A 56,985-nucleotide genomic window follows, 5' to 3' on the forward strand; every position below is an offset into this window, starting at 1 on the left:
GCCCGGCCCGAGCAGATCCGCGGCCATGGTCAGCGACATGAGCGCGGAGCACAGGTACAACACACATCCCAGCAGGACCACCGCGGCATCGGAGTCCGCGATCACCAGCCGGACGACGAAGGCGAGGCCGCCGCCCGCGACCGCGGCGAGCGTTCCGGCCGTCGGAGAGAGGGAGTTGGCCATCACCAGGCGCTCGCCGTCGACCACGCGCGGCAGAGCCGCCGACAGACCGGCGAGGACGAAGCGGTTGACGGCGGTGACGCACAGCGCGGAGGCGTAGAACAGCCAGTCGGGAACGTGACTGATCATCAGGACGGCTGTCGCGGACGCCAGCAGGGCGCGCAGCAGGTTGCCGTAGAGGAGGACCTGTCGGCGGCGCCAGCGGTCCAGCAGGACGCCGGCGAAGGGGCCGATCAGGGAGTAGGGCAGGAGCAGGACCGCCATGGCGGAGGCGATCGCGGTGGCCGAGGTCTGTTTCTCCGGGGAGAACACGACGTAGGTGGCGAGCGCGACCTGGTAGACGCCGTCCGCGCCCTGGGAGAGCAGCCGCACGGCGAGCAGACGCCGGAAGTTCCCGAAGCGCAACAGGACGCGCAGATCACGGACGACGGCCATGGGGCACAGCCTCACACACGGGGAGGGTCCCCGGGCCATGTGACCCGGGGACCCTTCTCAGCCCTGGCAGGAGCGAATTTTCGGTACGCGGTCGAGCTAGCGGTCGACCTCGCCGCGGATGAACTTCTCGACGTTGTCGTAGGCCTCGTCGTCGAAGTACTGGACCGGCGGGGACTTCATGAAGTAGCTCGACGCCGACAGGATCGGGCCGCCGATGCCGCGGTCCTTGGCGATCTTCGCGGCGCGCAGGGCGTCGATGATGACACCGGCCGAGTTCGGCGAGTCCCAGACCTCGAGCTTGTACTCCAGGCTCAGCGGGACGTCACCGAAGGCGCGGCCCTCGAGGCGGACGTACGCCCACTTGCGGTCGTCCAGCCACGGCACGTAGTCCGACGGGCCGATGTGGACGTTCTTCTCGCCCAGGTCGCGGTCGGGGATCTGCGAGGTGACGGCCTGCGTCTTCGAGATCTTCTTGGACTCGAGGCGGTCGCGCTCCAGCATGTTCTTGAAGTCCATGTTGCCGCCGACGTTGAGCTGCATGGTGCGCTCGAGACGGACACCGCGGTCCTCGAACAGCTTCGCCATCACACGGTGCGTGATGGTGGCGCCGACCTGCGACTTGATGTCGTCGCCGACGATCGGGACGCCCGCCTCGGTGAACTTGTCCGCCCACTCCTTGGTGCCGGCGATGAAGACCGGAAGGGCGTTGACGAACGCGACCTTGGCGTCGATGGCGGCCTGGGCGTAGAACTTCGCCGCGCTGTCGGAGCCGACGGGCAGGTAGCAGACGAGGACGTCGACCTGCTTGTCCTTGAGGATCTGGACCACGTCGACCGGGGCCTCGGCGGACTCCTCGATGGTGTCGCGGTAGTACTTGCCGAGACCGTCGAGGGTGTGACCGCGCTGCACCGTGACGTCCTTGTGCGGGACGTCGCAGATCTTGATGGTGTTGTTCTCGCTGGCACCGATGGCGTCCGAGAGGTCGAGGCCGACCTTCTTCGCGTCGACGTCGAAAGCGGCGACGAACTCGACGTCCCCGACGTGGTAGTCCCCGAACTTCACGTGCATCAGGCCCGGGACCTTGGACGCCGGGTCGGCGTCCTTGTAGTACTCGACGCCTTGCACCAGTGACGCCGCGCAGTTGCCCACGCCGACGATGGCTACGCGAACCGAACCCATTCCGGTTGCTCCCTGTGTGTACGAGTGAGGCCCTGAATGGGCGCTCACGTGGCGGTTTCGTCCGACGCATCCGGCCCAGGGGTGTCCCCGGGACGGGGCAGGGCGCCCGACGATCCAGATGTGGTGTTCTGCTGAGCGGACTCCCCGGAGGCGGCACCCTTCAGGTCCCGTCCGGCCCGCTCGCTCTCGATGAGCTCGTTCAGCCAGCGCACTTCGCGCTCCACGGACTCCATTCCGTGGCGCTGGAGCTCGAGCGTGTAGTCGTCGAGGCGCTCTCGCGTGCGGGCCAGGGAGGCGCGCATCTTCTCCAGACGCTCCTCCAGCCGGCTGCGCCGGCCTTCCAGTACGCGCATGCGAACATCGCGCGACGTCTGCCCGAAGAAGGCGAAACGGGCGGCGAAGTGCTCGTCCTCGTACGCGTCGGGACCCGTCTGCGAGAGCAGCTCCTCGAAGTGCTCCTTACCCTCCGCCGTCAACCGGTAGACGATCTTGGCGCGACGCCCTGCGAGTGGTGCGGCGAGGGCGTCCTCGGAGGTGTTTCCCGGCTCCTCGATCAACCAGCCGTTGGCGACCAGCGTCTTGAGGCAGGGATAGAGCGTGCCGTAGCTGAACGCACGGAACACGCCCAGTGACGTATTGAGTCGTTTGCGCAGCTCATAGCCGTGCATCGGGGACTCGCGAAGAAGGCCCAGGACGGCGAACTCGAGGATTCCGGCGCGCCGGCTCATGGTCGCCTCCTTCCGTCCTTATGTCGCTCCGATGTATCGACTCGATACATCACGACGATAGAACGGCCTTCCGGATGCGACAAGAGGGGGGATGGTGAACGGGATCACATCACTGATTCGTTGCAGGCGACTTGCCTGATTTGGGGTGAACCTCGGGCCTAGGCAGGTTTTGACGGTGCGTAGTCTGTGCGCCATGCACACCACCGGGATCCATGAGACGCCGGGGGGCGTCGAGGTCCTCGGTGCAGTACGGGTGAATGCGCAACCGGCCGCATCCGTACTTTGGGGGGACAGGAAACCAGCCGCCCTTTCCAGGCGCGCACGGATGCGCCTGCCCGAGGAGTAATCGTTCGATGAGCGAGCACCGTCGCAAACCGACGCCGCCGCAGGAAGGCGGACGTGCCGCGGCCCGACGCGGTCAGTCCGGTCCGTCCTCCGGCCGCCGCGCGGCACCGCGCGGCGCCACCGGATCTCCTTCCGACTACGGGTTGGGTCACGGGTCCGCAGGCGAGGAACCGTCTTACGGCAGCCGTGCCGACGCCCGACGCGCGTCCCAGAGGAACTCGGGCGGGCGGCGTAGAGCGGCCGAACCCGCGCCCGGTCGCCGCGGCGACCCGAGCGGGCCCGGAAGGGGCAGAGGGCGCTCGGCGCCCGACCGGCGACGCCTGATCGACTACCCGCGCGCCGACAAGTACGGCTGGCAGCGCTGGATGCCGTCCTGGAAGCTCGTGGCGGGCCTGTTCGTCGGCTTCGTCGGCAGTCTGGTGGCCGTGGCGGGCATCGGGTACGCCATGGTGGGCATCCCCGACATCGCCAAGACGGCGACGGCGCAGAACAACGTCTACTACTGGAAGGACGGCAGCCAGATGGTTGCCACCGGTGGTGAGACGAACCGTCAGAAGATCGACCTCTCGCAGATCCCGGAGGAGATGCGCTGGGCGGTGATCTCGCAGGAGAACAAGACCTTCTACGACGACAGCGGCATCGACCCCAAGGGCATCGCCCGCGCCGTGTTCAACATGGCCCGGGGCGGACAGACGCAGGGTGGTTCGACGATCACCCAGCAGTACGTCAAGAACGCCATGCTGAACGACCAGTCGCAGACGATCTCCCGCAAGTTCAAGGAGATCTTCGTGTCGATAAAGGTGGGCGCCGAGGTCGACAAGAACGAGATCATGGCCGGCTACCTGAACTCCGCGTACTACGGGCGCAACGCCTACGGAATCCAGGCCGCCGCCCGCGCCTACTTCAACAAGGACGCGATCAAGCTCGACCCGGGTGAGTGTGCCTTCCTGGCCGCCACGCTGAAGGGCGCCACGTACTACGACCCCGCCGGCACGCCCTCCGTCGACCCGGTGGGCGCCACGGCCACGGCCAACAGCAAGCGGGCCCTGCGGCAGCAGCAGGACACCCTCGACAAGATGGTCGAGTACGGGCACCTAACCGCGGCGGAGCGGGCCAAGTACACCAAGCTCCCCAAGTGGCAGAACCCCCGGTCGAACACCGACCTGAAGGGGCAGGTCGGCTATCTCGTCGACCTCGCCAACGGCTACCTGGTCACCCACAGCAAGGAGACCGGGATCACCCAGGACCTGCTGCAGCGGGGCGGCTACTCGATCTACACGACCTTCGACAAGAACAAGGTCAAGGAGCTCGAGGAGTCGGTCACGAAGGTCCAGAAGGCCAACATCAAGCCGGAGGAACGACCGGAGACGGACACCCACGTCCAGTTCGGCGGAGCGTCCGTGGAACCGGACACCGGTGCCATCCGGGCTATCTACGGCGGCGAGGACGCCACCAAGCACTTCACCGACAACGCCGACCAGACCGGTGCCCAGGTCGGTTCGACGTTCAAGCCGTTCGTGCTGGCGGCCGCGATGACCTGGGGCGTGCGCGATCCGGACCTGGGGTCCTCGCAGGCACAGGACGAGCGCACCATCGTCTCGCCCAAGAGCCTGTTCAGCGGCAAGAACAAGCTCAAGATCGAGAACTACGACCGCACGGTCTGGAAGAACGAGAAGGGCGAGGAGTGGCTGCAGACCAACGACGGCAACGTCTCTCTCGGCTCTCCGCCCAACTTCAACATTGACCTGCGGGAGGCGATGCGCGAGTCGGTGAACTCCGCCTTCGTGCAGCTCGGCATGGACGTCGGTCTGGACAAGGTGAAGGAATCCGCCGTCAGCGCGGGCCTGAAGGAGTCCAGCCTCACCAACAGCGGCTTCCCGTCGTTCTCGATCGGCATCTCCGACCCGAGCGCGATCCGGATGGCGGGCGCGTACGCCACCTTCGCCGCCAGAGGCAAGCAGCGTGATCCGTACTCGGTGGAGAAGGTCACGAGTGAGAAGGGCCAGATCTTCACGCACGAGACCGAGACGAATCAGGCCTTCACCTCGAAGGTCGCCGACAACGTCACGGACGTCCTGAAGACCGTGGTCGAGGACGGCACCGGTACCAACGCCCAGCTTCCCGGCCGTCAGGTCGCGGGCAAGACCGGTACCACCGACGGCAACAAGTCGGCCTGGTTCGTGGGCTACACCCCGCAGTTGTCCACCGCGGTCACCATGTTCCGCTACGACGACGACGAGTCCAACAAGAACCGTACGTTCCTGGAGATGTTCGGAACGGGTGGTCAGAAGAAGATCCACGGTGCCTCGTTCCCGGCGCAGATCTGGCACGACTACATGGCCGAGGCGCTGAAGGGCACGGAGCCGAAGAACTTCCCGGAGCCCGAGCCCATCGGCGAGGTCGTCAACGCGGAACCGTCCCCGTCCCCGACTCCTTCGATCACCGAGAGTGAGGAAGCGGAGCCGTCGCCCTCCCCGTCGCCCAGCGTGACGGAGGCCTCGCCCTCACCCACGCCGACCGAGACCTGCACAAACTTCTTCAACTGCAATGAGGAGAACGGCGGGACCACCGACGGAAACGTGAACGGCGGAACAGGCGAGACATCCCCGTCACCGACCGACACGGAGACGAACGGCAACAGCAGAGGGAATAACGGCGGCGCCTTCTTCGGAGGCCCGGCCGGCTAGGCGCTCGATCGCCCGGCTTGCGTGTTTCACGTGAAACATGCGCATGTTTCACGTGAAACGAGGGCCGCTCCACCGGACCAGGTGGGGCGGCCCTCGGCGTTTTCCTAGGTCTGTACGGCAGGATGGCGCCCATGCCCAGTGCAGAATCGACGCCGACGCCCGTGCACGAGCCGGATCCGGTCAGGCCGACCAGCGACGACCCGGTGGCCGCAGCCGGCAGTGAGCTCATCGGCGGCCCCCTCGGCCGACGGGCCCTGCTGGGGACGTCCTGGTGGACTCCCGTACGGATCGTCGCGCTCGTGGCGATCGGGATGTTCGCCCTAGGACTGATCCAGAAGGCGCCCTGCTACAACGGAGGCTGGTTCTTCGGCGCCACCTCCCAGTACACGCACGCCTGCTACTCGGACATCCCGCACCTCTACCAGGGGCGCGGCTTCGCCGACGGACTCGTGCCGTACTTCGACAAGCTTCCCGGCGACATGGACTACCTCGAATACCCGGTGCTGACCGGTGTGTTCATGGAGGTGGCCGCCTGGCTCACACCGGGCAGCGGCAGCATCCAGGACCAGGAACAGTGGTACTGGATGGTCAACGCCGGGATGCTGATGGCGTGCGCGGCCGTCATCGCCGTCTGCGTGGCCCGGACGCACGCCCGGCGCCCCTGGGACGGCCTGCTGGTCGCCCTGGCGCCTGCCCTCGCGCTGACCGCGACCATCAACTGGGACCTGCTGGCGGTCGCCCTGACGGCCGCGGCGATGCTCATGTGGTCTCGGGGCCGTTCCCTGGCCTTCGGCATCCTGCTGGGGCTCGCCACGGCCGCCAAGCTCTATCCCGTCTTCCTGCTCGGCCCCCTGTTCGTGCTGTGCTGGCGCGCGGGGAAGTGGCGGGACTTCGGCAAGGCCCTCGGCGGTGCGGTCGTCGCCTGGCTGGTGGTGAACCTGCCGGTGATGCTCTTCGCCTTCGAGGGGTGGTCGAAGTTCTACCGGTTCAGCCAGGAGCGGGGCGTCGACTTCGGCTCCTTCTGGCTGATCCTGGCCCAGAACTCCAGCGACCCGCTCACCACGCACAGCGTCAACACCCTCGCCACGCTGCTCGTCGTGCTGTGCGCTGTGGGTATCGCGGCGCTGGCGCTGACCGCGCTCCGCCGTCCCCGCTTCGCCCAGTTGGCCTTCCTGATCGTGGCGGCCTTCATCCTCACCAACAAGGTCTACTCGCCGCAGTACGTCCTGTGGCTGGTGCCGCTGGCGGTGCTGGCCCGGCCGAAGTGGCGGGACTTCCTGATCTGGCAGGCCTGCGAGGTCGCCTACTTCGTGGGCATCTGGATGTACCTCGCGTACACGATGAGCGGAGACGCCCACAAGGGGCTGCCGACCGACGGCTACCACTGGGCCATCGGCGTGCACCTGCTGGGGACGCTCTACCTGTGCGGTGTGGTCGTACGCGACATCCTGATGCCGGAGCGGGACGTGGTGCGGCAGGCCGGGGACGATGATCCCTCGGGCGGGGTGCTCGACGGGGCGGAGGACGTCTTCGTCTTCGGCGTCGCGGCCCATCCGCCCCGGCATGCCTCCGCCCTCGACGGGCCGCAGGTGGACTGGGGCAAGCAGGACGCCGCCGACAGTTCGCTCTGAGCGAACAGTGAGCCATGAAGGAAGGGCCGTACCCGGAGACTCCGTGTACGGCCCTTCTCGTTGCTTCGCTTGTTCAGCGGTTCATGAGGGTCAGCGGTCCATGAGCCGGTCGAACTGCGTGGTGGTGTGCCGCAGGTGGGCCACCAGTTCGTCGCCGACGTGCGGCTCCGGAGCGTCCGAGGGCACGAACAGGATGGACACCTGCATGTGCGGCGGCTCGGCGAACCAGCGCTGCTTGCCGCCCCAGACGAACGGCGAGAGGTTCCGGTTCACCGTGGCGAGGCCGGCGCGGGCGACGCCCTTGGCGCGCGGCATGACGCCGTGCAGGGCCTTGGGGGCCTCCAGACCCACCCCGTGCGACGTACCGCCCGCCACGACCACCAGGAAGCCGTCCGAGGCCGCCTTCTGCTGCCGGTAGCCGAAGCGGTCGCCCTTGGCGACCCGTGTGACGTCCAGGACCGCTCCGCGGTACTCCGTGGCGTCGTGGTCCCCCAGCCACAGCCGCGTGCCGATCCGGGCGCGGAAGCGGGTCTGCGGGAACTGCTGCTGCAGCCGGACGAGTTCGTCGGCCTTGAGGTGGCTGACGAACATCGTGTGCAGCGGCAGCCGGGCCGCCCGCAGCCGGTCCATCCAGCCGATGACCTCCTCGACGGCGTCGGAGCCGTCGGTGCGGTCCAGCGGCAGGTGGATGGCGAAGCCCTCCAGCCGGACGTTCTCGATCGCGGCGTGCAACTGCGGCAGATCCTGCTCGCTGATGCCGTGCCGCTTCATCGACGACATCACCTCGATGACCACGCGGGCGCCCACCAGGCCGTACACGCCGTCGACCGACGACACCGAGCGCACGACCCGGTCGGGCAGCGGGACGGGCTCCTCACCGCGCCGGTAGGGCGTCAGCACCAGCAGGTCACCGCCGAAGAAGTCCTTGATGCGCGCGGCCTCGTAGGTCGTGCCGACGGCGAGGATGTCCGAGCCCAGCCGGGTGGCCTCCTCCGCCAGCCGCTCGTGCCCGAAGCCGTAGCCGTTGCCCTTGCAGACCGGGACGAGGGCCGGGAACTGCTCCTGCACGTGCTTGTGATGCGCCCGCCAGCGCGCGGTGTCGACGTAGAGCGTGAGCGCCATGGCCGGACCTGGGACCTTTCTGGTGGCTGCGGTGTCAGGGGTGGGGAATCAGTGAGCGTGACGTCAGCGGCGCGACATGTAGATGTCGAGCGCCTTGTGGAGCAGCTTGTTCAGCGGGAAGTCCCACTCGCCGAGGTACTCCGCGGCCTGTCCGCCCGTGCCGACCTTGAACTGGATCAGGCCGAAGAGGTGGTCGGTCTCGTCCAGCGAGTCGGAGATGCCGCGCAGGTCGTAGACGGTCGCACCGAGCGCATAGGCGTCGCGCAGCATCCGCCACTGCATGGCGTTCGAGGGGCGGAACTCACGGCCGATGTTGTCCGAGGCCCCGTAGGAGTACCAGACGTGCCCGCCGACGATCAGCATCGTCGCCGCCGACAGGTTCACACCGTTGTGGCGGGCGAAGTACAGCCGCATGCGGTTGGGATCCTCGGTGTTGAGGGCCGTCCACATGCGCTGGAAGTACGACAACGGGCGTGGCCGGAAGTGATCGCGCACGGCCGTGATCTCGTACAGCCGCTGCCACTCCTCGAGGTCCTGGTAGCCGCCCTGGACGACCTCGACCCCGGCCTTCTCGGCCTTCTTGATGTTGCGGCGCCACAACTGGTTGAAGTTCTTGTGGACCTCTTCGAGGGAGCGGTTCGCCAGCGGCACCTGGTAGACGTAGCGCGGCTGGACGTCGCCGAAGCCGGCACCGCCGTCCTCGCCCTGCTGCCAGCCCATGCGGCGCAGCTTGTCGGCCACCTCGAAGGCGCGCGGTTCGATGAAGTCGGCCTCGATGTCACGCAGCCGCTTCACGTCCGGGTTCTGGATGCCCGCCTTGATGGAGGTGGCCTCCCAGCGGCGGATGATCACCGGCGGGCCCATCTTCACCGAGAAGGCACCCTGCTGCTTGAGGTGCGCGAGCATCGGTTCCAGCCAGTCGGTCAGATTCGGCGCATACCAGTTGATGACCGGACCCTCGGGCAGATAGGCCAGGTAACGCTTGATCTTGGGCAACTGGCGGTAGAGGACCAGACCCGCGCCGACCAGTTCACCGCTGCGCTCGTCGAACCAGCCGAGGCTCTCCGACCGCCACTCGGCCTTGACGTCTGCCCAGGCCGGAACCTGCATGTGGCTCGCCGAGGGCAGGCTCTGGATGTATGCCAGATGCTGCTCACGGCTGATCGTCCTCAGGGTCAGGCTCATTCGGGGCGCTCCTCGGGCTGGTGTGTCCCCATGGGTACAGGGGCTCCGGCTCTCGCGCCGAAGCCTACTGCGCCCTGCGAGCGCCCTGACTGGGCGTAGGGAACCTTCGCCCCGGCCCGTGTGCGGCCGGGGCGTTCCGTCAGGGTTCGTAGGTGTCCTACGCGACGTCCGGTGCGGACGGTGTCCGTGGTGTCCGTACCGGAGTCGGTCGGGTCACCAGAGTCCGCCGAAGAGCCCGCCGTTCGCCATGCCGATGAAGAAGCCGACGGCCGAGGCGCCGAGACCCAGGATCAGACCGAAGCGCTCACGGGTGGTCTCGGAGATCCACTGTCCGTACGCGCCGGTCAGGATTCCCACCAGACCGGCCCAGGAGCTGAGCAGATGCAGGCTGTGGAAGAACGACGTGATGAAGGCCGTCAGTCCGAGCACCAGCGTCACCGCGAGCAGGGTGTCCTGGAGCGGATGGGGTTTGCCGTCGGTGGCGAAGAGAGATCCGGCGGTATTGGGTCGCAATGCCTGTGCCATGTGGCACCTCCTGCGGAAGGCGGCGCATCGTAGCGCCATACACACCCGACGTGTACAGATTGACGGTCACACCCGCCTGATTTCAACCGGAAGCGCGTGTGCAGGTAGTCTGTACCGTCTGCACCGGTGTCTGCCCAGGCAGAGCCAGGGAGTCCGCCCAGCTCAGAGCGGGGATTTCGCTTGCCGATCCCCGACTGTCAGTGGCGGCCGATACCGTTGCGTACGCATCACAACCCTCCTGCCACGGATCGACCGTGGCCGCTGAGTCCAAAGGAGGTGGGTTCCACATGCGTCACTACGAAGTGATGGTCATCCTCGACCCCGATCTCGAGGAGCGCGCTGTCTCCCCGCTGATCGAGAACTTCCTCTCCGTCGTCCGTGAGGGCAACGGAAAGGTGGAGAAGGTCGACACCTGGGGCCGTCGTCGTCTCTCGTACGAGATCAAGAAGAAGCCCGAGGGCATCTACTCGGTCATCGACCTTCAGGCCGAGCCTGCGGTCGTCAAGGAGCTCGACCGCCAGATGAACCTGAACGAGTCGGTCCTCCGGACCAAGGTCCTCCGTCCCGAGACCCACTGAGCTCGCGAGCTCAGCCGATATCTCGGGATTCTGAGTAGCAGCACAAGCAGCCAGCAGCAAACCCGCCGAGAGGTTCCCCCATGGCAGGCGAGACCGTCATCACGGTCGTCGGCAATCTTGTCGACGACCCCGAGCTGCGCTTCACCCCCTCCGGTGCGGCGGTCGCGAAGTTCCGTGTCGCGTCCACTCCCCGCACCTTCGACCGGCAGACGAACGAGTGGAAGGACGGCGAGAGCCTGTTCCTGACCTGCTCGGTCTGGCGTCAGGCGGCGGAGAACGTCGCGGAGTCGCTCCAGCGAGGCATGCGCGTCATCGTGCAGGGCCGGCTGAAGCAGCGGTCCTACGAGGACCGTGAGGGCGTCAAGCGCACGGTCTACGAGCTGGACGTCGAGGAAGTCGGCGCCAGCCTGCGCAGTGCCACGGCCAAGGTCACCAAGGCCGCCGGCCGCGGTGGCCAGGGCGGCCAGGGTGGTTACGGCGGCGGTGGCGGCCAGGGTGGCGGCGGCTGGGGTGGAAACTCCGGCGGCGGCCAGCAGGGCGGCGGCGCTCCCGCCGAAGACCCGTGGGCCACCAGCGCTCCCGCCGGTGGCAACCCGGGCGGCGGTGGCGGCCAGGGCGGTGGCGGCGGCTGGGGTGGAAACTCCGGCGGCAGCGCCGGCGGCGGCTACTCGGACGAGCCCCCCTTCTAGGCCGTCGGGCCCGGATGTCCGGGCCCGATCGGGCCGAAGGCGGGTCGTATCCCAACTTCTTGATCACACAGGAGAAACACCATGGCGAAGCCGCCTGTGCGCAAGCCTAAGAAGAAGGTCTGCGCATTCTGCAAGGACAAGGTCACGTACGTGGACTACAAGGACACGAACATGCTGCGGAAGTTCATTTCCGACCGCGGCAAGATCCGTGCCCGTCGCGTGACCGGCAACTGCACGCAGCACCAGCGTGACGTCGCCACGGCAGTCAAGAACAGCCGTGAGATGGCGCTGCTGCCCTACACCGCGCAAGCGCGATAAGGGAAGGGTGACCGACATATGAAGATCATCCTCACTCACGAGGTCTCCGGCCTCGGCGCCGCGGGCGACGTCGTCGACGTCAAGGACGGCTACGCTCGCAACTACCTGATCCCGCGGAACTTCGCGATCCGTTGGACCAAGGGTGGCGAGAAGGACGTCGAGCAGATCCGTCGTGCTCGCAAGATCCACGAGATCCAGACCATCGAGCAGGCCAATGCTGTGAAGGCCCGCCTCGAAGGTGTCAAGGTTCGCCTGGCCGTCCGCTCCGGCGACGCCGGTCGTCTCTTCGGTTCCGTCACCCCGGCCGACATCGCCTCGGCGATCAAGGCTTCCGGTGGCCCCGAGGTCGACAAGCGCCGCATCGAGCTCGGCTCGCCGATCAAGACCCTGGGCGCTCACGAGACGTCCGTGCGTCTGCACCCCGAGGTTGCCGCCAAGGTCAACATCGAGGTCATCGCGGCCTGATCGCTGCGCTCGGCTTGAAGAGCTGAGAAGGGGCCGCACCCACTGGGTGCGGCCCCTTCCGTTCGCCTGTTTCACGTTGCTTGTTTCACGTGAAACATCGGTCTCACGCGGCCATCGGTTTCCCGCGCTCGACGTGTTTCACGTGAAACAGTCAGCGGGTCGCGCTGGTGATGACCCAGCGGCCGGAACGGGCGCGCAGCCAGAGGGTGAGCATCCGGACGGTCATCATCAGCGTCATCGCTCCCCACACCGCGGTGAGGCCTCCACCGAGGACCGGCACCAGCAGGGCCACCGGAGCGAAGACGGCCAGGGTGAGCACCATCGCCCAGGCGAGATAGGGGCCGTCTCCCGCGCCCATCAGTACGCCGTCCAGCACGAAGACGATGCCGCAGATGGGCTGGGAGAGCGCCACCACGAGAAGTGCGGGCAGCGCGGCATCCTTCACCGCCGGGTCGCTGGTGAAGAGCGGCAGGAAGAGCGGCCTGCTGATGACGACCAACAGGCCGAGCAGGACACCCACGGCGATGCCCCACTCGACCATCCGGTGGCAGACGTCTCGGGCGCCCTGGGCGTCGTCGGCACCGAGATAGCGTCCGATGATGGCCTGCCCGGCGATGGCGATGGCGTCGAGGGCGAAGGCGAGCAGGCTCCACAGGGCCAGGGCGATCTGGTGTGCCGCGATGTCGTCGTCCCCGAGCCGGGCGGCCACGGCGGTGGCGATCATCAGGATCGCCCGCAGCGAGAGCGTGCGGACCAGCAGGGGCACCCCCGCCTGGGCGGAGGCCCTGATGCCAGCGGCGTCGGGCCGCAGAGACGCGCCGTGGCGGCGGGCTCCCTGGACCACGACTACGAGGTAGACCACGGCCATGCCCCATTGCGCGATGACGGTTCCCCAGGCGGAGCCGGCGATGCCGAGGCCCACGCCGTAGACCAGCCCGACGTTCAGGGCGGCGTTGGCGACGAAGCCTCCCACGGCGACGTAGAGCGGTGTCCTCGTGTCCTGGAGTCCGCGCAGGACACCGGTCGCGGCCAGAACGACGAGCATGGCCGGTATGCCGAGCGCCGAGATGCGCAGATAGGTGGTCGCGTACGCGGCGGCCGCGTCCGAGGTGCCGAAGAGCTCGACGAGTGCCGGGGCGGTGGGCAGGACGGCCACGATCACGGCGGCGCCGAGCAACAGTGCCAGCCAGATGCCGTCCATACCCTGACGGATGGCAGCCGGGAAGTCACCGGCGCCCACGCGGCGTGCGACGGCGGCGGTGGTGGCGTAGGCGAGGAAGACGAAGACGCTGACGGCTGTCATGAGGAGGGCAGAGGCGACTCCGAGGCCGGCGAGTTGCGCGGTGCCCAGATGGCCCACGATCGCGCTGTCGGCCATGACGAAGAGCGGCTCGGCGACGAGTGCGCCGAAGGCCGGGACGGCCAGTGCGACGATCTCTCGGTCGTGCTGTCGCCGGGTCGCCCTGGGGGGCGCGGGAGCCTGTGTCATGACCACCAATCTAATCGTCCACAGGTAAGAGATGCAATGACCTATTGACCCTTACGCATCGTCGCTTTGCGTGTCCTCTCGCGCGCCGTTCGAAGGGATCTTGGCCCGACTGGGAAACTTTTTCTTCTGCACAGCCGGTGGATGGGGAACGTGCAGGTCAGAGCGGCTTGGAAAGAAAAGTCGAGGGCTTGTTCACAGTACTGTCCACCGGGTCGTGCACAGGTTTTGCGGAGTTCTCCACAGCATAGGGGCCGTCGTCCACATGGCCTGTGGATAACCAGATTGGCTGACGGTGCCCGCGGGCCTACCGTGGTGCGGCGCCCGCTCCGTTCGTCGGTCGAGGAAACCCTTGCAAAACCGACGCACCACAACCGGAGTTGGGCCTCTCAATTGTCAGTGCCGTGCCGTAGAAATGAGGCACGGCGAGGTCCGCTCGGCGGACGGGAGGAGGTGGCTCGGTGAGCATTTCCGAGCCCTTGGACGACCCGTGGGCCGACAGCGGCCCCAGTGATCGTCTGCCCTCTTCCCGTCGGCGCGGCGACGGGGGGCGAGGCCGAGAGGAACAGCACGAGCGCGGCCGGGACAGCGGTGAGTGGGAGGGCGGAGGCACCGCCTTCGAGCGGGTACCGCCGCAGGACCTCGACGCGGAGCAGTCCGTCCTCGGTGGCATGCTCCTGTCCAAGGACGCCATCGCCGACGTGGTCGAGGTCCTCAAGGGCCACGACTTCTACAAGCCCGCGCACGAGACGATCTACCAGGCGATCCTCGACATCTACGCCAAGGGCGAACCGGCCGACCCGATCACGATCGCCGCCGAGCTCACCAAGCGCGGCGAGATCAACAAGGTAGGCGGCGCGTCCTATCTGCACACCCTCGTGCAGACGGTGCCGACGGCCGCCAACGCCGAGTACTACGCGGAGATCGTTCACGAGCGCGCGGTGCTGCGCCGCCTGGTCGAGGCCGGCACCCGCATCACCCAGATGGGATACGCGGCCGACGACGACGTCGACGAGATCGTCAACCGCGCCCAGGCGGAGATCTACGCGGTCACCGAGCAGCGGACCAGCGAGGACTACCTGCCGCTCGGCGACATCATGGAGGGCGCCCTCGACGAGATCGAGGCGATCGGCTCGCGCAGCGGCGAGATGACGGGCGTGCCCACCGGCTTCACGGACCTCGACTCGCTCACCAACGGCCTGCACCCGGGCCAGATGATCGTCATCGCGGCCCGTCCCGCCATGGGCAAGTCCACGCTCGCGCTGGACTTCGCGCGCGCGGCGTCGATCAAGCACAACCTGCCGAGCGTCATCTTCTCCCTGGAAATGGGGCGCAACGAGATCGCGATGCGCCTGCTGTCCGCCGAGGCTCGCGTCGCCCTGCACCACATGCGCTCCGGCACCATGACGGACGAGGACTGGACCCGCCTGGCGCGCCGGATGCCCGAAGTATCCTCCGCGCCGCTCTACATCGACGACTCCCCGAACCTGTCGATGATGGAGATCCGCGCGAAGTGCCGTCGGCTGAAGCAGCGCAACGACATCAAGCTCGTGATCATCGACTATCTGCAACTGATGCAGGCCGGTGGTTCCAAGCGTTCCGAGAGCCGTCAGCAGGAGGTGTCGGACATGTCCCGTAACCTCAAGCTGCTTGCCAAGGAGCTGGAGGTCCCGGTGATCGCGCTCTCGCAGCTCAACCGTGGTCCCGAGCAGCGCACGGACAAGAAGCCGATGGTGTCCGACCTGCGTGAGTCCGGCTCCATCGAGCAGGACGCCGACATGGTGATCCTGCTGCACCGTGAGGACGCGTACGAGAAGGAGTCCCCGCGCGCGGGCGAGGCGGACATCATCGTGGGCAAGCACCGTAACGGCCCGACGGCCACGATCACCGTGGCTTTCCAGGGTCACTACTCCCGTTTCGTGGACATGGCGCAGACCTGAGCCCTCTTGGTGTGAAATGACCTCGACGTCGGCCGCGCGGGCAGGTGGACTGGGCCCATGACGACACCTCAGGAAGAGCTGCTCTCCGGTACCCGGCGGGCTCTGCGCCACCGCATCGCCGTGGCCCAGAGCGAAGGGCGTGCCCCGTCGCTGGTCGCCGCGGTCGTGCGGGACGGGCGGGCCGTGTGGCACGGGGCCCGGACCTCCGTCGACGGGCACGCGCCGGACGAGAACGTGCAGTACCGGATCGGCTCGATCACCAAGACCTTCACCTCCGTGCTCGTGCTGCGGCTGCGCGACGAGGGCGTGCTCGACCTCCAGGACCCGCTGGAGAAACACCTGCCCGGCACCGGCGCGGGGGAGGCCACGGTGGCCGAACTGCTCGCCCACACCGGCGGGTTGCCGGCCGAGGCACCCGGACCGTGGTGGGAACGGACTCCGGGCTCGCTGCGGCCCGAACTCGCCGATGTCCTCGGCGAGCAGGCGGGCCCGCAGCCGGCCGGACGTCGTTTCCACTACTCGAACCCCGGTTACACCCTCCTGGGCGCTCTCGTCGAAGAGCTCCGCGGAGCGCCCTGGGCAGAGGTATTGCGGCGCGAAGTGCTCGAACCTCTGGGCCTCGACCGTACGAGCGTCCAGCCGCAGGCGCCTGCGGCTGGCGGCTGGGCGGTGCACCCCTGGGCCGACGTGCTGCTGCCCGAGCCCGCCGAGGACTTCGGGCGGATGTCTCCGGCAGGCCAGCTCTGGTCCACGACCGGAGACCTCGCGCGCTTCGCCGCCTTCCTGACGCGGGGCGACGATCGGGTGCTGGGCGTGGAAACGCTGCGCGAGATGTGGACGCCCGCGTCGCCGGCCGGGCTGTCGGATGTGGCGGACGGCGCCACGTACGGACTCGGAATGCAGATCCAGCACCGGGACGGCCGGCTGCTTGTGGGCCACTCCGGCTCGGTGCCCGGCTTCGTGGCGAGCCTCACCATCGGCGTGGCGGACGACGTCGCCGCGGTGGTGCTCGCCAACTGCACCTCCGGCCTTCTGACGTCTCAGGTGGCCGTCGATCTCGTACGCATCGTCGCCGAGGCCGAGCCGCGGATTCCTGAGCCGTGGCGTCCGCTGCGGGAAGTCGACCCTTCCGTCCTGGAGTTGGCGGGCCAGTGGTACTGGGGTACCAGCCCCTTCGCCCTGCGCGTGACGGCCGACGGTCTCGTCTCCTTGGGGCCGCTGTCCGGCGCCGGCCGGCGCTCCCGGTTCAGGCCGAACGGGGACGGTACCTGGACCGGCCTGGAGGGCTACTACGCCGACGAGCTCCTGCGGGCCGTACGGCGGCCGGACGGGAGCGTGGACCACCTGGACCTCGGGTCGTTCGTGTTCGCGCGCGAGCCGTACGACGAGCGGGCGGCCGTGCCCGGTGGCGTCGACCCTGAGGGCTGGCGGGGCATCGGCTAGCCGAGAGGCCGGACGGAGGCGCTCTGTTTCACGTGAAACACAGCGCCTCCGTCCCGGGACCGTCTGCCCGGAAGGCGGAGCCTTCAGAGCTGCAGTTTGAAGCCCACGTGTGAGGCCACGAAGCCCAGCCGCTCGTAGAAGCGGTGGGCGTCGATGCGCGTGCTGTCGGAGGTCAGTTGCACCAACTGGCAGTTCTCCCGCCGGGATTCATCGATCGCCCACTCGATGAAGCGCGTCCCCAGACCGCTGCCGCGCTCGTCCGCGTGCACCCGCACACCTTCGATGATCGACCTGGTCGAGCCGCGGCGGGACAGACCCGGGACGATCGTGAGCTGGAGGGTGCCGACGACGCGTCCCTCGCGGACGGCGACGACGAGGCGCTGGTTCGGGTCGGCGGTGAGCCGTTCCAGCGCTGTCAGATACGGGCCGAGGTCGTCCAGCGACTCGCGCTGTGCGCCCAGCGGGTCGTCCGCGAGCATGCCAACGATCGCGGGGATGTCTTCGGCGACGGCCGCGCGTATTTCAAGATCTCCCATGCCGGCGACCCTATGCACCCAAGGCGGCGGTGGGCGCCTTCAAGGACTCCACGACCCGCACCAGCGGGGCCAGTTCCGGGTTCTTGGCGGCTTCGTCGAGGGCCTCGCGCAGGGCGGCGTCGTTGGTGGGGCGGGCTTCGGCGAGCAGCTTCAGACCGGCATCGGTGACGTTGGTATAGATGCCGCGGCGGTCGGTGGGGCACAGGTACCGCTCGAGCAGGCCGCGGTCCTCGAGCCGGGTCACCAGTCGAGTGGTGGCGCTCTGGCTGAGGACGACCGCATCGGCCACCTGCTTCATCTGCAGATGGCCCCCGTCGCCGTCGTGCTGCCGGCTGAGCACGTCGAGCAGGGAGTACTCGCGCACGCTCAGGTCGTGCCGGGCCTGCAGCGCGCGCTCGATGTGGGCCTCGATCCTCCCGTGCAGGAGGGAGAGGGCGCACCAGCCCTGGGCGAGGGCGATGAGCGCGGGGTCCGTCGCAGTCATGGGGTTCTCCTCCGTCCCGGAGCGGCTGACACCCAGGATAGAGCAATATCGAAATAGTCTGCGGTTGCATGTAGTCCGCGTCTGCAATTATTGTGAACGCGCGCAAAGCGCACCTGCAATCTTTTGGGAAGGTCTGCCTTCATGCCTCTCGCGCTTCTGGCCCTCGCGATCGGGGCCTTCGGAATCGGAACGACCGAGTTCGTGATCATGGGTCTGCTTCCCGAGGTCGCGGGCGACTTCGGGGTCTCCATCCCCACTGCCGGCCTGCTGGTCACCGGCTACGCGCTCGGCGTCATGTTCGGCGCCCCGCTGATGACCGTCCTCGGCACCAAGGTCGCCCGCAAGCGCATGCTGATGCTGCTGATGGGCCTGTTCATCGTCGGCAACCTGCTCTCCGCCGTCGCCCCCAGTTTCGCCGTGATGCTGATCGGCCGCGTGGTCGCTTCCCTCGCCCACGGCGCGTTCTTCGGCATCGGCTCGGTCGTCGCGGCCGGCCTGGTCGCCCCCGACAAGAAAGCCGGGGCCCTCGCGATGATGTTCACCGGTCTCACTGTCGCCAACGTCGTCGGCGTCCCGCTGGGGACCCTCGTCGGACAGCACGTCGGCTGGCGCGTCACCTTCGCCCTCGTCGCCGCGCTCGGCGTCGTCGGCCTGGTCGGCATCGCCAGGCTCGTGCCCGAGATGCCGCGGGCCGAGGGTGTGCACCTGAGGCATGAGCTGGCCGCCTTCAAGAACGCCCAGGTCCTGCTCGCCATGGCGATGACTGTCCTGGGCTTCGGCGGCGTCTTCGCGGCCATCACCTACATCGCGCCGATGATGACCCACGTGGCCGGCTTCGCCGACGGTTCCGTCACCTGGCTGCTGGTCCTCTTCGGGCTCGGCATGGTCGGCGGCAACCTCGTCGGCGGCAGGTACGCCGACCGCGCCCTGATGCCCATGCTGTACGTCTCTCTGGGTGCCCTGGCGGTCGTCTTGGCGCTCTTCCCGCTGACCGCCCACAACAAGGTCCTCGCGGCCCTCACGATCACCCTGATCGGCGCCCTGGGCTTCGCCACCGTCCCGCCCCTGCAGAAGCGTGTCCTGGACCAGGCGCACGGTGCCCCGACACTGGCGTCGGCGGTGAACATCGGTGCCTTCAACCTCGGCAACGCGCTGTCCGCCTGGCTCGGCGGACTCGTCATCGCTGCCGGTCTCGGCTACACCGCGCCGAACTGGGTCGGCGCCGCCCTCGCCGTAGGCGCCCTGCTCCTCGCCCTCGTCTCGGCCACTTTGGAGCGCCGCGACGGCGTCTCAGGCGGCCCCGGCTCCGTCGTCGCGGGTGCCATGCCCACCGAGCGGCAGACGGCCGTCCAGCGCTGAACCCTGGCCGTCCGCCGGGCCAGGACCGTGCCAACGGACCGGCACCCATCCGACAGCAACCGCAGATCTCGGCGACGCCGGCTTTGGCGACACCGGCCTCGGCGCACCAAAGGCCCCGCCCAAGACCGCAAGAAGAAATACCCCGTGCAGCCCGACGGCCCCTTCCACACCCTGCCGGCGTTCCGTCGGATCTTAGGTGTCTTCAGCAGGCCGCTACGGTGAGCGGAGCGAAGCGGCGGCGCCAGTCGCCCGGCAGCTCCGTGATCCCGTAGGTCATCACGGAGTTGAAGGCAACGGGCTCCAGGCCGTGTGCCTTCACCCACGCCAGCAACTCGTCGTGCCGTACGTCGATGTCGGTGCGCAGCGGCCGGTCCGTGTGGGCGGCGAGAGAGGCCAGCAGGGCCTTCGCGGTCTCCGTGTCTCGGGCGATCAGCGGCCCCACGACATGGGTGTCCATGTTGGGCCACGCAGCCGCGTAGCCGATGATCCGGCCTTCGTCCTCGGCGACCCGCAACTGATCGGCGAAGGCCGGGAGGCGGGTGATCACGTGCGTGCGATCGGTGCCGAAGACCTCTTCGTCGAGCCGGATGATCGAGGTGAGGTCCTCGGCCGTGGCCGCGCGGGTGGCGATGCCTGACGGCGGTTCACCCGGCGTGAAATGCCCAAGCAGCATTTCCGCCCGGCCCGTGGTCTTGAAGCCCAGCTCTTCGTAGAGCGGACGGCCGTTCGGCGTGGCATGCAGAGTGAGTGGGGTGGTGCCCATCAGGGCGACGATGTGGCGCATCAGCCGCCGGCCGATGCCCTGCCGGGCGTGCCGCTCGGCGACGAGCACCATGCCGATCGCGCCGAGAGCGGGGCGGCCGTGCGGGCCGTACTCGGTGACCACGCAGGCGCTGACGAGTCCCCCGTCGGGATCGTCGATGCCGTAACCCTGTCCGGCCGAGAGGAGGAGGCCCCACTTGTGCTCCTCGCGTGGCCACCCCCGATCCTCGGACAAGTCGGCGCAGGCGGTGAGATCGCGGTGCGTCAGACGGCGGATGGGCAGAGCGGTGTGGGAAGGAGTCGGCACGCAGGTCAGGCTGTCCGACCGGTGCCGTCGGCGTCCACCTGTTTGCTCTGTTTCCCCTGCGTCGCATGTGCTTTTGGCCATGCGGTGAGTGGCTGTGCGGTACGTCGACAGCGAGGGCATGTTTCACGTGAAACAGAGGCGCGGAGCACAGGGACTGTTTCACGTGAAACAGCGACCTCCCGGCCCACGCAAACGCCGGGGCAGCTCTTTGGGACGCCTGTGAAATGGTGCGTCACGCCCGACAGTTGAAGGAACCAGCGGTTCGTGCCTCAAGCGTCTTCCAAGGAAGTAAGGCGAGACTTGTGTGGCAACCGGCGGCCGGTATGGTCGAGTCCGGTTCGCTTTCGGGACGAGGTGCGCCAGACGCGGTGCACCGATTCCGTGCGAGCCGAGAACAGGGCAATGCAGCCTAACGGGACGGAGAGATCGGAGACCCATATTTCCGCTGATGCGACCGAGGCGCCCGCACAGGATGGGATGCTGCGGTGGCGGAAACAGGGGTGGACCGCGGCTGTCTCGGCTGCGGAACCGAAGGGGAAAGCGAGCCGTCTGCGAGGTAAGCAGACACCTTCCGAGCTAGGAAGTGCGCAGACCGACCGAGAGATGTTCGAGGCGAGGCACACCATGGACGCTCCGACCACCAGGTCGGCCGACAACGGCAGGTCCGGCGGCGGGGACGGCTGGTTCGCGCCGCGCCACCAGCCGGAACCGGTTGCGGACGACGAGCAGGGGGCTTCAGGAGGCCGTCGTCTGGCCGCACTACGCCCGGTGGGCCGGAACACGGCAGACTCCCACGGCAACGCGCCCCAGGACGGCACCACGGGTGCCGGGACCCGAATACAGCCGGGCTCGCCGGCCCCCGCCCTGACGGCCGCCCCCGCGAGCTCACAGCCCCAGTCGCCCACCGGACCGCCGTCGCTCTTCGAAGCCCGGCAGCCGGCCGAGGCACCTACTTCCGTGGAGCCTCGACCCGCAGGCCGGCACCAGGCCCCCGCTCAACCCGAGGCCCCCGCCCAGCTCGAGGCTCCCGCCCAGCCGCAGGCGCCCGTGGAAGCGCGTCCGCCCGCGCAGCAGCCCATTGCCTCGCCCGCCCAGCATCTCGTGCCCGCCCAGCGGTCCGCGCCCGTCAAGGAAGCCTCGCCGGACGCCATCCTCATCCGGCGCACCATGGCCGAGGTGGCCCCGGTGGCCGACAAGGTCACGTCGTACTTCTACGCGATGCTCTTCGTCCGCCACCCCGATCTGCGGTCGCTCTTCCCGCCAGCGATGGACGCCCAGCGGGACCGGCTTCTCAAGGCGCTGCTCACCGCCGCCGAGCACATCGACAACACCCCGGTCCTCGTCGAGTACCTGCAGAACCTCGGCCGCGGTCACCGTAAGTACGGCACCCGGGCCGAGCACTATCCGGCCGTCGGCGAGTGCCTCATCGGGGCGCTGAGCAAGTACGCAGACTCCGCGTGGGACGCCGAGACGGAGGCGGCCTGGGTCCGGACCTACACCACGATCTCCCAGGTCATGATCGACGCGGCGGCTGTCGATGAGCTGCGCGCACCGGCCTGGTGGTACGCGGAGGTCGTCTCGCGCGACCTCAGAACCCCGGACGTCGCGATCCTGACCGTCCGCCCCAACCAGCCCTACCCGTTCCTGGCCGGGCAGTACACGAGCGTGGAGACGCCGTGGTGGCCGCGGATCTGGCGGCACTATTCGTTCGCCTCGGCACCGCGCTCCGACGGCCTGCTGACGTTCCACGTGAAGGCCGTCCCCGCTGGCTGGGTCTCCAATGCCCTGGTGCACCGCGCCCAGCCGGGCGACTTCATCCGGCTCGGGCCGCCGGCCGGGTCGATGACCGTCGATCACACCAGGGACAGCGGACTGCTCTGCCTGGGCGGCGGCACCGGCATAGCCCCCATCAAGGCGCTGGTCGAGGACATCGCCGAACACGGCGCACGCCGTCCGGTGGAGGTGTTCTACGGTGCCCGCAGCGACCACGCCCTGTACGACCTCGACACGTTGCTCGGACTCCAGCGGTCCCACCCCTGGCTGGAAGTCCGCCCGGTCGTCGACCGGCACGGTCTGCTTCAGTTGCCCGACGCGATACGTGCCTTCGGACCCTGGACCGGGTACGACGCCTATGTCTCCGGTCCGCCCGGCATGATCCGCAGCGGGGTGGACGTTCTGCGGGGCGTGGGCATCCCCTCGGAGCGCATACGCCACGACTCCGTCGAGGAACTCGTCGCCTCCGGGAGCTGACTCGCCGCCCCGTAGAACACTCCGGACCCGGACCGGACCGGGACGTCAGCCGAGGTCGGGAGCGTGCATGGCGCGGACGCCCTCGATGTTGCCGTCGAGGTAGTGCCGCAGTGACAGCGGTACCAGGTGGACGGAGGCGATCCCGACCCTGGTGAACGGCACGCGGACGATCTCGTACTCGCCGGCGGGTTCCTCGATCTCGGGGCCGTGCCGCTGGGCCGGGTCCATGGACTCCAGATGGCAGACGAAGAAGTGCTGCACTTTCACGCCGGTGGCGCCGCCGTCGTCGCCGATGTGCTCGACGGTGTCGACGAAGCAGGGCACCACGTCGGTGATCTTGGCGCCGAGCTCTTCGTGCACTTCACGGTGCAGGGCGTCCACGACGGTCGCATCATCAGGCTCGACTCCGCCACCGGGCGTCACCCAGTAGGGATCCACACCGGGCTTGGTGCGCTTGATCAGGATCAGGTTGTCGCCGTCCAGCAGAACGGCTCGTGCGGTGCGCTTGACCACGGGTCGGACGGTCATGGGAGAAATGTGGCCCGGTTGGTTCCACGTGAAACATCGCGAGATGTCACCGGATGAGCTCATGCCGTGACATCGCCCCGGAATCGGGTCAGCACCAGTCGCCGGCTGCTCCCAGCAACCAGTCGTGGGCTCGTGCGACATGCGGCATCGCCAGTGTTCCGGTGCGCACCACCAGGACGTACGTCCGCAGTGGCGGCACTGCGGGCTCATACAGGGTGACGACGTCTCCGCGCTCGAGGGCGGCCGCGCACAGATAGCGGGGCAGGACGGCCAGACCGGCGCCCGCGACCGTGCAGGCGAGCACCGCGCGCAGGTCGGGGACGATCACGATGCCCGAGGCGGCGGGGCGGGAGTCGAAGACGGAGGCCCAGTAGCGGGAGACCAGGGGCAGCGACTCGTGGACCTCGACGACAGGGAGGTTCTCCAGCGCGGACGCCCTCTTGCGGCACACCTCCCCGGCGTCGATCCGCTCGTCCCACTGCGGGGCGGCGACCAGGACGTGCTCCTCGTCGCACAGCGGAGTGGCCGTGAGCAGCGCTCCGCGCGGCCGAGCCGTACTGATGGCGAGGTCGTGGTGTCCGGCGGCCAGGCCCTCCAGAACCTCCTCGGCGTTTCCGAAGGAGGCGCGGAGGCCGAAACCCTGCCCGTCGTCGCCGGACAGTTCGGCGAGCGCCGGAAGAGCCCGCTCGGCGATGAACTCGGGGGGACCGGCGAGATGCAGCGTCCGCACGGCGGATTCGTCGTCGAGGCCGGTCTCGGCGATCTCCACCAGGGCGTCGAGATGAGGGGCGGCCTTGTGGGCGAGCTCGTCCCCGATGCTCGTCGGCGTCACGCCGCGGGCCTGGCGCAGGAACAGGGGGCGGCCCAGTTGCCGTTCCAGCGTACGGATCTGGGAGGTGACGGCCGGTTGGGACAGACCCAGCAGAGCGGCGGCGCGGGTGAAGGAGCCGGCCCGGTGCACGGTCACAAACGTGCGCAGCAAGGCCAGATCCATGGAGCGTCCTCCCTCCTCCCTCTTCCCTGCCTTCCTCCGGCTGCGAGGAAGGGACCAACTATAAATAAGTCGATAGGTCTCTGTCGCTCCAGTGATTGGACACTGACACAGAGTCAACTAGCCTTGTGCGCGCGGTTCTTCGCGCACGGAACCGAGGACGGTCCGAGCCACGAGGGGGGAGGCTCGGACCGTCCGTTGTACTGAGCGGGACCTCGTCGAGGTGTGCGTAAGCCGGTCACCGCCCAGACTCCTCCAGCGCCCGCAGCACATCCGTCACCAGGTCCTCGGGATCCTCGGCACCGACGGAGAGCCGGATGAAGCCCTCCGGCACCGCGTCCCCGCCCCAGCGCCCGCGCCGCTCCGCGGTGGAGCGCACTCCGCCGAAGCTCGTCGCGTCGTTCACGAGGCGCAGTGCCTCGAGAAAACGCTCGGCCCGCGCGCGCGTGGGCAACGTGAAGGAGACCACGCACCCATAGCGCCGCATCTGCTGCGAGGCGACCTTGTGGGAAGGGTCGGAGGGCAGCCCCGGGTAGCGCAGCCCGCTCACTTCGGGCCTCCCCCGCAGCGCCTCGGCCACGGCCAGGGCGCTGGAGTTCTGCCGGTCGACGCGCAACTGCAGGGTGGCGATCGACCGGTGCGCGAGCCAGGCCTCCATGGGTCCGGGGATGGCCCCGACGATCTTCCGCCAGCGCCGTACCGCCGTCATCGGTTCGCCGGCGCGCCCGGTGACGTAGCCGAGGAGGACGTCACCGTGCCCCGTGAGCTGCTTGGTGCCGCTGGCCACCGAGAAGTCGGCGCCGAGCTCCAGCGGACGCTGCCCGAGCGGGGTGGCGAGCGTGTTGTCGACGGCCACGAGCGCGCCACGCGCGTGTGCCGCCTCGACGAGCCGCCGGATGTCGCACACGTCGAGCCCGGGGTTGGACGGGGACTCGATCCACAGCAGCTTCACGCCGTCGAGGACGTCGAGTTGGGCGTCGTCGGCGGTCGGCGCGGTGCGCACCTCGATGCCGTACGCCTCCAACTGCGCACGCACCAGGGGGAGCGCCTGGTAGCCGTCGTCGGGCAGCACGACGGTGTCTCCGGCCCGCAGTTGAGAGAAGAGGACCGACGAGATCGCAGCCATGCCGGAGGCGAAGACGAGCGTCTCCACGCCGTCCTGCCCCGGCGCTTCGAGCTCGCCGATGGCGCGCTCCAGATGAGTCCAGGTCGGGTTCTCGTCACGGCCGTAGGTGTAGGGGCCCGTGGGCTCGCCGGGCAGGTGGAAGTGCGCCGCGAACACCGGGCCGGGGAGGGTCGGCTCGTGCTTCACCGGCTCGGGCAGCCCGGCCCGCACCGCGCGCGTGCCCTCGCCCGAGCCGGTGGGACGTCTTCCGTCCGTGGCGGAATCGTTCATGCAAGGTGTCCTTCCACGTCGTCACGTACTGCGGCGAGCAGACCTGCGCTCGCTTTCTCCACCATCTCAAGGCACTCCTGGAAGCCGGCCCGGCCCCCGTAGTAGGGGTCGGGGACGTCGAGGTCGTCGGGGGCCGCGGGGTCGAAAGAGCGCAGCAGCCGGACCTTCGCCGCGTCCTCCTGGGTGGGTGCGAGGAGGCGCAGGGCCTTGAAATGGCCGGAGTCCAGGGCGATCACGAGGTCGAGGCGGGCGAACCAGGACGGTTCGAAGCGCCGGGCCGTGTGGTCGAGTGCGTATCCGTGCCGCTCCAGGACGGAGAGGGTGCGCGGATCGGCGTTCTCGCCCTCGTGCCAGTCGCCCGTGCCGGCGCTGTCGACCTCCACCAGCCCGTCGAGGCCGGCGTCCGCCACACGCGCGCGGAAGACCGACTCGGCCATCGGCGAGCGGCAGATGTTGCCCGTGCAGACGAAACAGACGCGGTAGGTCATCGCGGACTCAGTCCCCGTCGGGCAGGACGACGTTGAGCGCCCAGGAGACGACGGAGATGATCAGGCCACCCAGGACCGCGGTCCAGAAACCCTCGACGTGGAAGCTGAGGTCGAACTTGTCGGCCAGCCACGAGGTCAGCAGCAGCATCAAGGCGTTGACCACCAGGGTGATCAGACCGAGCGTGAGGATGAACAGGGGAAAGGTCAGCACCTTCACAATCGGCTTCACCAGGAAGTTCACCAGGCCGAAGAGCAGTGCGACGACGATAAGGGTGCCGATCTTCTTGCCCGTGCTGTCACCGGTCAGGGTGATCTTGTCGAGCAGCCAGACGGCGACCGCCAGGGCGCCTGCGTTGGCGATCGTCTTGACTACGAAATTCTTCATGTGTCTGATCGTGGCAGAGAGATCGCAAACGAGCACCGGACGAGGGCGGACAAGATAGATGAAGGCATTCCGGTTGGATGAGCTGGAGGCGGAGCGAGCCGCCAACGACGGTGCCTACCTGCAGTTTCTGCGTGAGCGGAACATGTCCGTCGGGCTGTACGCGCTCGACGCGGGCACGCATGATCCACAGAACCCGCACAACCAGGACGAGGTGTACTTCGTCGTGAGCGGGCGCGCCTCGATCACCGTCGGGATGGAGACCACGCAGGTGGCGCGCGGCAGCGTGGTGTACGTCCCGGCCGGCGTCGCCCACAAGTTCCACCACATCAGCGAGGATCTCCGGGTCATGGTGGTGTTCTCGCCGCCCGAGGGCTGAGCTTCTCCGCCTCGCAGCCGATGCCTGGTCTCAGGGTTCCCTAGGGGATCGGTCAGGGGAGGACAAGGGGTGCGAGGCCCCCGCCGGCACCCTCTTCGGACCTAGCATCGACGGCAGGACATCGAAAGGCTCCGGCCCGACAGGGGTGCCGGACCTCGACCGAAGAGGATGAGGGCAAGGGCGATGCGAGAGATCTTTACGGGACTGCCGTGGTGGGTGAAGTGGGTCGCGGTGCCGGTCATCGCATTGGTCGTGTTCGGCGGGCTGATAGCCAGCGTCGTCGGGTTCGTGATCGGCCTGCTCTTCAAGCTGCTGGTCTTCGTGGCGCTGGTCGGCGGACTGATCTACGTCGTACGGAAGTTCACGTCGAGTTCGTCGTCGCGCAGCGACTGGTGAGCCGTCCGGGAAGCCGGTGATCGGTAACAGGAATCACCGGTTCCCTCGGCCGGGGGAAGTTTCCGTGACAGCCCGTCTGTAAGCGGTGGCGGACGGTTAAAGTCCGGAATTCGACGCGGGGAAGAACCCCGCGCGCGGCGTACACCCCCCTCCCGTGTTCCCCCGCACGGACCGCCCCCTCGCGCTTCGGGAGTGACCCCCTTGGCCATGGTTGACACCGCATCCGCGCAGCCGTACGCACCTCCCGCCCGGCCGCGCTCCTCCGCACCCCCGCTCCAGCGCCCGCCGGGCACCGCAGCCCCCGAGCATCCGCACTCCGCGGCCACCCTGATCGGCTCCGTCCAGCGCGCGATGCGCCTGCTGGAATCCGTCGCCGAGCACGAGTACGGGGCTCCGGCCAAACAACTCGCTCGCGAGACCGGCCTCGCCCTGCCCACGGCCTACCACTTGCTGCGCACCCTTGTGCACGAGGGCTATCTGCGACGGGACAAGGGGCTGTTCTTCCTCGGCGAGGCGGCCGAGCGGCTCGGCAGCAGCGGGGCGGCGCAGAAACGTCGCAGCACGGTCGCCGACACTCTCGCCCAGTGGCGCGATTCGATCGGTGTCCCCATGTACTACGCGCAGTACCGCGACGGCGAGATCGAGATCATGTGCGTCTCCGACACCCCGGGCAACCCGGCGGTGGAGGAGTGGGCCGACTTCCGCGAGACCGGACACGCACACGCCATCGGTCAGTGTCTGCTCTCCCAACTGGACGAGGACGCCCGCCGCGACCACCTGGACCGCTATCCGGCGCAGTCGGTCACCCCGTACACCGTGCGCGACAACCACACTCTGCTGCGGCGCCTGGAGCGGATGCGGCGCATGGAGCCGGTCGTCGAACGGCAGCAGTACGCGCTGGGCACGGTGTGCGCCGCGATCCCGATCACCGTGGGCACCACTGCGGCGACGATGGCGATCTCCCTCCCCTCCCATCACGCCGACCGGCTGCTCCCGGCGGTCCGGCAACTCCAGGACGAGGTGGGGCGGCTGCTGGGCTCGCTGGCGATCTCTATCAGTATCTGAAAACTCACTCCTTGTGATCTGTCGTGTACGTTCAGCAAGATGCCTCCAGTGTCAGAAGGTTGATTCTCGGCCAGTCGACAGCAAGTGACGGGGTAAGGCGATGCGCGAGTCCGTACAGGCAGTACAGGCAGAGGTCATGATGAGCTTCCTCGTGTCCGAGGAACTCTCGTTCCGCATCCCGGTGGAGTTGGGCTACGAGGCGTGCGATCCGTATGCCGTGCGGCTCACCTTCCATCTGCCCGGTGACGCCCCGGTGACCTGGGCCTTCGGGCGTGAGCTGCTCATCGACGGGGTGGGCAGAGCATGCGGTGAAGGGGACGTCCGTGTCTCGCCCGTCGATCCCGAAGTGCTGGGAGAGGTGTTGATCCGGCTTCAGGTCGGCGGCGACCAGGCTCTGTTCCGCTCCTCGGCGGGTCCGCTCGTGGCGTTCCTCGACCGCACCGACAAGCTGGTCCCGCTGGGCCAGGAGGGTGCGCTCGCCGACTTCGACGCGCATTTGGACGAGGCCTTGGACCGGATCCTGGCGGAGGAGCAGAGCGCCGGCTGACGGGGCGGCAGCCTGGGGGTGACGGAACGCTTTCGTCACGGGTGGGGCCGTGCAGGAACGCTTCTTCTGAGGCGGTGCGGGCGCTCGGACGGGGCCTTCTCGGGGCTCCTCAGGTTCGAGCGTCTCGCGCGTCCCATGCTTCTCAGTTCCTCTCCCGAGGGGAGAGGAACTGGGCGGGCGCTCGAGTCGGCCGGTGCTTCCGGCTCTCGGGCGCTTCTCGCCTCAGCGCTTGCGTCGCCTGCCCCGGCCGCCCCGAGCCTGGGCGGGACCCGCGGCACCCGCGGCCGCCGCTCCTGCCGGAGCCCCCGGAGCCCCCGGAGTCGTCTCCGGGACCGCCGCGGGGGCCGTTTCGCGGCTCGGCCGGTCGGCGGCGACCACGAGGGCGGCCAGGGCCGTTGTGACGGGCACGGAGGCGACCAGGCCGATCGAGCCCACCAGGGTGCGCACGATCTCCTCGGCGACCAACTCACTGTTGGCGACGCCGCCCACACTGCTCTGCGCGATCGAGAAGAGCAGCAGCAGCGGCAGGGCGGCACCGGCGTAGGCGAGGACGAGCGTGTTCACCACGGACGCGATGTGGTCGCGGCCGATGCGGATGCCCGCCCGGTACAGCCCGCGCCAGCCCATCGACGGGTTGGCCTCGTGGAGCTCCCAGACTGCCGACGTCTGGGTGACCGTCACGTCGTCGAGCACACCGAGGGAGCCGATGATGATGCCGGCGAGCAGCAGACCGCTCATGTCGATCGCCGGGTACAGCCCGTGGATCAGGCCGGTGCTGTCGTCCGTGTTGCCGGTCAGCGCGGCCCAGTCGATGAACACCGAACCGAGGATGCCGATCAGCACCAGTGAGATGAGCGTGCCCAGCACTGCGACGGAGGTGCGGGCCGAGAGACCGTGACAGAGATAGAGCGCGATCAGCATGATGGCGCTCGCCCCCACCACTGCCACGACCAGCGGGTTCGACCCTTGCAGGATCGCGGGCAGGACGAAGAAGTTCAGCAGCAGGAAGCTGATGGCCAGCGCGACCAGCGCCATGACGCCCCGAAGTCGCCCGACGACCACGACGGCGACCGCGAAGATGAGGGCGAGCACCGTCATCGGGACACGACGGTTCACGTCGGTGACCGAGTACTGCAGGTCCTTCGGCGCGGAGGGCTCGTAGGCGACCACGACCTTCTCGCCCTGGTCCAACTGTCGTGACTGGTCCGGCTGGACGATCTCGGTGAACGTCCGGCCCTTGTCCTTGCCGGTGTCCACGCGGATCGTGGCCTTCTTGCAGGTACCGTTCGCCTGCTGCTGCGCGGAGGAGCCCTCGGCTGTGGAAGTGTCGCCCGTCGGGGTCTCGCTCGAGGCGTTCACCGATGCACAGCTCACGCTCACGACCTTGGTGACCGTGGCCTGCTGGGTCTGCCGGTCGAAGCCGACGCCGGTGCGCTCGTGCGCCGGTGCGCCGTTGGGCCACAGCACCACGAGCCCGACCACCACAGCCGCGGCGAACGGGATGAGGATGGCCGCGATGACCTTGCGCAGGTGCTGGGAGACGGGGGCCGCCGGGCCGTGACTGTGGCTGTGCGAATGCCCGTGCCCACCACTGGAACCGGGGCCGCCCTGCCCACTCCCGGATCCCGGTCCGTGACCATCGCCGGAGCCCGTTCCATGACCGTGACTGTCGCCGGGACCGTGACCATGCCCGTCGCCGTGGCCATGTGCGTGGCCTTCGCTGTGCCCCTCGCCGTGTCCCTCGTCGGGGCCGTTGCCAGAGCGGTTCCCTGGGCCGGTGCGGGGGCCGTTCCGAGAGTCGCCGCCATGACCACCGTCGTGGCGTTGCCCGTGACCGTGGTCGCCGTGGTCAGGGCCGTATCCGGTGCCGGGTCCATGGCCAGCACCGTGACCGGGTCCGGGTACAGCACCGTGTCCAGGCCTAGGTCCAGGTCCGGGTACAGGCCCAGGCCCAGGTCCGGGGCCGTATCCGGGTTGGTAGCCGTTCCCGTTCCCGTTCCCGAGTGCTTGGCCGGGGCCTCCGCCGGAGCCCGGTCCCTGGCCGCTGGGTGCCCCACGGCGTCGTAGACCGCCCAGGCCTCCGGCGTATCCCGGCCTGTGATCGGGGGTTTGGCCGTGATCACGCCCGCGATCGTGGCCGTTGCTGAAATCGCGACCGTTCCCCGGCTCGCCGTGGCCGCCGCCGGGCCCCCCTCCGGAGCCGCCACCAGGGCTGCTTCCGGAACCGCCATCGGAACCCGCTCCGGGGCCGGGGCCATTGCCGGGGTCGTTTCCGGAGCCCGGCCGGCGGGGCGGCTCTGGGGGCGGGTACGGGGGTTGGTGTGTCGTGGTCACCGACCGATCATCGCAAGAACGGCAGGGGCCCTCTGTTCACCGCGCCCGAATTGACGCTAGCGTGGAGGCACCTTTGCACACGCGGGAGCTCGGAGCACCGGGCTGAGAGGGCGCTGACCTCCGTCTTCGCGATGTTTCACGTGGAACGTCTCTCGAATCGAGTGATGTTTCACATGAAACGTCGGCAGACGGTAGCCGCTGCGTCGACCGCCGAACCTGTTACCGGGTAATGCCGGCGTAGGGAGTAGGTCTCATGACCAACAAGGACGTACGCACGCCTGCCTTCACGCAGAACGCGACCAGCGGAAACGTGGTCGACGGGAGCGATTCGGAGGCTGGGAAGTCCATCGGCTGGCACAAGGGGTACGTCGAGGGCGCTCGCCCCGATCTACGGGTGCCGGTTCGTCAGGTGCACCTCACCAACGGGCAGTCGGTCACGCTGTACGACACCTCCGGCCCGTACACCGATCCGCTCGTCGACACCGACGTCCGCCGGGGGCTGTTGCCGCTGCGCGAGAACTGGATCATCGCTCGCGGGGACACCGAGGAGTACGCGGGCCGCCCTGCCCGTCCCGAGGACGACGGCCTCAAGCACACCTCGCCGCGCGGTGGTCTGCGCAACCTCGACGCGGTCTTTCCGGGGCGGCCGCGCCTGCCGCGTCGCAGCAGGGACGGCGCGGCGGTCACCCAGCTCGCGTATGCGCGCCGGGGGGAGATCACGCCCGAGATGGAGTTCGTGGCCATCCGAGAGAACGTTTCTCCCGAGGTGGTGCGTGAGGAGATCGCGGCGGGCCGCGCGGTGTTGCCGGTCAACGTCAACCATCCGGAGATCGAGCCGATGATCATCGGCAAGCGGTTCCTGGTGAAGGTCAACGCCAACATCGGCAACTCGGCGGTGACGTCCTCCATCGAGGAGGAGGTCGAGAAGATGACCTGGGCGACCCGCTGGGGCGCCGACACGGTCATGGACCTGTCCACCGGCCGCAACATCCACACCACCCGCGAGTGGGTGCTGCGCAACTCCCCCGTCCCCATCGGCACGGTGCCGCTCTACCAGGCATTGGAGAAGGTGGACGGCCGCGCCGAGGAGCTCACCTGGGAGATCTACAAGGACACGGTCATCGAGCAGGCCGAGCAGGGCGTGGACTACATGACGGTCCACGCCGGTGTCCGTCTCGCGTATGTTCCGCTCACGGCCAACCGCAAGACCGGCATCGTCTCGCGCGGCGGTTCGATCATGGCCGCCTGGTGCCTCGCGCACCACAAGGAGTCGTTCCTCTACGAGAACTTCGAGGAACTCTGCGAGATCCTCGCCGCCTACGACGTCACGTACTCGCTGGGCGACGGGCTGCGGCCGGGTTCCATCGCGGACGCCAACGACGAGGCGCAGTTCGCGGAATTGAGGACACTCGGGGAACTCAACCGGATCGCGAAGCGTTTCCATGTACAGACGATGATCGAAGGCCCGGGACACGTCCCGATGCACAAGATCAAGGAGAACATCGACCTTCAGCAGGAGATCTGTGATGAAGCTCCGTTCTATACCCTCGGCCCGCTGACGACGGACGTCGCGCCGGCGTACGACCACATCACTTCCGGCATCGGTGCCGCGATGATCGCCTGGTGGGGCACGGCCATGCTCTGCTATGTCACGCCCAAGGAACACCTGGGCCTGCCCAACCGTGACGACGTCAAGACCGGCGTCATCACCTACAAGATCGCCGCCCACGCAGCCGACCTCGCCAAGGGGCACCCCGGTGCGCAGGAATGGGATGACGCGCTGTCCGACGCCCGCTTCGAGTTCCGCTGGGAGGACCAGTTCAACCTGGCCCTCGACCCGGACACGGCACGGGAGTTCCACGACGAGACACTCCCGGCGGAGCCGGCCAAGACGGCGCACTTCTGCTCGATGTGCGGGCCGAAGTTCTGCTCGATGAAGATCAGCCAGACCATCAACGAGCGGTTCGGTGGCGGGGTGGCCGACGGTGCCTCGGCGGAGGAGATCGCCGAGGGGATGTTGGAGAAGTCGAAGGAGTTCGCGGCGAGCGGGAACCGGGTGTACCTGCCGCTGGCTGACTGACCGACGTGCCTGGACGGCGCTGCCCCATCGGGCGGGGGCGGATGCCCGGGGGCGGCGCCGCTGAGGCGGCGTCGGTCGGGGGGAGAGGGAAAGGCGAGACGACGGTGTTTTGCGGTTGGGGGGACCGTGGAGTGTCTGAAGTGGCTGAAGACGACGGTGTTGGTCCGGTGGTCATTGTCTTGGCGGGACCGACTGGGCCGGCTGGGCTGGTGGGGTCGGCGGGGCGGTGACCTGGATGATGGCGATGCCGTGGGCGGCTGGGCCTGGCCCTCCGACGGTGCGGAGCGCCGGACGCGCCGGACGGTCATCGATCACGGGGCAGCACCGAGGAGCAGCCGTGGGCAGCAGGTGCAGCGCGGGTGCTGCACCAGGGCCGCCCAGGCGTACGGCTTGCGCTCCTCTCGGTGGGGCCGACGGGGTCGGCCGGGGTCGGTGGGCGCGCAAGCCGGGTGCCTATTCCGGCAGGTGTTCCGGGCCGCCGAAGTCCGGGCTGGTGTAGTCCGGGCTGCTGAAGCTCGGGCGTGGGCCTGTCGAACGGCCGTCGTCGGGGCTGCTGAAGCCTGGGCGGTCGTAGCCGATCTTCGGAAGGCGGCCGGTCGGGGCCGGTGGCGCCGGGTCGGTGTGCAGGACGGTGGCTGTGCCGGGGTCGGCGAGCGCCTCCCGGAGGAACGGCAGGATGCCGCGATGCAGCAGGGCCTCCCGCCAGGCTTCCTTGGCGCGGGAGACCTCCTCGCTCAGTTCGCCGTGCGGTTCGTCCTCCAGGGAGGGCCGGTTGCGCAGGGCGGCCAGCAGCAGGGCGACGGTGGCGACGAGGATCGCGGCCGCGGCCACCGCCCCGAACGCCCAGCCGGCGGTGAGCATCGTCCGGGCGAACGCCTGCCCGGGGTCGAGCACCCTGAGGATGTAGCCGACGAGCAGGAAGATCACCGCGGCGGTTCCGGCGAGAACGGGAGTGAGGACGGCGGCGACGGCACCCGCCCCGGCGGCCTCGGCGGCCTGGGCCGCTTCCCCCACGGTGGTGGCGAGCCCCATCGCGGCCGCGCCCGGCTCGGCGGAGCCGGTCTCGGACGTGGACGACGGGGTGGACGGCGCCGGGTGACGCAGTTCCTCTCGGACCTTCACGTAGTGCTGGTATTCGGACGCTGCGGCCACCGTGATGAGTGCGGAGGCGTTCAGCGCCATGGTGCGCAGTTGTTCGGCGTTGAGCCGCTGTCCGACAGCGGCCAGCTCCGGGTGGCGTGGTGCGGAGCGCAGCGCCTCGTCGAGGATCCGCTCGTACTCCTGGCGGTCCTCGCTGTGCAGGTGCTGCGGAACGCTGTTCATGTGCATCCCCCGATGCTCCGTAGGGCTTGGGGCTCGCATGCCAACGAGCCGTCGGGCAGAAACGGAGGGGAGCCTGCTACGGATAAGCCGATGGTAGAGCGGCGACGGCATGGGGTGACAGGGGGTTTGCCGAAATTGACCCCTGGCCTGCGGTGTCGCCCAGGTGTCCAGAGCGGGGCGCGAACGCCCCTGGAACGCTCAGATGTTCAGGGGCAGTTGCTGGACCAGCAGTTTTCCGGCCATCGTCACGCCGCCGTCCATCGCGATGGCCAGCCCGTCGGCGTAGACGTGCGGTCCTTCGACGAGCGGGCCGCCCTCGTCCTCGCCGTCCTCGGAGCCGACCTCGCCCAGCAGATAGGGAATCGGGCTGTGGCCGTGAACGATGCGGGTGCCCCCGTACGTATCGAGCAGGGAACGGACGGCGTCGGCTCCCCCTTCGTCCCGGAAGGAGAAGCGCTTGGTGAACTTGCGGAACAGGTCCCACACCTCGTCCGCGTCGTTGCGCGTGATCGTTTCGCGGACGGTGTCGTTGACCGCCTCGATCGAGTCGCCGTAGTCGAGGTAGGCGGTGGTGTCGGAGTGGACGAGCAGGTGGCCGTCGACCTCCTCGACGGCGTCGAGGCGGGCCATCCACTGCAGGTGGTGGTCCTGGAGACGGTCCATGTCGTACTTCTGGCCGCCGTTGAGCAGCCACGCCGCCTGGAAGGTGGCGGTGCCCGCCCCGGAGTTGACGGGGGTGTCGCCGAAGCGCTTGGCGCCGAGCAGCAGCAGTTCGTGGTTGCCCATCAGGGCCTTGCAGTATCCGCCGGCGGCGGCGGCCTCGGCGGACAGCCGCATCACGAGGTCGATGACGCCGATGCCGTCCGGGCCGCGGTCGGTGAAGTCGCCGAGGAACCACAGCCGGGCGGTGCCCGCGCTCCAGTTGCCTGCGGCGTCGATCAGGCCCTTCTCCTGCAGTGCGGCCACCAGTTCGTCGAGGTAGCCGTGTACGTCGCCGACGACGAACAGCGGACCCGGGCCGGCCGCGGGCACCGGGGCCGGCTGGACGGCCGCCGGGTCCACGACCACCTGGAGGGTGTCGCCGCGGCGGTTGATGACGGGCAGGTCGCGCTGGGTGGGCGTGTAGCCGTCCGGATGTTCCAGCGGCTCCTCGACGGGCGGCGCCGCGGCGCTGCCGGGGGGTGTGCCGTGGTCGTACGGACCGGTCTCGTGGACGTACGCGGGCACCCGGAAGTCGCGCAACGTCGCCGTCCGCTCCACCTCGGGTCCCTGACCGGCCCCCTGAGTCATCAGACCCCTCCACCATCGCGCCGCATCTGCACCCTTCGGGCTGCCTGGTCGCAGCGGCCCGCGGTGCCGTGCGCCCATCATAGGAATGCGGATCGTGCCGTGTGATGACCCAGGGGTGGTGAATCGGAGCAAGGGTCCAGTTCATCGCGGCTTTCGCCCCGATTGGGCAGGTCTTCTGCAGCCCACACTCACCCGGCACACACGGTGCCCACACCCTCATGTCACGCCTAGGGGGTAGCTCCGCCGGCTTGAACGGGGGACAGGGCCGGTTGAAGGACGGGGGAGTCTGGTGGTTCGGTGGAGGGGGTTCTGTGTCGGGTGGTGCGGCTGAGGGTGGGGTGTTTCGCCGGCGTCGTGACGGGGCCTGAGGTGGGGCTCTCCCGCGGCTGCGGCTGCCGTCCGCCAGCCGTGAGCGAGGTTGGGGCCTGGGCTTGGGTCGCCCGATGGCTGTGCTCCGTGCGCTGTTTCGGGAAGATCGGACGTCCCGGGGCCCGGCGGGAGAGCTGCCTTACGGCGTCCCGTACCGCTGAGCTGAAGGAACACGGGTGTCTCGCAGGTGGCGCCCTGGAGGCTGCCGGCACCCGAGATGCGTCGGGCGCCGTCGGAAACGCCCGTAAGTGCCTCTCGCTAACCTGCGTTGACGCGGGCGTGCCTCGTACCGAGCGGCAAGGTGAACCCGTCATCGTCTCCGCCGTCTGACACCTCGGCGTCCCGCGCGCTGCCGGTCTCCTGGACCCCGCCTTCCGGTGTTGCGCGGCAGTGCTTGATCAGGTGCGATGCCAAGGGGGCCGTCTCATCCCTGCACCCGCCCCCCCTCCGCACCCCTGCACCCGCCCCCGCACCCCTGCTCGCCGCCCGCTGCAGCCCGGCATCCTGCGGCCACTCCCGCGTCCTTTCAGCGCCTACCGTGCCCACCACGCAGCCCCCTCTCGATTCCCGCGCGCCTGACCCTCAGGACCGGCGCTGTGAGCCCGTTCAGGTACACCGGGGTCGGCTCATGGGTGCTTCGTGCTGCGTCCGTTCCCACCCGAGGGCCCGACACCGATGCCCCCGCAACCCGCGCGCGGCCCATCCGTACGCCTCCCCACCCAGGGCACCTCGCAGCCCTGCACCCCAGCCCCGCGGAGCACTCAGCCTCCCGACAACCCGCACTTCCCGAACCCGTCCCCCCGAACCTTCGCCCCCAGCCCAAACCATCCCCCAAACCTCAGCCGCCCCCTCCCCGCCCCCGCGTCAAGCGTGGGTCGGGGAGAGGGCGGCTGGGTTACTTCTCTTCGGGGGCTCGGGGTGGGCTGACCGTTGTTCGTGGTGGGCGGCGTTGGGACGACGTACGCACGATCAGTTCGGTCGGTATCACCTGCTCGACCGGTCGGTCGGTTTCCACGCCCTCGATCGCGTCGATGAGGAGTTGGACCACCGCCGTCCCGATGCGGCGCGGCTTCAGCGAGAGCGTGGTGACGGGCGGCTCGGTGTTGGCGTACACCATGGACTCGCTGCAGCAGACGATCAGCAGGTCCTCCGGGACGCGCAGCCCGTAGCGGCGGGCGGCGGCGAGGAGGTCGGTGCCGTTGGGGTCGAACAGGCCGTACACGGCGTCGGGGCGGTCGGGGCGGGCCAGCAGCCGGTCGGCGGCGATGGCGCCCGCGCACGGGTCGTGCGCGGGGTAGGCCTCGTAGACCGGGTCCTGGCCTACCCGCTCGCACCACCGCAGGTACGCGCTGGTCGACAGATGCGTGTACGTGTCCGTCGTGGTGCCCGTGAGCAGGCCGATGCGGCGGGCACCGGCGTCGGCCAGGTGGTCGAGGATGTCGAGGACTGCGGCCTCGTGGTCGTTGTCCACCCATGCGGTGACCGGGAGCGGGCCGGCCGGGCGGCCGTCGGAGACGACCGGTAAACCCTGCCGGACCAGCTCGCTGACCACCGGATCGTCGTCGGAGGGGTCGATGACGACCGTGCCGTCCAGGGCGACGTTCGACCACACGTCGTGGCGCGAGGTCGCGGGGAGGATGACGAGTGCGTAGCCGCGGGCGAGCGCGGCCGAGGTCGCGGCGCGCGCCATCTCCGCGAAGTACGCGAACTCGGTGAAGGTGAAAGGTTCATCCCCGTACGTGGTCACGGTCAGGCCGATGAGCCCTGACTTGCCCGTACGGAGGGTTCGGGCCGCCGCGGAGGGGCGGTAGCCCAGTCGGTCGGCGACCTCGCGGACATGGCGACGGGTGGCGTCCGGGAGCCTGCCCTTGCCGTTGAGGGCGTCGGAGACGGTCGTGATGGAGACTCCGGCGGCGGCGGCCACGTCCCTGATGCCCGCCCGGCCCGGCCGGCTGCCTCGGCGTGAGGTTTCCGCGCGGCTCACCTGGTGCTTCCCTGCTGCTGTCATGGCGAGCCGATAGTAGGGCTCATTCGGTGGGGTAGGGCGGACGCATATGCACGCGTTGACAGGCACGTTTCTGCAATGCTGCACAGTGGTAATTGTATTGGAAACAAAGGCAGTTGGCGGTTCTCATACCAAGATGTGGCGTGTCGGCACGGATGAGCCTGCCAAGGCACCGATGTTTCGAAGAGGTCTCAACTCACCTGCACGAGGGATGCGCGCCACGGCGTGAGCCACCGGCGCATAGATATATGCACAGCGCGCCCCCTGATGAGTACGCCTTCATGCGGCTTCGTCCTCAGAAGTCGCGGAGGTCCCTCCGGCCGCTTCCGGAGGCCGTCCCTCCGACCGGTCGTCCGGTCCCTCCGTTTCGTACGGAGGTCCCTCCCTCACCTGTACGCACCCGCGCCGAATCCTCATAAGGTGAGCAGTATTGAAGCCGGTGGTGGTCATGAGGAGGACTGCGGTGAGCGAGACGAGCCCCAAGCTGCGCGCCGAGCTGGAGGGGATCCCCACCTACAAGCCGGGCAGGCCGGCCGCGTCCGGTGGTCCCGTGGCCTACAAGCTGTCCTCCAACGAGAACCCCTATCCGCCGCTGCCGGGCGTGATGGAGTCCGTGACGGCCGCGGCCGCCTCCTTCAACCGCTACCCGGACCTGGCCTGCACGGGGCTGGTGAACGAGCTCTCCGAGCGCTTCGGGGTCCCCGCCGCGCACGTGGCCACGGGCACCGGTTCGGTCGGCGTCGCCCAGCAGCTCGTCCAGGCGACCGCGGGCCCCGGCGACGAGGTGATCTACGCCTGGCGGTCGTTCGAGGCGTACCCGATCATCACGCGGATCAGCGGCGCGCAGCCGGTGCAGGTGCCGCTGACGCCGGGGGACGTGCACGACCTGGACGCGATGGCCGACGCGATCACCGACCGGACCCGGTTGATCTTCGTCTGCAACCCCAACAACCCCACGGGCACCGTCGTGAAGCGGGCCGAGCTGGAACGGTTCCTCGACCGGGTGCCGGGTGACGTGCTGGTCGTGCTCGACGAGGCCTACCGGGAGTTCATCCGCGACCCCGAGGTGCCGGACGGCGTGGAGCTGTACCGGAAGCGGCCCAACGTGTGTGTGCTGCGGACCTTCTCCAAGGCGTACGGCCTCGCCGGGCTGCGTGTCGGCTTCGCGATCGCCCACGAGCCGGTGGCGGAGGCGCTGCGCAAGACGGCGGTGCCGTTCGGCGTGAGTCAGCTCGCGCAGGAGGCCGCGGTCGCCTCGCTGCGCGCCGAGGACGCGCTGCTCGGCCGGGTCGGCTCGCTGGTGTGCGAGCGGCTGCGCGTGGTCGAGGGGCTGCGCGGTCAGGGCTGGACGGTGCCCGAGACGCAGGCCAACTTCGTGTGGCTGCGGCTGGGCGAGCACACGGTGGCCTTCGCGGCGGCGTGCGAGCAGGCCGGCGTCGTGGTGCGGCCGTTCCCGGGCGAGGGCGTGCGGGTGACGATCGGCGAGAACGAGGCGAACGACATCTTCCTGAAGGCGGCGGAAGGGTTCCGCAAGGAGCTGTAGGCGCTGCAAGGGCTACAGGGGGGTTTCCGCGGGTAAGCGGGACCCCCCTTCGCTTGTCGAAAATCGGTGCGTCATACTAGCTTGTGAATGTGAACGCTTTCACAAGCGTTGATCCACAAGCCTGTGAGGTTAAGGAGTGACGACGTGGACCTGGCTTTGGCGCCGGAGACACTGGCGCGCTGGCAGTTCGGCATCACCACCGTCTACCACTTCCTCTTCGTCCCCCTGACGATCTCCCTCGCGGCTCTCACCGCCGGGTTGCAGACCGCCTGGGTGCGCACGGAGAACGAGAAGTACCTCAGGGCGACGAAGTTCTGGGGCAAGCTCTTCCTGATCAACATCGCGATGGGGGTCGTCACCGGCATCGTGCAGGAGTTCCAGTTCGGCATGAACTGGTCCGACTACTCGCGCTTCGTCGGCGACGTCTTCGGCGCCCCGCTCGCCTTCGAGGCCCTGATCGCCTTCTTCTTCGAGTCGACCTTCATCGGCCTGTGGATCTTCGGCTGGGACAAGCTGCCGAAGAAGATCCACCTGGCCTGCATCTGGATGGTCTCGATCGGGACGATCCTGTCGGCGTACTTCATCCTCGCGGCCAACTCGTGGATGCAGCACCCGGTCGGCTACCGGATCAACAAGGCGAAGGGGCGGGCCGAACTCACCGACATCTGGGCCGTGCTGACCCAGAACACCACGCTCAGCCAGGTCTTCCACACCATGTCCGCGGCCTTCCTCACCGGCGGCGCCTTCATGGTCGGCATCGCCGCCTTCCACCTGTACCGCAAGAAGCACATCCCGGTGATGAAGACCTCGCTGCGGCTGGGCCTGGTCACCGTGGTCGTCGCCGGTCTGCTCACCGCCGTCAGCGGTGACGTCCTCGGCAAGGTCATGTTCAAGCAGCAGCCGATGAAGATGGCCGCCGCCGAGGCGCTGTGGGACGGCGAAGCGCCCGCGCCCTTCTCGGTCTTCGCCTACGGCGACGTCGAGAAGGGGCACAACAAGGTCGCCATCGAGATCCCGGGCCTGCTGTCCTTCCTCGCGAACGACGACTTCGACTCGTACGTCCCCGGCATCAACGACGTGAACAAGTCCGAGCAGGAGAAGTTCGGGCCCGGGGACTACCGGCCCAACATCCCCGTCGCCTACTGGGGTTTCCGCTGGATGATCGGCTTCGGCATGTCGTCCTTCACCATCGGCCTGGCCGGACTCTGGCTCACCCGCAAGAAGTTCCTGCTGGCACAGCATCTGAGGGTCGGCGAGGACGAGGTTCCGCACGTGGTGCTCTTCAGGAACAAGGCGCTCAACCCCAAGCTCACCCGGCTCTACTGGCTGGTGGCGATCTGGACCCTGGGCTTCCCGCTGATCGCCAACTCCTGGGGCTGGATCTTCACCGAGATGGGCCGCCAGCCCTGGGTCGTCTACGGCGTCCTGCAGACCCGCGACGCGGTCTCGCCCGGGGTCTCCCAGGGCGAGATCATCACCTCGATGATCGTCTTCACCGCGCTGTACGCGGTCCTCGCCGTCGTCGAGGTCAAGCTGCTGGCGAAGTACGTGAAGGCCGGCCCGCCCGAGCTCACCGAAGCCGACCTCAACCCGCCCACGAAGATCGGCGGCGACTCCCGTGACGCCGACAAGCCGATGGCCTTCTCCTACTAGGCCGAGGGAGCTGCACAGTCATGGAACTGCACGACGTCTGGTTCGTCCTGATCGCCGTCCTGTGGACCGGCTACTTCTTCCTGGAGGGCTTCGACTTCGGAGTCGGCATCCTCACCAAGCTGCTCGCCCGCGACCGGCCCGAGCGGCGGGTGCTCATCAACACCATCGGGCCCGTCTGGGACGGCAACGAGGTGTGGCTGCTCACCGCGGCCGGCGCGACCTTCGCCGCCTTCCCCGAGTGGTACGCCACGCTCTTCTCCGGCTTCTACCTGCCCCTGCTGCTCATCCTGGTCTGCCTGATCGTCCGGGGCGTCGCCTTCGAGTACCGGGCGAAGCGGCCCGAGGAGAACTGGCAGCGCAACTGGGAGACCGCGATCTTCTGGACCTCGCTCCTCCCCGCGTTCCTGTGGGGCGTCGCCTTCGGCAACATCGTGGGAGGCGTCAAGATCGACCGGGACTTCGAGTACGTGGGCAACACCTGGGACCTGCTCAACCCGTACGCGCTGCTCGGCGGTCTCGTGACGCTGACGCTGTTCACCTTCCACGGTGCGGTGTTCACGGCCCTCAAGACCGTCGGCGACATCCGGGAGCGGGCGCGGAAACTGGCGCTGAAGGTGGGGCTCGCGACCGCCGTCCTGGCGCTGGCCTTCCTGTCCTGGACGCAGGTCGACAGCGGTGACGCCAAGAGCCTGGTCGCGCTGGTCGTGGCGGTCGCAGCCCTGGTCGCGGCGCTCGTGGCGAACCAGGCGGGGCGTGAGGGCTGGTCGTTCGCCTTCTCCGGCGTCACCATCGTGGCCGCCGTGGCGATGCTCTTCCTGGCGCTCTTTCCGAACGTCATGCCCTCCACGCTCAACGCGGACTGGAGCCTCACGGTGACCAACGCCTCGTCGAGCCCGTACACCCTGAGGATCATGACCTGGTGTGCGGGGATCGCCGCACCGATCGTGGTGCTCTACCAGGGCTGGACGTACTGGGTGTTCCGCAAGCGGATCGGTACGCAGCACATCGCCGAGGCTGCGCACTGAGTCCGAGGTGGGGCATGTTTCACGTGAAACACGCCCCTTGAGGAGAGAGCCTGTTTCCCGTGAAACAGGCTCTTCGAGAAGAGGGTGTTTCACGTGAAACCGATCGACCCGCGTCTGCTCCGGTACGCCCGCGCCACCCGCGTCTTCCTGGTGGCGGTCGTCGGTCTGGGTGCCGTCGGAGCGGCGCTGGTCATCGCACAGGCGATGCTGATCGCCGAGGTGGTGGTCGGCGCCTTCCAGCACGGCATGGCGGTCGCCGAACTGCGCACTCCCCTGCTGCTGTTGGTGGCCGTCGCGATCGGCCGTGGGCTTGTCTCCTGGCTCACCGAGCTTGCCGCGCACCGCGCGAGCGCCGCTGTGAAGTCGGAGTTGCGCGGGCGGTTGCTGGAACGGGCCACCGTGCTGGGGCCCGGCTGGCTCAGCGGGCAGCGCACCGGTTCGCTGGTCGCCCTCGCCACGCGGGGGGTGGACGCCCTCGACGACTACTTCTCGCGCTATCTGCCGCAGTTGGGACTGGCGGTGGTCGTGCCGGTCGCGGTGCTGGCGCGGATCGTGACCGAGGACTGGGTGTCCGCCGCGATCATCGTCGGCACCCTGCCGCTGATCCCGCTCTTCATGGTGCTGATCGGCTGGGCGACGCAGTCGCGGATGGACCGTCAGTGGCGGCTGCTGTCCCGGCTGTCCGGGCACTTCCTGGACGTCGTCGCGGGGCTGCCCACGCTGAAGGTGTTCGGGCGGGCCAAGGCGCAGGCCGAGTCGATCCGGAGCATCACCGGCGAGTACCGGCAGGCGACGATGCGGACGCTGCGGATCGCGTTCATCTCGTCGTTCGCGCTGGAGTTGCTGTCGACGCTGTCGGTGGCCCTGGTCGCCGTGACGATCGGCATGCGGCTCGTGCACGGCGAGATGGACCTGTACATCGGCCTGGTGATCCTCGTGCTCGCGCCCGAGGCGTATCTCCCGTTGCGGCAGGTCGGGGCGCAGTATCACGCGGCCGCCGAGGGGCTGGCGGCCGCCGAGGAGATCTTCGAGGTGCTGGAGACGCCTGCACCGGTGTCGGGCACGGTCGCGGTGACCGAGGGCGGGGTGGCCTTCGAGGGCGTGACCGTCCGCTACCCCGGCCGCTCCGCCGACGCCGTCTCGGACGTGTCGCTCACCGTCGAGCCCGGTGAGACGGTCGCGCTCGTCGGACCGAGCGGCGCGGGCAAATCGACCCTGCTGAACGCGCTGCTGGGGTTCGTGCGGCCGGCCGAGGGCCGGGTGCTGGCCGGGGGAGTCGACCTCGCGGAGGCCGACCTCGAGCAGTGGCGGTCGCGGATCGCGTGGGTGCCGCAGCGCCCGCACCTCTACGCCGGGACGATCGCCGAGAACGTACGGCTGGCGCGTCCCGACGCCGACGACGCGGCGTTGCGCGGGGCGCTGGCGGACGCGGGGGCGCTGGAGTTCGTCGACGCCCTGCCCGCCGGGGCCGGCACGGTGCTCGGTGAGGACGGGGCCGGGCTGTCCGCCGGGCAGCGACAGCGGCTCGCGCTGGCCCGGGCGTTCCTCGCGGACCGGCCCGTGCTGCTGCTGGACGAGCCGACGGCCGCGCTCGACGGGGAGACCGAGGCGGAGGTCGTGGCGGCCGTACGGCGGCTGGCGGCCGGGCGGACGGTCCTGCTGGTCGTGCACCGGCCGGCGCTGCTGGCGGTGGCGGACCGCGTGGTGCGGTTCGCCGAGCCCGAGACGCTCAGGCCTGTCGAAGCGGCGGTCAAGGACACTCCCGCCCCGCTGGAAGAGGCGGCGGCGGTGTCGTCCGTCGAGGGGGAGCCCGGGACGGGGAGCGGCGCTACCGGCGGCAGTGTGCTCGCCCGGGTCCGGGCGATGGCCGGTGCCCGGCGTGGCCGGCTCGCGCTCGCGCTGCTGCTGGGCGGTCTGGCTCTCGGCAGTGCCGTGGGGCTCATGGCCACCTCCGGATGGCTCATCTCGCGGGCCTCGCAACAGCCGCCGGTGCTCTACCTGATGGTGGCCGTGACGGCGACCCGCGCCTTCGGCATCGGGCGGGCGGTGTTCCGGTACGCGGAGCGGGTCGTGTCGCACGACGCCGTGCTGCGGATGCTGGCCGACACCCGGGTCGCCGTCTACCGGCGGCTGGAGCGGCTGGCGCCCGCGGGCCTGCGCTCGACCCGGCGCGGCGACCTGCTGACGCGGCTGGTCGCCGACGTGGACGCGCTCCAGGACTACTGGCTGCGCTGGCTGCTGCCCGCCGGTGCCGCCGTCGCCGTCTCGGCCGGGTCGGTCGCCTTCACGGCGTGGCTGCTGCCCGAGGCCGGCGCCGTGCTCGCCGGGGGGCTGCTGCTCGCGGGGGTGGGCGTCCCGCTGGTCACCGGTGCCGTGGCGCGCCGGGCCGAGCGCCGGCTCGCTCCGGCCCGAGGGGTGCTGGCCACGCACACGGCCGACCTGCTCACCGGTACCGCCGAACTGACCGTCGCGGGCGCGCTGCCCGCCCGTACCGCCGAGGTGCGCGCGGCCGATTCCGTGCTCACCCGGATCGCCTCGCGCGCCGCGACCGCCACCGCGCTGGGCGACGGACTGACCGCGCTCGTCTGCGGGCTGACCGTCTCGGCCGCCGCCCTCGTGGGTGCCCAGGCCGTCGCCGACGGGCGGCTGGGCGGCGTGATCATGGCGGTGGTCGTGCTGACCCCGCTGGCCGCCTTCGAAGCAGTCCTGGGGCTGCCGCTGGCCGTGCGGTACCGCCAGCGGGTGCGCAGGAGCGCGGAGCGGGTGTACGAGGTGCTGGACTCCCCCGAGCCGGTGCGCGAGCCGGAGCGGCCCGGCCAGGCGCCCGCGTCGCCGTTCCCGCTGGTCGTCGAGGGGCTGGCGGCCCGGCACGCCGGGCAGGACCGGGACGCGCTCGCGGGAGTCGACCTCACCCTGACGCGGGGACGCCGGATCGCCGTCGTGGGGCCCTCCGGATCCGGCAAGACCACGCTCGCGCAGGTGCTGCTGCGGTTCCTGGACGCCGACGCGGGCTCGTACACGCTCGGCGGGGTGGACGCCCGCACGCTGGACGGCGACGACGTACGGCGGCTCGTGGGGCTGTGCGCGCAGGACGCGCACCTCTTCGACAGCTCGGTCCGGGAGAACCTGCTCCTCGCGAAGAAGGGGGCGAGCGAGGAGGAGCTGCGGGACGTGCTGGCGCGAGCCCGGCTGCTGGAGTGGGCCGACGGTCTGCCCGACGGGCTCGACACGCTCGTCGGCGAGCACGGGGCCCGGCTGTCCGGAGGACAGCGGCAGCGGCTCGCGCTGGCCCGTGCGCTGCTGGCCGACTTCCCCGTCCTGGTGCTCGACGAGCCCGCCGAGCATCTGGACCTGCCGACCGCCGACGCGCTCACCCAAGACCTGCTGGCCGCCACCGAGGGCCGGACCACCCTGCTCATCACCCACCGGCTGGCCGGTCTGGACGCGGTCGACGAGGTGCTCGTGCTGGACGCGGGCCGGGTGGTCCAGCACGGTCCGTACGAGGCACTGGCCGCCCTGGAGGGCCCGTTGCGCAGGATGGCCGAGCGGGAGGAGGCCACCGAACTGCTGATCGCGGCACGGTGACGAGGGCGCGACGGGCACCGCACTGAGCCATCAGGGGCGCGATGCCCCGCCCGCCTCAGGTGGCGCGGCGCGAGGCGCAGGAGCAGTAGGGGCGCGGACTGGCCGGGCGGCTTTCAGGGCCAGGGGCTTGGGGGTTACACGCGTTCGGAGATCAGGCGCTCGATGATGACGGCGACTCCGTCCTCGTTGTTGGCGACCGTGTGTCCGGAGGCCGCCTTGAGCACGTCCGGGTGGGCGTTGCCCATCGCGTAGGACCGGCCGGCCCAGGTGAGCATCTCGACGTCGTTCGGCATGTCCCCGAACGCGACGACCTCCTCCGGCGAGATGCCGCGTTCCGCGCAGCACAGGGCGAGCGTGCTGGCCTTGGAGACGCCGGGGCCGCTGATCTCCAGCAGGGCGCTGGGGCTGGAGCGGGTGACGTCGGCGCGGTCGCCGATGGCCAGCCGGGCGAGGGTGAGGAAGGCGTCAGGGTCCATCGTGGGGTGGAAGGCGAGGATCTTCAGCACCGGCTCGCCGGCCCCGGGCGCGTCCGGCGCGAGCAGGTGCTCGGCCGGCGCGAGGGCGTCGGGGATCTCCATGTGCATCTTCGGGTACTCCGGCTCCTGGTAGAAGCCGTACGTCTGCTCGATGGCGTACATGGTCCCGGGTGCCGCGTCGCGCAGCAGCCGTACGGCGTCCAGCGCGTTCTCCCGGGCCAGCTCGCGCACCTTCACGAACCGGTGGGCGCCGGGGCCGCCGTGCAGGTCGACCACCGCCGCGCCGTTGCCGCAGATCGCCAGGCCGTGCCCGTGGACGTGGTCGCTGACGACGTCCATCCAGCGGGCCGGGCGGCCGGTGACGAAGAAGACCTCGATGCCCGCCTCCTCGGCGGCGGCGAGGGCGGCGACCGTGCGCGGGGACACCGACTTGTCGTCGCGCAGCAGAGTGCCGTCGAGATCGGTGGCGATCAACCGGGGCGGGAGGGCGGCGGCCGGGGTCTCGGGCTGTCGAGTCGCTGAGGTCACCGGGCCATTCTCGCGCATATGTCCGCACGGCCGTGCGAGAGCCCGCACACATGAGGGACGGGCCGGGCACGGATGACCTGATGCCGAGGTCAGCGCAGTTGCGCCGCGGCCCCCATGGCGATCTGCTCGAAGATCTTCTCGTCGGTGGCGAAGACGGAGTCCGGGATGGGCCAGTGGACCACGATCTCCGTGAAGCCGAGCTCCTGGTACCGGCCCGCGAAATCGACGAAGGCGTCCAGGGACTCCAGCGGACGGCCGCGGTCCGGGGTGAACCCGGTGAGCAGGATCTTGTCCAGCTCCTGCACGTCCCGCCCGCGCTCGGCACAGGCGTCGGCGAGCTTCTCGGCCTGGCCGCGAATGGCCTGAACCGACTGCTCGGGCGTGCCGTTCTCGTACAGCTTGGGGTCGCCCGTCGTCACCCACGCCTGCCCGTACCGCGCCGCGAGCCGCAGCCCGCGCGGTCCGGTCGCGGCGACCGCGAAGGGCAGCCGGGGGCGCTGGACGCAGCCGGGGATGTTGCGCGCCTCGTGCGCCGAGTAGTGGTCGCCCTCGAAGGACACGGCGTCCTCGGTGAGCAGCCGGTCCAGCAGCGGCACGAACTCGGCGAGCCGGTCGGCGCGCTCACGCGGGGTCCACGGTTCCTGGCCGAGGGCTGTGGCGTCGAAACCGGTGCCGCCCGCGCCGATCCCCAGGGTCACCCGGCCGCCGGAGATGTCGTCCAGGGAGATCAGCTCCTTGGCGAGGGTGACCGGGTGCCGGAAGTTCGGCGAGGTCACCAGCGTGCCCAGCCGCAGGCGCTCGGTGGCGGTCGCGGCGGCGGTGAGCGTCGGGATCGCGCCGAACCACGGGCCGTCGCGGAAGCTGCGCCAGGAGAGGTGGTCGTAGGTGTACGCCGTGTGGAAGCCGAGCTGCTCGGCCCGTGTCCATGCGGAACGGCCGCCCTCGTTCCAACGGAGGTACGGAAGGATCACGGTGCTCAGGCGCAGACTCATGTCATCGAGCGTATGCGGGCGACCGTGTTTCACGTGAAACAGTCACCGTGCGCCGCGGGACAGCCACTGACTGAGCTCAGTGATGCTCGGGAAAACGCAGGTAGCGCGGCGGTACGGCCTTCGTCAGCCATACTCCGTTCGCGCTGACGTGGAAGACGTGACCGTCTCGGTGCATGGCCCCCGTGTCGACGGAGAGGACCACGGGACGGCCCCGGCGGGCGCCGACCCGGGTCGCGGTCTCCCGGTCGGGCGAGAGGTGCACGTCGTGCCGGTTCATGGGCCGCAGCCCCTCGGCCCGGATCGCGTCCAGTGAGCGGGCCACGGTCCCGTGGTAGAGGTACGCCGGCGGGGTCGCCGGGGGCAGTCCGAGGTCGACCTCGACGCTGTGGCCCTGGCTGGCGCGGATCCGGGTGCCGTCGATCGCGAAGCGCTTCTTGTCGTTGGCGGCGACGACGTGGTCCAGCTCGTCCCGGGTGAAGGGGAAGTGGTGCGCGGCGCACGCGGCGATCAGCTCGTCGATCTCCACCCAGCCGGCCTCGTCGAGGGTGAGGCCGATGCGCTCGGGCTGGTGCCGCAGATGCTTCGAGAGGTACTTCGACACCTTCACGGTGCGTCTCTCGTCCCCGCTCTCCCCGCTCTCCCCGCTCTTTCTGTTCTCTCTGTCGTTCTCGTCCATCCGCTCAGCATGACGGGAGAGACGTGGATCACGCATTTATTTTGTGCCGGAGGTTTGATCCACAACCAACTGTAGTTATCCACAGGCTAATTGGAGATTCTGTGGACAACTGCCCGCCGTTTCAGGAGCTTTCACCAAGATCGGGTGACGGGTCACGGCGGCTCACCGGGCTGTTCCCGGAGGGTCCCACCCGCGCCAGCGCCCTCAACGCCCTTGGCAGGAACCGCGACAGGGCATGCAAGGCCTTCGCCTCCGGAGTGACCGTGACCACCGCCTCGTCGCGCGCGACCGCCCGCAGGATCGCGTCCGCCACCTTCTCCGGCGGGTAGTTGCGCAGCCCGTACGCGCGCGTGGAGCGCTGCTGACGGCGTCGCTCCTCGTCCGCGTCCACTCCCACGAAGGTCGCCGTCGCGGTGATGCCGGTGTTGACCAGGCCGGGGCAGATCGCCGTGACCCCGATGCCCTCACCGGCCAGTTCGGCGCGCAGGCACTCGCTCAGCATCAGGACCGCCGCCTTGGAGGTGCTGTAGGCGGGCAGCACCTTGGAGGGCTGATAGGCCGCCGCCGAGGCGATGTTGACGATGTGGCCGCCCTGCCCGCGCTCCGCCATCCGCCGGCCGAAGAGACGGCACCCGTGGATCACGCCCCACAGGTTGACGTCCAGGACCCTGCGCCAGTCCTCGGGCGTCGTGTCGAAGAACGAACCCGACAGACCTATGCCCGCGTTGTTCACCAGCACGTCCACCACGCCGTAGTCGGCGTGGACCTTCGCCGCGAGCTTCTCCATCGCCTGCTCGTCGGAGACGTCCACCTCCTCCGCCCACGCCTCGGGCGCGCCGATCAGCCGGGACCTCTCGGCGGTCCGGGCCGCGCCTTCCGCGTCCCGGTCGACGGCGATCACCCGCGCGCCCGCCTCGGCGAACGCGAGCGCCGTGGCCCGCCCGATACCGCTGCCCGCCCCGGTGACCAGCACCAACTGCCCGCCGAAGCGTTCGGCGTGCCGGCCGGTGGCCTCCTGCCTCGGCCGGCCGTCCTCGACCGACGTGACGAACTCCGTGATCCAGGAGGCGAGCTGGTCGGGGCGGGTGCGCGGGACCCAGTGCCGGGCCGGCAACGTGCGCCGGGTCAACCGCGGAACCCACTGCTCCAGCTCGTCGTACAGCCGCTCCGACAGGAACCTGTCCCCCAGCGGCGTGATGAGCTGCACGGGCGCGTGGGCGTGCGCGTCCGCGCGCGGGCGGCGCAGCCGGGTCCGTACGTTGTCCCGGTACAGCCAGGCGCCGTTGGCCGCGTCCGACGGCAGCGACGCCGTCGGATAGCCGGTGTCGGGCAGCTTCTCGAGCCGCCGCAGCAGCCCGGGCCAGGCCTTGCCGAGGGGGCCGCGCCAGGCCAGTTCGGGCAGGGCGGGAGTGTGCAGCAGGTACACGTACCAGGACTTGGCGCCCTGGCCGAGGAGCTGGCCGACCCGGCGCGGAGTGGGTCTGGTGAGGCGCTTGTTGATCCAGTGGCCGAAGTGGTCCAGGGACGGCCCCGACATCGACGTGAAGGACGCGATCCTGCCCTCGGTGCGCGGCACGGTCACGAACTCCCAGGACTGCACCGAGCCCCAGTCGTGCCCCACCAGGTGCACCGGCCGGTCCGGGCTGACCGCGTCCACGACCGCCAGGAAGTCGTCCGTCAGCTTCTCCAGGGTGAACCCGCCCCGCAGCGGCTTCGGCGCGCCGGAGCGGCCGTGGCCCCGTACGTCGTACAGCACCACGTGGAAACGGTCGGCCAGCCGGGCCGCGACCTCGGACCAGACCTCCTTGCTGTCCGGGTAGCCGTGCACCAGGACGACCGTCGGCCGCCCGGGGTCTCCCAGCTCGGCCACGCACAGCTCGATCCCGCCTGTGCGCACCCAGCGCTGTTTCACGTGAAACAGCGGCTCACGCGCGCCGTCCAGCGTCGTCACTCCGCCCCGCCTCCGCGTCCGTCTCGGTTTCCGTTCGGCTTTCGATTCGGCTTTCGTTTCGGCTTCGCGCCCGAATCTGACACTCGCTAGATACACCGTCAATAGGGCGGGGCAAGCCCTCGGAGCCGGCGCCCGTAGCTCTCAGGCAGCAGAACCCCTACGGGCCCGTACACCTGAGGTCTGACGCGAAGACGGCTCTGAGGTCTGACGATTCCCGTGGCGTGCGTCACTACATTCGGGGCTGTGACTGTGATCGCGACCGAAAGCCTGAGCAAGCGGTACCCCCGGGTGACCGCGCTCGACCGGCTGTCCATGGACATCGGACCCGGTGTGACCGGACTCGTCGGTGCCAACGGCGCCGGCAAGTCCACGCTCATCAAGATCCTGCTGGGTCTCTCGCCCGCCACGGAGGGCCGGGCCGAGGTGCTCGGCCTCGACGTGGCCACCAAGGGCGCCGCCATCCGGGAGCGGGTCGGCTACATGCCGGAGCACGACTGCCTGCCGCCCGACGTCTCGGCCACCGAGTTCGTCGTGCACATGGCCCGGATGTCCGGCCTGCCGCCCACCGCCGCGCGCGAACGCACCGCGGACACCCTGCGCCACGTCGGACTGTACGAGGAGCGCTACCGCCCCATCGGCGGCTACTCCACCGGCATGAAGCAGCGCGTGAAGCTGGCCCAGGCCCTCGTCCACGACCCGCAACTGGTCTTCCTGGACGAGCCGACCAACGGCCTCGACCCGGTCGGGCGGGACGAGATGCTGGGCCTGATCCGCCGCATCCACACCGACTTCGGCATCTCGGTCCTGGTCACCTCCCACCTGCTGGGCGAACTGGAGCGCACCTGCGACCACGTCGTGGTCGTCGACGGCGGCAAGCTCCTGCGCTCCAGCTCCACCACCGACTTCACTCAGACCACGACCACCCTCGCGATCGAGGTCACCGACACCGACGAGCACCCGGACGGCACCCGCGCGGTCCGCGAGGCGCTTCACGCGCGCGGGGTGGACGTCCTGGACGGCGACGGCGGTCTGCCGGGCGCCGGCCACGTCCTGCTGCTGACCGCGCAGGGCGAGGAGACGTACGACGTCGTCCGCGACGTGGTCGCCGACCTGGGCCTCGGCCTGGTGCGCATGGAACAGCGCAGGCACCACATCTCCGAGGTCTTCACGGACAGAGAGGTCGGCAGCGACGCCGGCACCGGCGCGAGCAACGACCAGCAGCGGAAGGAGGCCGTCGGCCATGGCAGTTGAGCACCCGGTCGCCCCCTCGGGCGACCAGAGCCGCATCCACAACATCGGCTACCGCAGCTACGACGGCCCCCGCCTGGGCCGCGCGTACGCCCGCCGGTCCCTCTACTCGCAGTCCCTGCGCGGCGCGTACGGCCTCGGCCGCTCGGTGAAGTCCAAGGTGCTGCCGATGCTGCTCTTCGTGGTGATCTGCGTGCCCGCGGCCATCATGGTCGCCGTCGCCGTCGCCACGAAGGCCAAGGAACTGCCCGTCGACTACACGCGCTACGCGATCATCATGCAGGCCGTCATCAGCCTGTACGTCGCCTCGCAGGCACCCCAGTCCGTCTCGCGCGACCTGCGCTTCAAGACCGTGCCGCTGTACTTCTCGCGGCCCATCGAGACCGCGGACTACGTGCGCGCCAAGTACGCGGCGCTGGCCTCGGCGCTCTTCGTCCTCACCGCGGCACCGCTGCTGGTGCTGTACGTGGGCGCGCTGCTGGCCAAGCTCGACTTCGCCGACCAGACCAAGGGATTCGCTCAAGGACTCGTCTCCGTGGCACTGCTCTCGCTCCTCTTCGCCGGCCTCGGCCTGGTCATCGCCTCGGTGACCCCGCGGCGCGGCTTCGGCATCGCCGCCGTCATCGCCGTCCTGACCATCTCCTACGGCGCCGTCTCCACGCTCCAGGCCATTGCCGACGCGCAGGGCAGCACCGGCTCGATCCCCTGGATCGGCCTGTTCTCGCCGGTCACGCTCATCGACGGGGTGCAGTCGGCCTTCCTGGGCGCGGCCTCCGCCTTCCCGGGCGGGGTCGGTCCGACCAACGGAGAGGGCGTGGTCTACGTCCTCGTCGTCCTGGGCCTGATCGCCGCGAGCTACGGCCTCCTGATCCGCCGCTACCAGAAGGTGGGCCTGTGACCACGCTCAGCATCGACCACGTCTCCCGCTGGTTCGGCAACGTCGTCGCCGTCAACGACGTCACCATGAGCATCGGCCCCGGCGTCACCGGCCTGCTCGGCCCCAACGGCGCCGGGAAGTCCACCCTCATCAACATGATGGGCGGCTTCCTGGCCCCCTCCACCGGCACGGTCACCCTCGACGGGCAGCCGGTCTGGCGCAACGAGGCGATCTACCGGCACATCGGCATCGTCCCCGAGCGCGAGGCGATGTACGACTTCCTCACCGGCCGCGAATTCGTCGTCGCCAACGCCGAGCTGCACGGTCTCGGCGCGAAGGCGGCCCAGCAGGCGCTGGCCACGGTCGAGATGGAGTACGCGCAGGACCGGAAGATCTCCACGTACTCCAAGGGCATGCGCCAGCGCGTGAAGATGGCCAGCGCCCTGGTGCACAACCCCTCGCTGCTCCTGCTCGACGAGCCCTTCAACGGCATGGACCCCCGCCAGCGCATGCAGCTCATGGAATTGCTTCGACGCATGGGCGACGAGGGCCGCACGGTGCTGTTCTCGTCGCACATCCTCGAAGAGGTCGAACAGCTCGCCTGGCACATCGAGGTCGTCGTCGCGGGCCGGCACGCGGCCAGCGGCGACTTCCGCAAGATCCGCCGGCTGATGACCGACCGCCCGCACCGCTACCTGGTGCGTTCCAGCGACGATCGGGCGCTCGCCGCCGCGCTGATCGCCGACCCGTCGACGGCCGGCATCGACGTCGACGTCGCCGAGGGCGCGCTGCGTATCCAGGCCGTCGACTTCGGCCGCTTCACGGCCCTGCTGCCGAGGGTCGCCCGCGACCACGGCATCCGGCTGCTCACGGTCTCGCCGTCCGACGAGTCCCTCGAGTCCGTCTTCTCGTATCTCGTCGCGGCGTAGGAGGCCCCAGATGTACGACCCCACAGTCGCCCGGCTCACCTACCGGGCCCTGCTCGGCCGCCGCCGGGCCCTCATCCTCAGCGCGCTGCCCCTGCTGCTCATCGCGATCTCGGTGGTCGTGCGCGGCCTCGCCGGAGCCGACGACCAGACGGCGTCCGACCTGCTCGGCGGGCTCGCGCTGGCCACGATGGTGCCGATCATCGGCGTCATCGCCGGCACGGGCGCGATCGGCCCGGAGATCGACGACGGCTCCGTGGTGTACCTGCTGTCCAAGCCGCTGAAGCGGCCGACGATCATCTTCACCAAGCTCATCGTGGCGATCGCGGTGACGATGGTGTTCTCGGCGCTGCCCACGCTCATCGCCGGTTTCATCCTCAACGGCAACGGCCAGCAGATCGCCGTCGCCTACACGGTGGCCGCGCTGGTCTCCTCCATCGCCTACGCCGCCGTCTTCCTGCTGCTGGGCACGGTGTCGCGGCACGCGGTGGTCTTCGGCCTCGTCTACGCCCTCGTCTGGGAGGCCCTGTTCGGCTCCCTGGTGCCGGGTGCGCGCACGCTCAGCATCCAGCAGTGGTCGCTGGCCGTCGCCCACAAGGTGGCCGGCGGGGACCTCGTCACCTCGGACGTCGGGCTGACGACGGCGACGGTGCTGCTGGTCGTGGTGACCGTACTGGCCACCTGGTACGCGGGACAGAAGCTGCGGACGCTGAAGCTGGCGGGCGAGGAGTGAGGGGCCCTGCCGGGTGGGGCGGTCGGTCTTGAGGTCTTGACGGTGGCTTCACCCGGGGCTCGGCACACTGGGCGAAGCGGGCGGAAACGGCTGGGAGGACGGGGATGGCGGACGACACTCCGGTGAGCGGCGGTCGTGGGCGGTCCGAGGGCGAGGTCTGGGACGACCTCGACCACGACCTCGAACTCGTCCTGGACGAGGACTTCATACGGGCTGCCGAGACGTCCGAACCGTCCGCCCGGGCCCGGATGCTCGCCGCGCGCTGGCGCACGGAGAAGCCCGAGCCGCAGCCGTGGCGCTCCGACGATCCGCCCGCGGGCTGGTTCTTCAGCAAGGCGCGGCGCCGCTGGTGGCGCCGCCGGTAGTCCCGGTTCGTCCGGCCGGTTTATTCGTTGGCGTCCAACTCGGCTGCCGGGCACAGTGGTTGTACCGCAGCGCCGGAGGGGGTCCGGCGCCGCCGACCGGGAAAGGAGCGGGACGATGCCCACGCACGGCAGTACGTCCAGCTCCCTTCAGGGCAGCCGGGGGCGGGTTCCGGAGTAGTTACTCCTCCGTCGACCTGCCCCACACAGGGGAGCTGCCCGGGGCGGCCGCTTCGAGCACGCGATGTCGCTCTCGCGTGGGCCGCCCACCCGGAGGGGCGTTGTCACTGGGACTGGGACTGGGCCGGGTGGGGGTGGGGGTGCTTGTGGGGGTGGGTGTGTGCGGGTGCATCGTGGCTGGTCGCGCGGTTCCCCGCGCCCCTGATCGCCTGCGGCGATCGGGGCCCAGACGCGCCCGGCCCACCTGCGCCCGCCCGCCTGCGCCTGGACCACATGCGTCCGGCCCACATGCGCCTGGTCCACCTGTGCCCGGCCCGCCTGTGCCTGGCCTGCGGCTGCCTTTGCTGGCGTCCGGCCCGGCATGCGCCCGGTGCGCCCGCCCGGCCCTGCGCCTGGTCCACCTGAGCCCGGCCCGGCATGCGGCTGCCTCTGCTGGTGCCTGGCCCGGTAGCTACCGGGCCAGTAGGCGCTAGCCCAGTAGGCGTTCCAGTGTTGCTGCGACGCCGTCTGTGTCGTTTGAGGTGGTTTGTTCGTTTGCCAGGGCTTTTAGTTGGGGGTGGGCGTTGGCCATGGCTACGCCGTGGGCGGACCAGGTGAACATAGGGATGTCGTTGGGCATGTCGCCGAAGGCGATCGTGTCGGCGGGCTTCAGGCCCAGGCGGCGGGCGGCCAGGGAGAGGCCCGTGGCCTTGGAGAGGCCGAGGGGGAGCAGCTCCACGATGCCCTCGCCGGCCATCGCGACACCGACGAAGCCGCCCGCGGCCTCCTGCGCGGCCTCGGCCAGCGCGTCGTCCGACAGCGTCGGATGCTGTATGTAGATCTTGTTCAGCGGCGCGGACCAGAGGTCGGACGCGTCCGTGAACGGCGTCGCCGGGAGGGTGCCGGTGACCGCGTAACCGGGGCCGACCAGCACGTCTCCGTCCAGGCCGTCGCGGCTCGCCGCGAGGTACAGCGGGCCGACCTCCGCCTCGATCTTGGCCAGCGCCACGCCGGCCAGTTGCCGGTCCAGCGTCACCGACGTCAGCAGGCGGTGCTCGCCGGCGTCGTAGACCTGGGCGCCCTGGCCGCAGACCGCGAGGCCCCGGTAGCCGAGGTCGTCGAGGATGTACTTGGTCCAGGGGACCGCGCGGCCCGTGACCACGATGTGCGCGGCGCCCGCCGCGGTGGCCGCGGCGAGGGCGTCACGGGTGCGCTGCGAGACCGACCCGTCGGAGCGCAGCAGCGTCCCGTCGAGGTCGGTCGCGATCAGGCGGTAGGGGAAGCCAGCGGTCACCTGGCCACCGGCTCCAGGACCTCCCGGCCGCCGAGGTACGGGCGCAGCACCTCGGGCACGTACACGGAACCGTCGGCCTGCTGGTGGTTCTCGAGGATGGCGACGATCGTGCGCGGGACGGCGCACAGCGTGCCGTTCAGCGTGGCCAGCGGGCGGACCTGCTTGCCCTCGCGGACGCGGATCGACAGGCGCCGGGACTGGTACTCGGTGCAGTCCGACGTCGAGGTCAGCTCGCGGTACTTGCCCTGGGTGGGGATCCAGGCCTCGCAGTCGTACTTGCGGGCGGCCGACGAGCCGAGGTCACCGGAGGCGACGTCGATGACGCGGAACGGCAGCTCCAGCGACGTCAGCCACTGCTTCTCCCAGGCCAGCAGGCGCTGGTGCTCGGCCTGCGAGTCCTCGGGCGTGACGTACGAGAACATCTCGACCTTGTCGAACTGGTGGACGCGGAAGATGCCCTTCGTGTCCTTGCCGTGCGAGCCGGCCTCGCGGCGGAAGCAGGGCGAGAAGCCCGCGTAGCGCAGCGGGAGCTTGTCCGCGTCGATGATCTCGTCCATGTGGTACGCGGCGAGGGGGACCTCGGAGGTGCCGACGAGGTAGAGGTCGTCCTTGTCGAGGTGGTAGACGTCCTGCGCGGCCTGGCCGAGGAAGCCGGTGCCCGCCATGGACTGCGGGCGGACCAGCGCCGGGGTCAGCATCGGCGTGAAGCCGGCGGCCGTGGCCTGCGCGATCGCCGCGTTGACGAGGGCC

Annotated in this window: 49 protein-coding genes and 1 riboswitch (2 of these 50 running past the window's edge); of the genes, 24 read left to right on the plus strand and 25 right to left on the minus strand. The window is 69.5% G+C overall.

Going from position 1 to position 56,985, the window contains the following annotated elements:
• From BMZ82_RS23790 to BMZ82_RS23800, 3 genes are all read right to left on the minus strand, one after another.
• Window positions 1–615: the start of an MFS transporter gene (locus tag BMZ82_RS23790; RefSeq protein WP_093779054.1), read on the minus strand. Its footprint begins 648 nt before the window's first position; only the first 615 of its 1,263 coding nucleotides appear in the window; it begins with the start codon at window positions 613–615; its stop codon lies off the left edge, out of view.
• A 96-nt stretch (window positions 616–711) separates the two neighbouring features.
• Window positions 712–1,794: an inositol-3-phosphate synthase gene (locus tag BMZ82_RS23795; RefSeq protein WP_093779056.1), complete on the minus strand. Its 1,083-nt coding sequence runs from the start codon at window positions 1,792–1,794 to the stop codon at window positions 712–714.
• Between the two features lie 44 nt (window positions 1,795–1,838).
• Window positions 1,839–2,522: a PadR family transcriptional regulator gene (locus BMZ82_RS23800; protein WP_093779058.1), complete on the minus strand. Its 684-nt coding sequence runs from the start codon at window positions 2,520–2,522 to the stop codon at window positions 1,839–1,841.
• Between the two features lie 353 nt (window positions 2,523–2,875).
• Here BMZ82_RS23800 and BMZ82_RS23805 point away from each other — a divergent pair, with 353 nt between their 5' ends.
• Window positions 2,876–5,554 (plus strand): transglycosylase domain-containing protein, encoded by a 2,679-nt coding sequence (locus BMZ82_RS23805; protein ID WP_177244629.1) that lies wholly within the window; start codon window positions 2,876–2,878, stop codon window positions 5,552–5,554.
• 131 nt (window positions 5,555–5,685) lie between these two features.
• Window positions 5,686–7,185 (plus strand): glycosyltransferase family 87 protein, encoded by a 1,500-nt coding sequence (locus tag BMZ82_RS23810; RefSeq protein WP_093779060.1) that lies wholly within the window; start codon window positions 5,686–5,688, stop codon window positions 7,183–7,185.
• 90 nt (window positions 7,186–7,275) lie between these two features.
• Here the strand turns inward: BMZ82_RS23810 and BMZ82_RS23815 are convergent, their stop codons facing one another.
• The 3 genes from BMZ82_RS23815 to BMZ82_RS23825 all read right to left on the minus strand — a co-directional run bounded on the left by BMZ82_RS23815 (window position 7,276) and on the right by BMZ82_RS23825 (window position 10,017).
• Window positions 7,276–8,307 (minus strand): alanine racemase, encoded by a 1,032-nt coding sequence (locus BMZ82_RS23815; RefSeq protein ID WP_093779062.1) that lies wholly within the window; start codon window positions 8,305–8,307, stop codon window positions 7,276–7,278.
• Between the two features lie 63 nt (window positions 8,308–8,370).
• Entirely contained in the window at window positions 8,371–9,492 is a 1,122-nt protein-coding gene (gene femX, locus BMZ82_RS23820; RefSeq protein ID WP_093779064.1) for a peptidoglycan bridge formation glycyltransferase FemX, read from the minus strand.
• A 213-nt stretch (window positions 9,493–9,705) separates the two neighbouring features.
• The gene (locus tag BMZ82_RS23825; RefSeq protein WP_093779066.1) at window positions 9,706–10,017 is read right to left on the minus strand and encodes a hypothetical protein; all 312 of its coding nucleotides are present in this window, start codon (window positions 10,015–10,017) and stop codon (window positions 9,706–9,708) included.
• Between the two features lie 287 nt (window positions 10,018–10,304).
• Between BMZ82_RS23825 and rpsF the strand changes: the two genes are divergently transcribed.
• From rpsF to rplI, 4 genes are all read left to right on the plus strand, one after another.
• Window positions 10,305–10,595 carry a 30S ribosomal protein S6 gene (rpsF, locus tag BMZ82_RS23830; protein ID WP_006604399.1) on the plus strand — a complete coding sequence of 97 codons (291 nt, stop codon included), beginning with the start codon at window positions 10,305–10,307 and terminating at the stop codon, window positions 10,593–10,595.
• Between the two features lie 80 nt (window positions 10,596–10,675).
• Window positions 10,676–11,284 (plus strand): single-stranded DNA-binding protein, encoded by a 609-nt coding sequence (locus BMZ82_RS23835; protein WP_093779068.1) that lies wholly within the window; start codon window positions 10,676–10,678, stop codon window positions 11,282–11,284.
• Between the two features lie 81 nt (window positions 11,285–11,365).
• Entirely contained in the window at window positions 11,366–11,602 is a 237-nt protein-coding gene (rpsR, locus tag BMZ82_RS23840) for a 30S ribosomal protein S18 (RefSeq protein ID WP_020130672.1), read from the plus strand.
• Window positions 11,603–11,620: 18 nt separating this feature from the next.
• Window positions 11,621–12,067 carry a 50S ribosomal protein L9 gene (gene rplI / locus BMZ82_RS23845; protein ID WP_093779070.1) on the plus strand — a complete coding sequence of 149 codons (447 nt, stop codon included), beginning with the start codon at window positions 11,621–11,623 and terminating at the stop codon, window positions 12,065–12,067.
• Window positions 12,068–12,218: 151 nt separating this feature from the next.
• On the opposite strand, the gene BMZ82_RS23850 is transcribed toward rplI, so the two are convergent.
• The gene (locus BMZ82_RS23850) at window positions 12,219–13,556 is read right to left on the minus strand and encodes an MATE family efflux transporter (protein ID WP_093779147.1); all 1,338 of its coding nucleotides are present in this window, start codon (window positions 13,554–13,556) and stop codon (window positions 12,219–12,221) included.
• A 458-nt stretch (window positions 13,557–14,014) separates the two neighbouring features.
• Here BMZ82_RS23850 and dnaB point away from each other — a divergent pair, with 458 nt between their 5' ends.
• Both dnaB and BMZ82_RS23860 read left to right on the plus strand, forming a co-directional pair.
• On the plus strand, window positions 14,015–15,493 hold the full coding sequence (gene dnaB, locus BMZ82_RS23855; protein WP_093779071.1) for a replicative DNA helicase: 1,479 nt from the start codon (window positions 14,015–14,017) through the stop codon (window positions 15,491–15,493).
• A 57-nt stretch (window positions 15,494–15,550) separates the two neighbouring features.
• Complete coding sequence (locus BMZ82_RS23860) at window positions 15,551–16,936, plus strand: serine hydrolase domain-containing protein (RefSeq protein WP_093779073.1); 1,386 nt, start codon at window positions 15,551–15,553, stop codon at window positions 16,934–16,936.
• A gap of 83 nt (window positions 16,937–17,019) precedes the next feature.
• Here BMZ82_RS23860 and BMZ82_RS23865 read toward each other — a convergent pair whose 3' ends face one another.
• Together BMZ82_RS23865 and BMZ82_RS23870 are read right to left on the minus strand one after the other, a co-directional pair.
• Window positions 17,020–17,472 (minus strand): GNAT family N-acetyltransferase, encoded by a 453-nt coding sequence (locus BMZ82_RS23865; protein WP_093779075.1) that lies wholly within the window; start codon window positions 17,470–17,472, stop codon window positions 17,020–17,022.
• A 10-nt stretch (window positions 17,473–17,482) separates the two neighbouring features.
• Entirely contained in the window at window positions 17,483–17,956 is a 474-nt protein-coding gene (locus BMZ82_RS23870; protein ID WP_093779077.1) for a MarR family winged helix-turn-helix transcriptional regulator, read from the minus strand.
• A gap of 141 nt (window positions 17,957–18,097) precedes the next feature.
• Between BMZ82_RS23870 and BMZ82_RS23875 the strand changes: the two genes are divergently transcribed.
• A complete protein-coding gene (locus BMZ82_RS23875) occupies window positions 18,098–19,315 on the plus strand; it encodes an MFS transporter (protein ID WP_093779079.1) in 1,218 nt (405 codons plus the stop codon).
• A gap of 202 nt (window positions 19,316–19,517) precedes the next feature.
• On the opposite strand, the gene BMZ82_RS23880 is transcribed toward BMZ82_RS23875, so the two are convergent.
• On the minus strand, window positions 19,518–20,384 hold the full coding sequence (locus BMZ82_RS23880) for a GNAT family N-acetyltransferase (protein WP_093779081.1): 867 nt from the start codon (window positions 20,382–20,384) through the stop codon (window positions 19,518–19,520).
• A gap of 624 nt (window positions 20,385–21,008) precedes the next feature.
• On the opposite strand from BMZ82_RS23880, the gene BMZ82_RS23885 reads away from it, so the two are divergent.
• The gene (locus BMZ82_RS23885) at window positions 21,009–22,634 is read left to right on the plus strand and encodes a globin domain-containing protein (RefSeq protein WP_177244630.1); all 1,626 of its coding nucleotides are present in this window, start codon (window positions 21,009–21,011) and stop codon (window positions 22,632–22,634) included.
• A gap of 45 nt (window positions 22,635–22,679) precedes the next feature.
• Here BMZ82_RS23885 and BMZ82_RS23890 read toward each other — a convergent pair whose 3' ends face one another.
• From BMZ82_RS23890 to BMZ82_RS23910, 5 genes are all read right to left on the minus strand, one after another.
• Window positions 22,680–23,162 (minus strand): NUDIX domain-containing protein, encoded by a 483-nt coding sequence (locus BMZ82_RS23890; protein ID WP_093779085.1) that lies wholly within the window; start codon window positions 23,160–23,162, stop codon window positions 22,680–22,682.
• A gap of 88 nt (window positions 23,163–23,250) precedes the next feature.
• On the minus strand, window positions 23,251–24,156 hold the full coding sequence (locus BMZ82_RS23895) for a LysR family transcriptional regulator (protein WP_093779087.1): 906 nt from the start codon (window positions 24,154–24,156) through the stop codon (window positions 23,251–23,253).
• Window positions 24,157–24,391: 235 nt separating this feature from the next.
• Window positions 24,392–25,549, minus strand: coding sequence for a cystathionine gamma-lyase (locus tag BMZ82_RS23900; protein WP_093779089.1), 1,158 nt, complete (start codon window positions 25,547–25,549; stop codon window positions 24,392–24,394).
• The gene (locus tag BMZ82_RS23905; protein WP_093779091.1) at window positions 25,546–26,037 is read right to left on the minus strand and encodes a low molecular weight protein-tyrosine-phosphatase; all 492 of its coding nucleotides are present in this window, start codon (window positions 26,035–26,037) and stop codon (window positions 25,546–25,548) included. The genes BMZ82_RS23900 and BMZ82_RS23905 overlap by 4 nt, the downstream gene beginning before the upstream one ends.
• A 7-nt stretch (window positions 26,038–26,044) precedes the next feature.
• Window positions 26,045–26,422, minus strand: coding sequence for a phage holin family protein (locus BMZ82_RS23910; RefSeq protein WP_093779093.1), 378 nt, complete (start codon window positions 26,420–26,422; stop codon window positions 26,045–26,047).
• 58 nt (window positions 26,423–26,480) lie between these two features.
• Here BMZ82_RS23910 and BMZ82_RS23915 point away from each other — a divergent pair, with 58 nt between their 5' ends.
• The 4 genes from BMZ82_RS23915 (at window position 26,481) to BMZ82_RS23930 (ending at window position 28,806) form a co-directional block, all read left to right on the plus strand.
• The gene (locus tag BMZ82_RS23915) at window positions 26,481–26,798 is read left to right on the plus strand and encodes a cupin domain-containing protein (RefSeq protein ID WP_093779095.1); all 318 of its coding nucleotides are present in this window, start codon (window positions 26,481–26,483) and stop codon (window positions 26,796–26,798) included.
• Window positions 26,799–26,981: 183 nt separating this feature from the next.
• On the plus strand, window positions 26,982–27,194 hold the full coding sequence (locus tag BMZ82_RS23920; RefSeq protein ID WP_093779097.1) for a DUF5326 family protein: 213 nt from the start codon (window positions 26,982–26,984) through the stop codon (window positions 27,192–27,194).
• A 207-nt stretch (window positions 27,195–27,401) separates the two neighbouring features.
• Window positions 27,402–28,259: an IclR family transcriptional regulator gene (locus BMZ82_RS23925; RefSeq protein ID WP_177244631.1), complete on the plus strand. Its 858-nt coding sequence runs from the start codon at window positions 27,402–27,404 to the stop codon at window positions 28,257–28,259.
• A gap of 100 nt (window positions 28,260–28,359) precedes the next feature.
• On the plus strand, window positions 28,360–28,806 hold the full coding sequence (locus BMZ82_RS23930; protein WP_093779099.1) for an SsgA family sporulation/cell division regulator: 447 nt from the start codon (window positions 28,360–28,362) through the stop codon (window positions 28,804–28,806).
• Between the two features lie 222 nt (window positions 28,807–29,028).
• Here the strand turns inward: BMZ82_RS23930 and BMZ82_RS23935 are convergent, their stop codons facing one another.
• Complete coding sequence (locus BMZ82_RS23935; protein WP_371271295.1) at window positions 29,029–30,291, minus strand: YibE/F family protein; 1,263 nt, start codon at window positions 30,289–30,291, stop codon at window positions 29,029–29,031.
• A 920-nt stretch (window positions 30,292–31,211) separates the two neighbouring features.
• Window positions 31,212–31,401, plus strand: a riboswitch (TPP riboswitch).
• Here BMZ82_RS23935 and thiC point away from each other — a divergent pair.
• Window positions 31,394–33,220 carry a phosphomethylpyrimidine synthase ThiC gene (gene thiC / locus BMZ82_RS23940; protein ID WP_093779101.1) on the plus strand — a complete coding sequence of 609 codons (1,827 nt, stop codon included), beginning with the start codon at window positions 31,394–31,396 and terminating at the stop codon, window positions 33,218–33,220. (Overlaps the previous riboswitch by 8 nt.)
• Before the next feature lie 453 nt (window positions 33,221–33,673).
• Here thiC and BMZ82_RS23945 read toward each other — a convergent pair whose 3' ends face one another.
• From BMZ82_RS23945 to BMZ82_RS23955, 3 genes are all read right to left on the minus strand, one after another.
• On the minus strand, window positions 33,674–34,549 hold the full coding sequence (locus tag BMZ82_RS23945; RefSeq protein WP_093779103.1) for a hypothetical protein: 876 nt from the start codon (window positions 34,547–34,549) through the stop codon (window positions 33,674–33,676).
• Between the two features lie 192 nt (window positions 34,550–34,741).
• Window positions 34,742–35,833, minus strand: coding sequence for a metallophosphoesterase (locus tag BMZ82_RS23950; RefSeq protein ID WP_093779105.1), 1,092 nt, complete (start codon window positions 35,831–35,833; stop codon window positions 34,742–34,744).
• Window positions 35,834–37,097: 1,264 nt separating this feature from the next.
• A complete protein-coding gene (locus tag BMZ82_RS23955; protein WP_093779107.1) occupies window positions 37,098–38,210 on the minus strand; it encodes a LacI family DNA-binding transcriptional regulator in 1,113 nt (370 codons plus the stop codon).
• A 460-nt stretch (window positions 38,211–38,670) separates the two neighbouring features.
• Here BMZ82_RS23955 and hisC point away from each other — a divergent pair, with 460 nt between their 5' ends.
• From hisC to cydD, 4 genes are all read left to right on the plus strand, one after another.
• Window positions 38,671–39,750, plus strand: coding sequence for a histidinol-phosphate transaminase (hisC, locus tag BMZ82_RS23960; protein WP_093779109.1), 1,080 nt, complete (start codon window positions 38,671–38,673; stop codon window positions 39,748–39,750).
• 144 nt (window positions 39,751–39,894) lie between these two features.
• Entirely contained in the window at window positions 39,895–41,403 is a 1,509-nt protein-coding gene (locus tag BMZ82_RS23965; RefSeq protein ID WP_093779111.1) for a cytochrome ubiquinol oxidase subunit I, read from the plus strand.
• A 20-nt stretch (window positions 41,404–41,423) separates the two neighbouring features.
• Window positions 41,424–42,428: a cytochrome d ubiquinol oxidase subunit II gene (gene cydB / locus BMZ82_RS23970; RefSeq protein ID WP_093779113.1), complete on the plus strand. Its 1,005-nt coding sequence runs from the start codon at window positions 41,424–41,426 to the stop codon at window positions 42,426–42,428.
• 93 nt (window positions 42,429–42,521) lie between these two features.
• The gene (gene cydD, locus BMZ82_RS23975; RefSeq protein ID WP_093779115.1) at window positions 42,522–46,013 is read left to right on the plus strand and encodes a thiol reductant ABC exporter subunit CydD; all 3,492 of its coding nucleotides are present in this window, start codon (window positions 42,522–42,524) and stop codon (window positions 46,011–46,013) included.
• A gap of 134 nt (window positions 46,014–46,147) precedes the next feature.
• Here cydD and BMZ82_RS23980 read toward each other — a convergent pair whose 3' ends face one another.
• The 4 genes from BMZ82_RS23980 to BMZ82_RS23995 all read right to left on the minus strand — a co-directional run bounded on the left by BMZ82_RS23980 (window position 46,148) and on the right by BMZ82_RS23995 (window position 50,636).
• Window positions 46,148–47,035, minus strand: a complete 888-nt coding sequence (locus BMZ82_RS23980; protein WP_177244632.1) for a Cof-type HAD-IIB family hydrolase — start codon at window positions 47,033–47,035, stop codon at window positions 46,148–46,150.
• Between the two features lie 71 nt (window positions 47,036–47,106).
• Entirely contained in the window at window positions 47,107–48,009 is a 903-nt protein-coding gene (locus tag BMZ82_RS23985) for an LLM class flavin-dependent oxidoreductase (RefSeq protein WP_093779117.1), read from the minus strand.
• A 76-nt stretch (window positions 48,010–48,085) separates the two neighbouring features.
• Entirely contained in the window at window positions 48,086–48,685 is a 600-nt protein-coding gene (locus BMZ82_RS23990; RefSeq protein ID WP_093779119.1) for an RNA 2'-phosphotransferase, read from the minus strand.
• Between the two features lie 121 nt (window positions 48,686–48,806).
• Window positions 48,807–50,636 (minus strand): SDR family oxidoreductase, encoded by a 1,830-nt coding sequence (locus tag BMZ82_RS23995; protein ID WP_093779121.1) that lies wholly within the window; start codon window positions 50,634–50,636, stop codon window positions 48,807–48,809.
• 249 nt (window positions 50,637–50,885) lie between these two features.
• Between BMZ82_RS23995 and BMZ82_RS24000 the strand changes: the two genes are divergently transcribed.
• From BMZ82_RS24000 to BMZ82_RS24020, 5 genes are all read left to right on the plus strand, one after another.
• Window positions 50,886–51,887, plus strand: a complete 1,002-nt coding sequence (locus BMZ82_RS24000; RefSeq protein WP_093779153.1) for an ABC transporter ATP-binding protein — start codon at window positions 50,886–50,888, stop codon at window positions 51,885–51,887.
• Window positions 51,877–52,782 carry a hypothetical protein gene (locus BMZ82_RS24005; RefSeq protein WP_093779123.1) on the plus strand — a complete coding sequence of 302 codons (906 nt, stop codon included), beginning with the start codon at window positions 51,877–51,879 and terminating at the stop codon, window positions 52,780–52,782. The genes BMZ82_RS24000 and BMZ82_RS24005 overlap by 11 nt, the downstream gene beginning before the upstream one ends.
• Window positions 52,779–53,690, plus strand: coding sequence for an ABC transporter ATP-binding protein (locus BMZ82_RS24010; RefSeq protein WP_093779125.1), 912 nt, complete (start codon window positions 52,779–52,781; stop codon window positions 53,688–53,690). The genes BMZ82_RS24005 and BMZ82_RS24010 overlap by 4 nt, the downstream gene beginning before the upstream one ends.
• A 10-nt stretch (window positions 53,691–53,700) precedes the next feature.
• Window positions 53,701–54,420 (plus strand): ABC transporter permease, encoded by a 720-nt coding sequence (locus tag BMZ82_RS24015; RefSeq protein ID WP_093779127.1) that lies wholly within the window; start codon window positions 53,701–53,703, stop codon window positions 54,418–54,420.
• A gap of 104 nt (window positions 54,421–54,524) precedes the next feature.
• Window positions 54,525–54,785, plus strand: a complete 261-nt coding sequence (locus tag BMZ82_RS24020) for an SGM_3592 family protein (protein ID WP_093779129.1) — start codon at window positions 54,525–54,527, stop codon at window positions 54,783–54,785.
• Window positions 54,786–55,431: 646 nt separating this feature from the next.
• On the opposite strand, the gene BMZ82_RS24025 is transcribed toward BMZ82_RS24020, so the two are convergent.
• A complete protein-coding gene (locus BMZ82_RS24025) occupies window positions 55,432–56,235 on the minus strand; it encodes an HAD family hydrolase (RefSeq protein ID WP_093779131.1) in 804 nt (267 codons plus the stop codon).
• Window positions 56,232–56,985: the 3' portion of a serine--tRNA ligase gene (serS, locus tag BMZ82_RS24030; RefSeq protein ID WP_093779133.1), read on the minus strand. It continues 524 nt past the right edge of the window; only the last 754 of its 1,278 coding nucleotides appear in the window; the start codon falls outside the window, past its right edge; its stop codon occupies window positions 56,232–56,234. Before serS ends, BMZ82_RS24025 begins: the two co-directional genes overlap by 4 nt.

Origin of the sequence: Streptomyces sp. yr375 (assembly GCF_900110755.1) — a bacterium.
Lineage (GTDB): Bacteria > Actinomycetota > Actinomycetes > Streptomycetales > Streptomycetaceae > Streptomyces.

Coding starts and splice junctions, on each gene's coding strand:
- BMZ82_RS23795 (WP_093779056.1), bottom strand. CDS start 1,794: ATGGGTTCGGTTCGCGTAGCCATCGTCGGCGTGGGCAACTGCGCGGCG.
- BMZ82_RS23800 (WP_093779058.1), bottom strand. CDS start 2,522: ATGAGCCGGCGCGCCGGAATCCTCGAGTTCGCCGTCCTGGGCCTTCTT.
- BMZ82_RS23805 (WP_177244629.1), top strand. CDS start 2,876: ATGAGCGAGCACCGTCGCAAACCGACGCCGCCGCAGGAAGGCGGACGT.
- BMZ82_RS23810 (WP_093779060.1), top strand. CDS start 5,686: ATGCCCAGTGCAGAATCGACGCCGACGCCCGTGCACGAGCCGGATCCG.
- BMZ82_RS23815 (WP_093779062.1), bottom strand. CDS start 8,307: ATGGCGCTCACGCTCTACGTCGACACCGCGCGCTGGCGGGCGCATCAC.
- femX (WP_093779064.1), bottom strand. CDS start 9,492: ATGAGCCTGACCCTGAGGACGATCAGCCGTGAGCAGCATCTGGCATAC.
- BMZ82_RS23825 (WP_093779066.1), bottom strand. CDS start 10,017: ATGGCACAGGCATTGCGACCCAATACCGCCGGATCTCTCTTCGCCACC.
- rpsF (WP_006604399.1), top strand. CDS start 10,305: ATGCGTCACTACGAAGTGATGGTCATCCTCGACCCCGATCTCGAGGAG.
- BMZ82_RS23835 (WP_093779068.1), top strand. CDS start 10,676: ATGGCAGGCGAGACCGTCATCACGGTCGTCGGCAATCTTGTCGACGAC.
- rpsR (WP_020130672.1), top strand. CDS start 11,366: ATGGCGAAGCCGCCTGTGCGCAAGCCTAAGAAGAAGGTCTGCGCATTC.
- rplI (WP_093779070.1), top strand. CDS start 11,621: ATGAAGATCATCCTCACTCACGAGGTCTCCGGCCTCGGCGCCGCGGGC.
- BMZ82_RS23850 (WP_093779147.1), bottom strand. CDS start 13,556: ATGACACAGGCTCCCGCGCCCCCCAGGGCGACCCGGCGACAGCACGAC.
- BMZ82_RS23860 (WP_093779073.1), top strand. CDS start 15,551: ATGACGACACCTCAGGAAGAGCTGCTCTCCGGTACCCGGCGGGCTCTG.
- BMZ82_RS23865 (WP_093779075.1), bottom strand. CDS start 17,472: ATGGGAGATCTTGAAATACGCGCGGCCGTCGCCGAAGACATCCCCGCG.
- BMZ82_RS23870 (WP_093779077.1), bottom strand. CDS start 17,956: ATGACTGCGACGGACCCCGCGCTCATCGCCCTCGCCCAGGGCTGGTGC.
- BMZ82_RS23875 (WP_093779079.1), top strand. CDS start 18,098: ATGCCTCTCGCGCTTCTGGCCCTCGCGATCGGGGCCTTCGGAATCGGA.
- BMZ82_RS23885 (WP_177244630.1), top strand. CDS start 21,009: ATGGACGCTCCGACCACCAGGTCGGCCGACAACGGCAGGTCCGGCGGC.
- BMZ82_RS23890 (WP_093779085.1), bottom strand. CDS start 23,162: ATGACCGTCCGACCCGTGGTCAAGCGCACCGCACGAGCCGTTCTGCTG.
- BMZ82_RS23895 (WP_093779087.1), bottom strand. CDS start 24,156: ATGGATCTGGCCTTGCTGCGCACGTTTGTGACCGTGCACCGGGCCGGC.
- BMZ82_RS23900 (WP_093779089.1), bottom strand. CDS start 25,549: ATGAACGATTCCGCCACGGACGGAAGACGTCCCACCGGCTCGGGCGAG.
- BMZ82_RS23905 (WP_093779091.1), bottom strand. CDS start 26,037: ATGACCTACCGCGTCTGTTTCGTCTGCACGGGCAACATCTGCCGCTCG.
- BMZ82_RS23910 (WP_093779093.1), bottom strand. CDS start 26,422: ATGAAGAATTTCGTAGTCAAGACGATCGCCAACGCAGGCGCCCTGGCG.
- BMZ82_RS23915 (WP_093779095.1), top strand. CDS start 26,481: ATGAAGGCATTCCGGTTGGATGAGCTGGAGGCGGAGCGAGCCGCCAAC.
- BMZ82_RS23920 (WP_093779097.1), top strand. CDS start 26,982: ATGCGAGAGATCTTTACGGGACTGCCGTGGTGGGTGAAGTGGGTCGCG.
- BMZ82_RS23925 (WP_177244631.1), top strand. CDS start 27,402: ATGGTTGACACCGCATCCGCGCAGCCGTACGCACCTCCCGCCCGGCCG.
- BMZ82_RS23930 (WP_093779099.1), top strand. CDS start 28,360: ATGCGCGAGTCCGTACAGGCAGTACAGGCAGAGGTCATGATGAGCTTC.
- thiC (WP_093779101.1), top strand. CDS start 31,394: ATGACCAACAAGGACGTACGCACGCCTGCCTTCACGCAGAACGCGACC.
- BMZ82_RS23945 (WP_093779103.1), bottom strand. CDS start 34,549: ATGCACATGAACAGCGTTCCGCAGCACCTGCACAGCGAGGACCGCCAG.
- BMZ82_RS23950 (WP_093779105.1), bottom strand. CDS start 35,833: ATGACTCAGGGGGCCGGTCAGGGACCCGAGGTGGAGCGGACGGCGACG.
- BMZ82_RS23955 (WP_093779107.1), bottom strand. CDS start 38,210: ATGACAGCAGCAGGGAAGCACCAGGTGAGCCGCGCGGAAACCTCACGC.
- cydB (WP_093779113.1), top strand. CDS start 41,424: ATGGAACTGCACGACGTCTGGTTCGTCCTGATCGCCGTCCTGTGGACC.
- BMZ82_RS23980 (WP_177244632.1), bottom strand. CDS start 47,035: ATGCGCGAGAATGGCCCGGTGACCTCAGCGACTCGACAGCCCGAGACC.
- BMZ82_RS23985 (WP_093779117.1), bottom strand. CDS start 48,009: ATGAGTCTGCGCCTGAGCACCGTGATCCTTCCGTACCTCCGTTGGAAC.
- BMZ82_RS23990 (WP_093779119.1), bottom strand. CDS start 48,685: ATGGACGAGAACGACAGAGAGAACAGAAAGAGCGGGGAGAGCGGGGAG.
- BMZ82_RS24005 (WP_093779123.1), top strand. CDS start 51,877: ATGGCAGTTGAGCACCCGGTCGCCCCCTCGGGCGACCAGAGCCGCATC.
- BMZ82_RS24015 (WP_093779127.1), top strand. CDS start 53,701: ATGTACGACCCCACAGTCGCCCGGCTCACCTACCGGGCCCTGCTCGGC.
- BMZ82_RS24020 (WP_093779129.1), top strand. CDS start 54,525: ATGGCGGACGACACTCCGGTGAGCGGCGGTCGTGGGCGGTCCGAGGGC.